This is a genomic window from Candidatus Paceibacterota bacterium (assembly GCA_035452965.1).
Classification (GTDB): domain Bacteria; phylum Verrucomicrobiota; class Verrucomicrobiia; order Limisphaerales; family UBA8199; genus UBA8199.
In genome coordinates this window covers 169194-226864 of record DAOTCE010000005.1, presented here as the reverse complement: position 1 = coordinate 226864, position 57671 = coordinate 169194, and the positions used below count along the sequence as shown (strand labels likewise).

Here is a 57671-nt window from a genome sequence, read left to right as displayed (position 1 = left end):
ATCTTGCCGCCCCACTCTTGAGCGAAGGCAGGGCGGTTTCGCCGTAAACCGCCGTCCCCCGGCGCTTTCGGCGAAAGCGTCCTGCCAGACTGAGGGATTACACGGGCGGGGACAATTCACTTGCACGCCGAGGAACGCCTGGAAGCAAGGCGTTACAGAATGGCCCTGATGGCCTTGACCAGGGCGGCGGCTTGTTCCGGGGTGCCAATGGTGAGGCGGAGGTAGTCGCGGACGGAAGGATCGCTGAACCAGCGGACAAGGACCTTGCGATCGCGCAGTTTCTGGAGCCACGCGCGGGCGGCGAACTTCGGCGGGCGGACGAGGATGAAGTTGGTCTGGCTTGGGAAGACTCGGAAGCCGAGCGCCTCCAACTCCCGACTGAGCTGGCTGCGCGTGGCGATGATCTCCCGGAAGTTGGCCCGGTAGTAAGGCAATTGGCCAAGCGTGGCAAGCGCGGCAACCTGGCCCAAACCATTGACGTTGTAGCTGTCCCTGATCTTGTGAAGGGCGGCGATGAGCTCCGCGTGACCAACGAAGTACCCAATGCGCTGGAAGCACAGTGAGTAGGCCTTCGAGAACGTGCGCGCGACCAACACGTTGGGGTATTTGAGAGCGAGCGCCAGGGCGTGCTCGCGCGCAAAGTCCACGTAGGCTTCGTCCAGGACGACGACCCCGAGCTGAGCGCGGCACAGCTCCTCCAACTGCGCGGTGCGGTAGCCGCGGCCGCTCGGCGCGTTCGGGGTGGTGACAAAGCTGAGGGCAGCGCAGAAATCCCATTGGCCGGCGCGCTTCAGGCTGGCAAGGGAGGGAAGCTCGAAATCAGGCCCCAGCGGTGCGGCATTGGATTTCGCACCGTGGATGTCCGCCAGCACCGGATACAGGGAGTAGCTGGGATGGAAGAACTGGACCACCGCCTTGCTGGAGCGGGTCCCCTGCCCCGCTCGCGGTTCGACAAACGCCCGCACGGCCAGGGCCAGCAGTTCATCGGAGCCGTTGCCGACAATGATATTCTCCGGACGACAGCGGTGCAGCCGGGCCAGTTTCTCGCGAAGCGGTTGGGCCGTGGGATTGGGATAGAGCCGCAGCCGCCCGTCCACGGCTGCCCGGGTCGCCGCCAGGACCCCGGGCGAAGGCGGGTACGGATTCTCGTTGGTGTTGAGTTTGATCAGGCCCTTGATCCGGGGCTGTTCGCCGGGCACGTAGGGGTGAAGCTTGCGCACGAGCGGACGAATGAGCGTCTGCGCGCCGCGGCTACCGGATGGGGGTTGGTTCATGTCAGGTGGGAAGCAAATTGCCGGCCGGCTAGAGCCGAACCTCCGCGCTCTTGCCATGCGCGCTTAAGCCCTCCAGTTCGGCAAACTTCCTCACCGCAGGCAATGCTTTGCGAAGGGCGGCACGACTGTATTCCACGAGGCTGGTGCGCCGCTGGAACTGATCAATCGTGAGGCCGGCAAACGAGACCCCTGCGCCGCCCGTGGGCAAGGTGTGGTTGGGGCCGGCGACATAATCGCCCAGCACTGTGGGCGAGTATGGTCCGAGGAAGATTGCTCCCGCGGTGGTCATGCGACGCGAGATCTTCTTCGGGTTGCGCAGCATGAGTTCACAGTGTTCCGGCGCCAGTTGATTCGCCAGAGCTACCGCCTCGTCGAGGGTCTTGACCTGAATAAGCCAGCCGTTGCGGTCGAGCACCTCCGAAACAAGCTGTTGCCGGGCCAGCCTGCCGCCCTGGCGCGTAATCTCCTTTTCGACCGACTTGAGCAGCCTGCCCGAAGTGGTCACCAGCCAGACCCGTTCGTGCCCTGTCCCGTGTTCCGCTTGCGCCAGCATATCCGCGGCAACGAACCTGGGATTGGCGGTGTCGTCAGCGAGGACGAGCAGTTCGCTGGGGCCAGGCAGCAAGTCAATGGCGACGTGACCGAAGACCAGCCGCTTGGCGGCCACCACGTAAGCGTTGCCGGGGCCGAATATCTTCTGCACGCGCCGGATCGTGCTGGTGCCGTAAGCCATTGCCGCAATGGCCTGGGCGCCACCGACCCGATAAATCTCAGTCGCCCCCGCCGCGCGCGCCGCGAACAGGAGCGCAGGGTTGATGTTCCCATCTCTGCCGCAGGGGGTGCACACGACGATCTCGGGGCAGCCGGCCACCTTGGCCAGCGTGACCGTCATCAGGGCGGTCGAGACCAGCGGAGCAGTGCCGCCGGGAATGTAGATGCCCACGCGCTGGAAAGGGTCGAACTTCTCGCCGACGGCCGCGCCGTGCGAGTTTCGGGTCTGCCAATCCCTGCGCCGGGATCTCCGGGCGAAGGCGGCAATGTTTCCCCCCGCCTCGTCCACCGCCGCCCGCAGGGATGCATCCGCTTTGAGTGAAGCCGCCACCAGTTCGGCCCGCGTAACAGGCAGTTGTTCCACGCCCAGGTTGGCGCCATCGTATCGCGCGGTGAGTTCCAGCAACGCCTCATCGCCGCGCACCCGGACCTCGTCAAGAATGGCGCGCGTCCGCTGCTCGATCCCGGCGTCAAACAAGCTGGAGGCGGCGGTCAAGGCGCGCACCTGGTCAGCGAAGTCGGCGTCGGTGTAGCGAGTGATCTTCATGTGCGCCGAAGCTAGAGTATGAGCCGGACATTGTCAAAAATGCACTCTCAACTTGTTGCGTCGGCCCACTTCCTGTACAGTGCGCTCATGAGGAACCCAATTATCGTGGCGCTGGATGTTGCGACGGCTGAAGCGGCGCTGAAATTGGCGGAGCAGCTCGTGCCGGTTTCCGGCGGGTTCAAGGTCGGCAACGAACTGTTCACTATCGCGGGACCCGAGATCGTGCGGCGACTCCGCGGCATGGGCGCGCCGGTGTTCCTCGACCTCAAGTATCACGACATCCCCAACACCGTAGGCCGGGCGGTAGCCGCCGCGGTCCAGTTGGACGTGCAGATGCTCACGGTGCACACCAGTGGCGGAATCGAGATGCTCAAAGCCGCGGAGAAGGCCGCCCAGGAGAGCGCGTGGCAACTGGGCCACACGCCTCCGCTCGTGCTCGGGGTCACGGTCCTGACCAGTTTGGATAGCGGCGCTTTAAGCCAGATCGGTCTTGATCCCAACGTCAACCGCCAGGTGCGGCGCCTGGCCAACATGGCCAACCAGGCCGGACTGCGGGGCCTGGTGTGCTCGCCGCGGGAGGTGGCCGATCTGCGGCAAATGCTGCCGGCCAGCACGCAACTGGTCATCCCCGGCATCCGATCCCACGCCGTCACCGCCGACGACCAGAGGCGAACGCTCAGCCCGCGAGACGCGCTCGCCCAGGGCGCGAACTGGCTGGTGATTGGCCGGCCGATTTACGCCGCCGAGGATCCGCGCGCCGCGGCGGAGAAAATCCTCAAAGAGATTACCGAATAGGCCGGGAACTATTAACGTCAACCCCAATACAATCAAATCGGCAGTCTTGAGCCCAGTTATGAAGAATCCTTACCTGCAACTTTCCCGCCGGGAGATGCTTAGGCGGTTGGTTCAAACCACAACCGGCGTGGCAGTGGCAGGGAACTGCGCCCCGCTGTTTGCGGCCCCGGCGAAGCGGCGATTCAAGATCGGCGCTTGTGATTGGTCCATCGGCAAGATGGCCGACCCGGCGGCTTTTGAGGTCGCGAAGGAGATCGGCCTCGACGGGGTGCAAGTCAGCCTCGGCACCGCGGCGAACGACATGCACCTGCGAAAGGCGGAGGTGCAGCAGCAGTACAAGGAAGCGGCGAAGCGGACCGCTGTGGAAGTCGCCTCCCTGGCCATCGGCGAGTTGAACAACACTCCCTACAAGAGCGATCCGCGCACCGTCCAGTGGGTGAGCGACAGTATTGATGTCTGCAAGGCACTCGGGGTGCGCGTGGTGCTGCTGGCCTTCTTCAGCAAAGGCGATTTGCGCGACGACGCGGCGGGGGTTGATGAAGTGGTGCGGCGGCTCAAGGCAGTCGCCCCCAAGGCGGAGAGAGCGCGCGTCATTCTGGGCATCGAAAGCTGGCTCAGCGCCGAGCAGCACCTCGATATCCTGGACCGTGTGGGGTCGAAGGCGGTGCAGGTCTATTACGACGTGTGCAACTCGACCGACCGCGGCTACGACATCTACCAGGAGATTCGCAAGCTGGGCAAACGCATCTGCGAGCTGCACGCGAAGGAGAACGGCTCCTTGCTGGGCCAGGGCAAGGTGGATTTTCAGAAGGTGCGAGCCGCGCTGGACGACATCGGCTACCGCGGGTGGGTGCAAATCGAAGGGGCGGTTCCCGCCGGCAAGCCGATGCTTGAAAGCTACCAGGCCAACTGCAAGTTCCTGCGCGGCGTCCTGGCGTAGAGGCACACTCGGCCCCACTCAGTTGCGCAAGAGTTCGTCCCGGTCCTCCTGGCTGACAAACACCAGTTCCGCACAATGCGGGCCGCATCGCACCAACGCGGCGGGTTTCGGCACCAAGGCCAAAAGCTCATCATCGTTGATCTCACGCGCCCGCGCACCCGCGTGGGCAGTGAGCACGACGCTGTCAGTCGGCACAGATGCAACAAGCCTGGCGGGGGAAAGCGGCATCGTCACTACCCAGGCCGCCGGCGGCAGGGGTCGTGTGCGAACGATTGAGTAGGGCTTGGCCTGCAAAGTTGTCGGCCTTTGACCGAAAGGGGCTTGATGCCAAACCAGGAATCCTAACGCGAGCAGCACTGCCAGTGCGGGGAGGGCTGCCCGGACCAGGCGAACGCGCCGGCGGCGCCGAGCCAGACACAAGGTCTCGTTGAGCAAGCCGTCGCGGAAGTCCGCAGCGACGCCCTCACCGAGAACGTCGGCCAGCAATCGCTCGTTGTGCCCGGGATTATTCATGCTTCAGCCCATCCAGCAGGACGACCTTGAGTCTCTGGCGGATGCGAACCAACCGAGACTCGACGGCCTTCTCGGAGAGGTTGAGATCCGCGGCGATCTCGCGGACGGAGCGGCGCTCGAAGTACTTCGCTTCAACCAGCTTCCGCTCATCGAAAGGCAGTGCGCCCAAGCTGTCTTCGAGCAGGTCGTCCAGTCTGGCCTCGGCCTCCGGATCACCCGGCGCCGACTGCTGCACGCGGGCGTGCCAGGTGAACCGGTCCAGGAAGGCGAGGTAGCGCCGTCGCTTGCGGGCCTGGTCGCTGAGGGCGCTTCGGGCCAGGACCGTGAGCCAACTCCAGAAGACGGCGTCGCTGGGAAAGACCTTGATGTGTCGAACAATGCGAACCAGGGTGGATTGCAGCGCCTCCCGCGTGGCGTCCTCGTCACCGGCGGTGACGACCAGGAGGTAGCGCCACAAGCGATTGAAGTAGGCGTCATAGAAAGCGCGATATGCCGGTTCGTCCCCGGCAGCCATGCGGCGCGTCAAGTTGGCGACGTTCAACGGCGTCGGCGGGTCTTCGGCCGGCGAAATGGCGCAGGCGCTGGTTTGATGCGCTTGAAGGCTCAAGTTGGTCCATCGCGCGCTGGCTCGGTGCGGTCACTGTCCGGACTTCGGCCTCTCCGGTAATTTGGCCGGAGTCCCAATCGGAGGCGTCGTCCTCGGCCGTGGCGGTTGGAATCCGCCTCCTCCGAATCCCCCGCCGCCCATACCATCCATCGGCGACTCTAACGCCCTGAGCACAGCGTCAATGATTTCCAGCTTGCTCGGTTCGCCGACGGCGATCAACAGCTTTGTGTCCTTGTGAAAGTTAATCGTGGGCCGGGATTTTTCCCCTAGCATCTCCCAGCCGGTTTCAATCGCCGTGGTGAGGTCATCCACGGTGGTGCCACGGTCCAAGTACGGCGTTAGCGAGTAAAAGCGGCAGACTTTGGCCGAGGAGTAGGCTGGCGGCGGGACCGGCTTTTCGGCGTAGAAATACCAAATCGTTTCGTCAGAGAGCGTCCCTTCGGACCCCTGCCGGAAGCCGCTCCTGGTATTCATTGTTTGGTAGCTGGTCGGGGCACCTGCATAGCCGCCGCTGGTGACTACCGCTTCGCTCTTGCGGGAAGCGGACTCCAGAGCGGCGAACAACTGGGAGACATCCACGCTGTTCATCTTGAGCGCGGGCAGTTTGGTGTCGGCAAGCTCGTCGGGAATGATCGCATTCAACGGTCGCCCCATCGCTTTCTGTATGGCGGCGACCAGCGCTTTGGGCGTGCCGCCGGGAAAATCGAGGTCGAACTTGGTCAGGCTCGGTTCGGCCGCCGGTGTGGCACTGGCGCGCTCAATAATGTTCTGAAGGCGCGCGCTGAACCCGGACGCGGCGGGTGCCGGCGCTGGCGCCGCGGGGGGCGATGGCGGCGCCGGCACTGCGGGTGCGGATGGTTGGGCACGGGCTGATGTCAGGGCAAGCGCCGTGAGACAGATTATGGAGCAACAGGTAGTTTTCATATCAGTGATGGTTACGTTAATCGTCTTTACCCAGAGACACGACGCTCCCCGCCAAATCCTTCGCCGGCAGTAGCGAAATCCGCCGGACGGTTACATGACTTCTGCGATAAGCGGCTGGGCGGCAGGCGGCGGCTCGGTGATGTCGAATGCCTTCTCCAGCAGGGCGCTAGCCGCCTCCGCCTGTGCCTGGTCGGCGGCATGGATGCGCGCCAGCACGCCGCCAGCCTGGATGGCCTCCCCGGGTTTGACAATAGCGTCCACCCCCACGTCGTAGTTAATGGACGACTCTTTGGTGAAGCGCCCTCCACCCAGGTCACGCACCGCCTCGCCAATGATGCGAGCGTCGCAACGTGAGACAAAGCCTGAGGCCGGCGCCTTCAATTCCATCACCACCGGCGCGGTGTGATCCAGGGGCAGCTTCCGGTGGAAGGCGGCGAGATCCGCGCCTTGAGCGACGATCATCTCGTTCCATTTCTCGAGTGGTTTGCCCGAGGCAAGGCAGTCCGCCGCCTGCTTCAGGGCGGCATCGGGGGTTTTGGCTTTGCCGGTTTGGACCAGCAGATGCGCAGCGCAAGCGAGCACCAGTTCACGGAGGTCGTCAGGTCCCCGGCCCTCCAGACATTGGACGGATTCTTTCACCTCCAGCCAGTTGCCGGCGGAGCGGCCGATCGGGGTATGCATGTTCGTAAGCAGCGCGCGGGTGACGACCCCGGCTTCGTTGGCCAGGGCCACCAACGCTCGCGCCAGCTCACGCGCCTTTTCCAGGGTGGGCATGAAGGCCGCCACGCCGCACATCACGGTCAGCACCAGGGCTTCCAGGCTCTCGGCCAGCTTCTTCGAAAGGATGGAGGCGACGATGAGCGGGATAGAGGGAACGGTGGCGGTCGCGTCGCGCAGGGCGTAGAGGGCTTTGTCGGCCGGAACCATGCGGGCGGTCTGGCCGCAGATAACGCAGCCGACGGTTTGGACGATATCAACAATGCGCTCGGTCGGAGGCAGGCTGCGGAAGCCGGGAATGGAGTCGAGCTTGTCGAGCGTGCCGCCGGTGATGCCGAGCCCCCGGCCGGAGATCATGGGCACACGAAAGCCCAGGCACGCGAGCAGCGGGGCGAGCGGCAGCGAGACCTTGTCCCCTACCCCGCCGGTGGAATGTTTGTCCACCAACGGGCGCGGATCCTTGGGGAAACGCAGCACGTCGCCGGAGTCCCGCATGGCCAGGGTGAGGGCCTTGGTCTCGGTGGTGCTCAAGCCGCGAAAGTAAACAGCCATGAGGAACGCCGCTACCTGGTAATCCGGAATCTCGCCGGCCGTGTAGTCGGCGATGAATGCATTGATCTGGGCGGGCTCCAGGCTATGCCCTTCTCGTTTCGCTTCGATGAGGGGAAGGAAGTTCACCCGCTGAACGTGACAAACACGCGCCGGAAGGCAATCCCTAATTCAGGGAAATGAGACGCCAGTTCTCTCCCTATCGGGGGAGGCGATCCCATTTGATTCCCGCGTGGGCTGCGGCTTGCGGATCAAGTTCCTTCAGATCGTTGGTTGCACCCATCCGGACATGTTCGTCCGGATCGTTCAGCAATCTAGCCACGTAGGGAATTGCTTGCTTGCGCTGCTCCGGAAACTGTGCGCCCCATTCGGTCAGGAAATGGGCGGCTTCGCCGCGCACATCCGCGAATCGGTTGGTCAGTCCCTTCATTAAACAAGGTATAGCATCCGCGCCCGCACCCAGCGTAGCGATCATCGCCCGCAGAGCCACATCTCGATTCTCGCGGTCTATCAGAGCGGCCAGGGTGGGCAAGGCGGGTTTGGCTTGGTCGCCCAGCACCATCAAAGCCGTGGCGGCCTCCATGCTGACTTCGTAGTCATCGAGATTGAATACCGGGTCCTTGTAGGTGAGGCGCGCCAGTAGCGCAGGAACCACGTTCGTCCCCATTTGCCGCAGTGCGGTGAGTGCGTTTGTGGAAAGCTCCCAGCCCTCCTTTCGCATGGCTAACCACTCTCCCAAAGTTTTGCCCTGATAGACTGGCTCGTTGGGGATTCGCACATTCAGACCGGCCTTCTCTCTTTGCTTCTGCAGCATCTGCCGCATTGTCCTAAGCGCCTGGCGGGCGATTTCAGGATCGGGGTCCGTGGCGGCGAATTTGAGAGCTTCGGCGATTCCCGGAGTCTCGACCGCGTAGGTCCCGGCCACATTGAGCGCTATCGGCCGCCTGCCGGCATCGGCTGAGCGCAATTCGGCCAGCGTCATCTTCAAGGCCAGCTCCGGGGCGATGGATTTCAACTCCTTTAAGGCTGTGCCCATGGTGGGCGGCCTTCCGTTCACCACCGCATTGCTTAGAATTGGGAGTGCCCTGACGGGGCTAATCACCGCCAGCGCTTTCAACGCCGCCCTGCACTGGCCATCCCTGCCCGCTATCACCAGGTTGGTAAGCGTGGAGAAGGCGCTCAAAGCGTTGGTGCCGAAGCCGGACAGACCGCCTGCCGCCCTGGAGGCAACACCATCGTCAGAATCGTGCAGCACAGATGTCAGAAGCGGAACAGCCAACTCCGGAGCCTCAGTTTGATACCCGATGGCCTCAACGGTGGCGAACCGCACACCCGGCTCGACATCATTCAACAGGGGCCTTATCCGGTTAACGTAAACCTCGACGTCATCGGTCGCTGAGGCCAACGCCGCCACGCTCCGCTGCCTGACTTGCCAATTCTTGTTCGTGAGACATTGAAGCAAGGCGCCTTCCGCGGCTTTGCCGATAGAGTCCAGGCATCGGACGGCAACAAAGTCCAGTTCCTTGTCGTCAAGCAGTTTGGTCAGTTCTCCAACCGCGGCGGCACAATTTGTGCCCAGCACTTCGAATCCGGCAATGCCCTGCAACTGGCAGTCTAGTGCTGAACGCAAGCCTGGGAACCCTAGCCGGTACCTTTCGGCCTTCTCGATTGTCCAGGCACGGATCGGAGTGTCCCTGGTCTTGACCAGGCTTACCAGCGTCGGCAAAGCCTTTCGTGCTCCAATGGCGCGGACGGCTGCTTCGGCCTCGGCGAGCCGTTGGGTTTCCATTAGCGGAGTGTCGGAACATTGCTGCAACCAACTGCTCAGCGTCCTCCCCCGGTATCTGGGTTCCGCCGTCAACGAGGCTAGCAATGCAGTCAAACCCAGTGCCAGGACGACCGCAGCCACACCAATAAATGTGCCGCGCTTGCTCATCCAACCATGCCACGATGCCGCAAGCAGCCTGGAGAGTGAAGCAACTTCGCTCGGATCGCCGCCCCACGACAAACCCTTTGCTGCGCAGTAAAATGGCCCCAGAATTGCTGCCCACTGACGTTGGCAAGATGATGCGAAGCGATTCTCGGGAGCCGGAAGGAGCCGGCAACCTCCAATTTGAAGTAAGTCCTGCGAATACAGCGCCTTACGCCAAAATCGGCCCGCCGGGATGTCAAGGTTGTATCCACGGTGTGGATACGGTGTGGATACGGTGCGTATACGGTGCGGCTCCCATAGGAATGGCTCTCGGCTTCCCACCGACACCCCTGCGGGAGCAGCTCCACCCCGGTGCTCGAGCAACGGCTATGGATTCTGGCGCCCGAACCAGCAGCAGCGCCGATCCCACGAGTGCGGCATCGAGCGGTTTGGTCGTGACAAGCATGGAGTCCGGTTTAACATAATTGGCAGTGCCATGCTTTGGTTCACCCATTGCCGGCTGAAGTTACAAATCGCCGCATCCCGCCGCAAAGCGGTCGCCAAGCTCTCCGAAGCGCCTCCTCCAGGCTCGCTCGGAGTGCTGACGAGTGCGCTGAAAGACCGGGATCCGGAAGTCCGGCGGTTAGCCGCCGCCGGGCTGGGCAAATTGCAGGGGAAGCGGCGCATCGAGCCCTTGCTGCGGGCCTTAAAGGACCCGAACGCGGAGGTGCTCAACGCGGCCATCCTCGCGCTCAAACGAATTCCGGATCGGCGAGTTGATCCGGCGCTGGTGCCGCTGCTGCGTCACGCGGATGCGGTTGTGCGCAGTTGCACGGCGCAGGTGCTCGGTCTCAGGGGGTGGCAGCCCGCCAAGGGCGAGGATGAAATGTGGTACCTGATCGCCAAGGGACAGTGCCTGCGGGCCGCGTCTTTTGGCGTCACCGCCCTGGCGCCCCTGGAAACGGTGCTCAACTCGGGCACTTACAGCTTGCGTGTGGCCGCGGCGCAGGCGCTGGCCGAAATTGGGGATCAGCGCGCCATTCCCCCGCTGCTCAGAGCGCTCCAATCAGAAGATGCAATGGTCTGCGCGGCAGCGGTGGATGCGCTGGCGCGGGTCGGAGGCCCGGAGGTCGGCGGACCGATCATGGCCATGCTGCACCACAAGAACAGCCATGTGCGCGCGGTCGCCGCGGAAGCCCTGGGCACTTTGGGGATCGCATCGGCAGCGGAGCCCCTGCGCGCGCTGCTGGCCGATCCCGCGTGGGATGTGCGCCTTGCCGCAGTCCAGACGCTGGGCCGGCGCAAAGACAGCGAGACCGTGGAAGCCCTCACACGGTCGCTTAACGACAAGGACGATGACGTGCGGGAGGCCACAACGATGGCGCTGGGGAGCATCGGCGACCGGCGCGCGATCGGGCCGCTGGTACTGGCGCTTACGGATTCGACCAGCGGTGTCCGGCGCATGGCTGCCGCGGCGCTGTCGCGCATTGACGAGAATTGGAACGCCTCGACCGAGGCGCAGGCTATGGTGGACGTGCTCAAGCCCGGCTTGAACAATCGGGACTCGGATGTGCGCCGCCTGGTCAGGCAGTTGCTGGTCAGCCTGGGGGCGGAGGAGCCAGAGGCTGTTCCCAGCGACCCGGTCTGGGAAATGTCCATCTCGACGGCGGAGAAGCGCCGCAAGCTGGCGGTCAACCTGTTCCTGGCGATCCTGGGCGACGCGGACCGCGACTTGCGGCAGGCCGCGGCCGACGCGCTGGGACGGTTGGGCGAGCACCGGGCCGAGGGAGCGCTGGCGCGCGCCTTGCGCGATCCCGATGCCGCGGTACGGTCGGCGGCGGCGCGCGCACTGCAGGCCATCACGGAGGCGCAGGCCACTGCGGAGGGTCGGTTCTAACGGCGACCAGGACCCGCTATGCCAGACTCAACCGCCAAACGAAAAACGCTGTTGTTCGTGGACGATGAGCAGGCGTTTCTCGCCAGTATTCAGGAGATTTTCTCCCGGATGGCGCACGGCAACTGGGACATCCATACCGCCCAAAACCACGCCCAGGCGCTGGCGCTCTTGGACAAACAGCAGGTGGATGTGGTGGTGCTGGACATCGGCATGCCGGGGATGGACGGCATACAATTCCTCCAGTTGCTGGGGCGCACGCATCCGGGCCAGCAGGTAGCGATGTTGACCGGGCGGATGACCGAGGAGAACCGCAAGGAAAGCCAGGAGAGCGGTGCCTTGTTGTTCCTCGAGAAGCCGATCACACCAGACGGGTTTGCGAGTGTCTTCGCCGCGCTGGATGCGCTGGCCGGGGCTCAACCACAGACGGGCTTCCGCGGCATGATGCGGCGGGTGGGCTTGCACGAGGTGCTTCAGGTGGAATGCCTGGGCCGCAAGTCCTCTGTGCTGGAGATCTTCACCGGCAAGGTGAGGGGGCGAATCTTCATCAGTGACGGCGCGATTGTTCATGCGGAGTCGGGCACACTAGGGGGGGAAATGGCGCTCTACGGTCTGCTGGCATTGCGCGGGGGAGAGTTTAACCTGCTGCCGTACGCGGAGCCGCCGCATCGCACAATCGAAGGCCAATGGGAATCCCTGCTGATGGAAGCGGCGCGATTGTCGGACGAAGGCCAGCAGGCCCAGGAACCGGAAGCCATCGCCCCTCCCCGGATTGAGCCTGGTGAAGAATCGGTGGCGGCAGACATAGAGTCATCGGTCTGCGAGACTTACATCCAAGAAATAGTCCTGTGCTCTGGGACAGGCGAGGTGCTTTATGAATGGCAAAGCAAGTCATTGGAGCAGCAACTGTATTTGCTGGAGCAACTCGAGCAGCACGCGGCGCAGGTGGGCGCCCTGGCCCCGGTAGGCCGTTTTGACCGCCTGGAAATCCTGGCTCAAGACGAGCGCATCGTCTGCCAGGTGCTCCCCGACCGGCGGGTGTGGGTGCGGAGCGTCAGAGCGAAGGAGGACCTCGCATGAGCGAAGCGATCGAGGCGTTTCTGGATGGCCACCTGCCGTTGCCGGGCGTGGCGGCTTGCAGCGTGCGGCTACCCGACCGCACGTGCGTGACCCGCTGTTATGATGCGGGATTTAATTCCGCGCAGGTGGAACAGGCGCTGGACCGGCTGTCAGCAACCGCTGATAGCCTGCGCCAGCAGGGTGTTCAGCCAGGGCGGTTGTGCTGGGTCTTCGATCGCTGCCGTGTTTATCTCGCCTTGCATCGGGACGGCGGCTTCCTGGCTTGCTTTGCCGAAAACCGTCCCGGGGCGACCAATACGACGCTGGAGAATCTTCTGGAATCCTTCATCGCCTTGCCGACCCTGGCAACCGCCACTGCGGGGTCTACCACCCGGCAGCCGAAAACCCGGCATTAATGATATAGCGCCTGAGCAAGGCGAGCAGGCCGGACCGCTATCGGTGGCTTTGGATAGACGACTGCGCCCTCAAAACCAAGCGCGCATTTGCCCGCTCACAATGTGGTTCTCGCCAAGCGACAGCGTTCAGCGCAAGCCCTTGCTGTTGATCACCCTTCCAGCCCAATGAAAGGACGGCCGGCGAATAGCGGCAGTCTGTGGCGCGGAGCTCCCCGATGCAACCTGGGGACGTCCTCAAAAGCCATGCGGCAATGTCGGCTTGGCCCGAAGGGCGGCACCACGCACTGCTACCGGCCTATGTGCTCCAACGCGTTTCGCATTGGGGCACTGGATACCTTGATGGCTCCGGCCATCGGGCGATTCATCTCCACGATCAGGAACAGCGCCGTCGCCACCGCCAGGGCGCCCAGGAACATTATGGTAAGCACCGTGGCATTGCGCGGCGCCAGCAGCCCGAAGCTGGTGTAGAGCAGCGTCAGCCAAAAAAGCAGGATGACCACGAAAGGCAGCGGCAGTGGAACATAGGCCTGTTCAATCTGCAGCCAGCGGGTGAGCAGTATTTCGTTGCCCAGTGCCAATGCCTGCGCCTGCAAGGCTTGCTGAGCCCCGGTTTGCGGCTTCAGCCCCCGCATCTGCTGCAACAGCTTCTCCATTGCAGCGGCGCGCTCAAAGCTCATCACGCCCAGCTCCGTGGGACTCTCTTCCGGCCATAGCATCTCGATGCCCGCGGTGACCATCCGGCGCAACGTCTCGCGGACTTCTTTGGTTTCCGGGCCATAGTTCGCCAGCAGGCGGTCCATCAGAATGACCTTTGCGCCGACTTGCGTGATGGCTGCATTGGTCGAGTCGAAGGTGCTCTTGGCGGAACTGACCAGCAAACCCAGGACCAGCGCGGCCATCATCGTGATCATGCCCGCTCCCATCTTGACGGCATCCTTTGAATCGGCGGTCAGATGATGTGCCGGCAGGAGTTTGCTAAGCGCCAGGCCGATCAACGTGCCACTAAAAACGCACCCGGCGGTAATCAAGGCGATCAACGTCCCACTCATGGTCTGCGGGCGCAAGACTAGCCCCGGATCAGCCCCGGTGTCGAGCGCGAACGGGGGCGGGAGTCCCGGTGAATCCAACTGACCTGGAATCCCAGTTGACCGGTCGGGCGGCAGACCCGCATAATCGCGCCTCGACAACGAGCCTGAGACCTTTGTAGTGGCTCCAGATTCGACCCGGCGGGTGAATTGCGTATGCAAAATGAATGTGAGCTAACGATCCTCATGCCGTGCCTGAATGAAGCGGAGACGCTGGCCCGGTGCATTGAGAAGGCGCGGGCGGGCCTGGCGCGGACCGGCGCGCGCGGCGAGGTGCTGGTCGCTGACAATGGCAGCACCGACGGTTCGGTGGCCATCGCCGAGAAAGCAGGGGCGCGGGTTGTCCACGTGAAGGAGAAAGGCTACGGGAGCGCCTTGCGCGGCGGGATCGAGGCGGCGCGCGGGAATTGGATCATCATGGGCGACGCGGACGATAGCTATGACTTCTCGGCCATCGAAGGGTTCGTGGCGAAGTTCCGCGAGGGCTATGACCTGGTCATGGGCTGCCGACTCCCGGGCGGAGGCGGGGTGATCGCGCCCGGAGCGATGCCTTGGAAGAATCGTTGGATTGGCAATCCGAGCCTATCGTTCATTGGTCGGCTGTTCTTCAAATGCCCGGCGCGGGACTTCCACTGCGGCCTGCGCGGATTGACCAAAGAGGCCTACCGAAAGCTGGAACTCAAGACCACCGGGATGGAGTTCGCTTCGGAGATGGTGATCAAGGCGACCCTGAAGTCGCTGCGAATTGCCGAGGTGCCGATTACGCTGCACCGGGACGGGCGATCACGGCGGCCGCATTTGAAGCCTTGGCGGGACGGGTGGCGGCACCTGCGGTTCATGCTGATCTACTCGCCGCGGTGGTTGTTCCTGGTGCCGGGCCTAGTGCTGGGGGTGCTGGGGACTGGGGCCGGGGCGGTGCTGACGATGGCACCGGTGCACATCGGCGGCGTGGAGTTCAGCACCGGCACGCTGGCGGTGGCGAGCATGTCCGTAATCATCGGCATGCAACTGGTTGCGTTTGCCTTCTTTACCAAGGTCTTCGCCGTCGGGGAGGGGTTGCTACCGCAGGACCCGAAGTTCTCGCGAGTGTTCAAGACCTTCACGCTGGAAAAGGGGATATGTGTTGGGCTGGCCGTGCTGGTCCTGGGACTAGCGCTGTTGCTGCACGCCCTGTGGGTCTGGAAACGAGCGGGCTATGGGATGCTGTCCTACGGCGACAATATGCGGCGGCTGCTTCCAGCGGTGACGCTAATAGTGGTGGCCATGCAAATTTGCTTTTCGAGTTTCTTCCTCAGCGTGCTGGGGTTGAAGACCGATTCACGACGTCCGCCCAACACTTGAACGACAGCGCCAGTTAGTCGTGCATGGGGGCTTCGAGGAGGCGGGGCTTGCGCTCGTGCAAGGGAAGCCAGATGCGGAAGGTGGTGCCGCGGCCAACCTGGCTCTCCAGTTCAATACGCCCGCCGTGGGCGCGGACAATCCGCTGGACAATCTTCAGTCCCAGACCGGTGCCCTTCTTCTTGGTGGTGTAAAACGGCTCGAAGATGCGGTTGATCTGCTCCTGCGGGATGCCGCCACCGGTGTCGGCGACGCTCACCCAGACACCGTCTGACCCTTCACCGGTTTGCAGGGTGAGGGTGCCGCCTTTGGTCATAGCCTGGAGGGCATTCTTGATCAGATTCACCAACACCTGCTGGATTTGGGTCGGATCAATCGGGGTGACAGGTATTGGGACGGCAAGCCGGGTCCGGACATTCAAGCCGCGGTTGTCGAGTTCGGGCCGGAGGAGCTCAAGGGTTTTGTGGACCACATCGTTCAGGGAGACAAGCTTGAGCTGCGGCAGGGTCGGCCGAATGGCGTGCAGGAACTGGGTGATGATGTAATCGAGGCGGTCTATTTCGCCGCGGGCGACGGAGAGGTATTGCTCGAGCTTGGGGACGATATCACGGGCATCGCTGTCACCGGCGCCAGCAGCCGCGCGGGCGCGCAGATGGCGTCCGGAGCCAGACTTGCCGCGCGGCTCGACCGAGGTGCCGGCTCTGAGCTTCTTCAACTCGCGTTCCATGAGCTGCAAGTGGATGTGCAGGGCGTTGAGCGGATTGCCCAGTTCATGGGCCACGCTGGCGGCAAGCTGGGTCAGCGCCTGCGTGCGCTCGCTCTCAATGGCCTCGATGGTCTTCTGCCGCGCCTCAGTGGCGTCGTGCAGGATAAGCGCGACCCCGGCACTGCCGGCGGTTTGCCCGTCGAGCGGCGCGGCGTAGAGCCGCAGGAACCGCGGGCGCGGATACTGCACTTCGAATTCATGGCGGACCACGCCCGAGCCTCCGGCGCTGTCGAAGCGACGAATCTTGTCCCACTCCAGTTCGGGGATGAAATTGGTGATGGGCTGGCCTTCGACGCTGGGCTGCAAACCCAGGAATCGTGTGACCGCCTGGTTGAAATAGAGAATGCGGCCAGTCTCGTCCACCACAAGCACGCCATCTTCGATTGTGTTGAAGAGGGTTTCCAGAAAGCTGCGCTCGCGCGCCAGGCGCTGCACAACGGTTTGCAGGCCGGCTTCGTCCAGCCGCCCAATGCGGGACAGCACCTTGTCAAGGAAGCTGGATTTGTTGCCCATGTTAAGAAGCGTGAAATGCAAACGGCAATGCGGGATGAGTGAACCAGGGAACGGGCGGACCGGTTCGCCCGCTGCGGCCGCGCGTCCGATGCCAAGGGTCGCGGGTGGCCTTGGTTAGAACCATTTCTTCCTCTTGAAATACCAATACGTGGCAGCCGTGGACACCATGGTCACGCCCAGGGCGACGGAGTAGCCGTATTTCCAATCCACCTCGGGCATGTGCCTGAAATTCATGCCATACCAGGTGCCCACCATCATCAGCGGAGTGGTGATGACCGTGATCATGGTCAGCAGCTTGACCACTTCGCTCGTGCGGTTGCTGGACATGTTCAGATAAACCTGAAGGATGTTCGTGAGCGTATCAGTGTATCCTTGCGCCAACTCGGAAATATGGAACAGCGCATCGTAAACGTCGCGGTAATAAGGAACCAGATGGGCACGGATAAGCTTGAACTCGCCACGCGCAAACCGGGCCAGGACCTCGCGCTGCGGCCCGATGATCTGGCGGAGGTGGAGCACCTCCTTCTTCACCTGCAGAATCTTGTTAAGTACTTGCTGGGTCGGATGCTGCAGGGCCTGCTGTTCGAGTTCCGCAATCTCAAGTGAGAGTTCGTCCAGGGCCGGCTTATAGTTGTCAACGATTGAATCCAGCAAGGTGTGCGCCACACGATCGGGGGCCCGGGCGATGTTCTTGGTAGCCTTGACGGCGCACTCTTCGGTATGCGACACGCTGCGCAGGGGGCCATCGTGATAGGTGACAAGAAAGTTCTTCCCGAGGAAGAAATTCAGCTCGCTGGTGGCAAAGACACCATCCTTCCGGCTGTAGTCCACGGCATGAATCACCATGAACAGGTACGGCGTAAACCAATCGCCCTCTTTGGGAGTGTACTCCTCCACCTTCGGCGAAGGGCTCGCCGCGATGCAATCCTCGATGGACAGCGGGTGAAAATGGAAGACGTCCTCCAGCACGTACTTGATCTCCTCGGGCGTGGCCTTCTCCAGGTCCACCCAAAGGAACAGGTTGGTATCGCTCAGCAAGGTTGGCATCAAGAACATCTCAATGTCCTTGCTGTGCAACCGGCCTTGCGTCGTAAATACCAGTGAGCGAATCATGCTACCGCCCTTGCCCGATCGAACGGGTCAGGCAGCAAGGAATGGTAGGCTCCCTTGCCCCGAAAGCAAGCCCCTTCAGGCCCGGCACGAAAGCGGCGTCCGAGATTCGCCCCGCCGGCGACTGTCTGAAGATCGAGCCGGGCTAGCGTTTAACGCCGTAGCGCTGCTGGAAATTGGCGGGCTCGGCACTGGGCGGCGGAGCAGGTGCAGGCTCCGTACCCGGTGACGGAGCCGGGTTGGCCGCGGTGGCGCCCGTCGCGTCAGCGAGGCTGGTGGTGGCTTTGAATACGCCCGCCACGACGCTTTGCTCGTTCTCCGGCGGCACGGCGAGGTAGATCTTGCCGGTAATCGTGCCATTAGTGATCTGGCCGAGTTCGAGCTTCATTGCGTAGCCCGAGGATATGGTCTTCCTCTGGGCCTGATAACGGGGGTTGGTCTTCCAGACTTTCACCAGTTGTGGAACTGCCCGGCCCCTCATGTCCTGCGAAACGGTAAACGTGCGTCCCGTGACGCCTTCCCCGGCGTTCGGGCGCAGGTAGATCAAAAAGGCCCGATCGGGCGCAGCGGCCGCACCCTGAACCAACTGCAGCAGGCAAGTGGGACCGACCTGATCCAGGCGGGCGGTTTCGACGACGAAATTGGTGCCGCAAATCATGCCATTGGCGCGGGCTTCCGGAATGGCTGCCTTATCCACATCCAGGGTCCAGAGGGGCGGGATCAGGGGTAATTCCTTTTCGGGCGCCGGGGCCGGAGGCTCTGCCGGGGCGGGTTCGGCGGCGCTGGCGCTGGCGTCCTGCTGCGCGGCAGCTCCGCTGGCCTGGTTGGCCGCTTCACTCCGTTTGGCCAGCCAAGCCTGGGCGTAAGGATAGCCCAGGTAGCCACCCGCTCCCAGCACGACCACCACCGCTCCCGTGGTCACCCACTTCTTCACGTTGCCTTTTCGGCCGGACTTTACCTCGGCAAGCGATTGTTCCAGCGCCGCAGCTTGAGGGGCCAGAGACCGCGTCGGGTTGGGGCGGCCAGACTTGGACAACCGCGCCTGCCCCGGCTTGGCGGCGGCGAAGGCCGCATGGGGTGGAGTGTCGGGCTTGGGGGGCACGGGAATCTCCTTCTGGCACGTGGGACATTGAATGTCGCGCCCGCACCATAGTTCGTCACATTCAATCTCTTGCCCGCAATGAGAACAGGTGAATCTTAGATCAGCCATAGCTATTATCTGGTTCCGTCGGGGCCGGAGTCCGCCACCGCCAGGTGGCCTCACTGCGCCGGCGCCAATCGAGGAGCATATACAACACGCCCGACGGGCCGCGTCAAGAAAATGCCGACACAGAAGCCTTGACCCGGGGACAAAAAATGAATTTCATCCGGTGCAAACGAGTCTCAGAGAGCACGGGCTCATGAGTGTTTGCGCGGAAAAGTATATGAGAACATTAGAGTATGGTTGGATGCGCTGGTCACTATTGGCTGGAGTATTGCTCGGCGGCATTGTTGGGCTGGCTGCCCCGGCGCAGGCTGCGCTCAAGAAGGTGTTGGTAGTGACGGTGACTACCGGATTCCGCCACAGCTCGATTCCCACGGCGGAAAAGGTGCTCGCCGAACTCAGCAAGGAAAGCAACGCCTTCACCGTGGACTACGCGCGCGTCGAGCCTGCTGACCCGCAATTCAAAGGCCCGGACGGCAAACCCGACAAGGACAAGGTCAACGCGGCCATCGAAAAGGTGCTCGCGGAGAAGATGAACCCCGCCGCGCTCAAGAAATACGACGCAGTGATCTTTGCCAATACCACCGGCGAACTGCCGCTGCCGGACAAACAGGCATTCCTGGATTGGATTAAATCCGGCAAAGGCTTTGTGGGGATGCATTCGGCCACCGACACCTTTCACAAGTTCGCCCCGTACATCGAGATGATCGGCGCCCAGTTCAAAACGCACGGCGCGCAGGTGGAAGTGGACGCCATCAATCAGGATAGCGAATGCCCGATTTGCCGCCATCTGCCCGGTAGCTGGAAGGTGTTCGACGAGATCTACCAGTTCAAGAACTTCGACCGCTCCAAAGTCCACGGCCTGCTGACCCTGGACGAACACCCCAACGATAAGACGCCTGGCGATTACCCGATCGCCTGGTGCAAAGATTACGGCAAGGGCCGCGTCTTCTACACCTCATTGGGCCATCGCGAGGATGTGTGGGACCCGGACTGGCCGGATCGCAAGAATCCCAAGGAAGTGGCGGAGGCCTACCAGAAACATATTCTGGGCGGGATCAAGTGGGCGTTAGGCCTGGAGAAGATGAACGCCAAGCCGCAGAAATTGGCGGTGGAATAAGCACAACCCCGACATCTTAAGCCCTCAGTCCAAAGTCCAATATGAACGAGAACGACAGCAATGCCCTGGAATACAACCGACGCGAGTTCCTCAAAGGCGGCTCGGTGGCCACGCTGATGACCATGCTCGGCGGCGTGGAGCTTTTCGCCCAAACCAACGCCGCGCCCGCCGGCGAGACCAAGACCCCAGCCGTCAAGATCAACGTGGCGGTCATTGGCCTGGGTGCGTGGGGCCGCGAGATCGTTAACACCCTCGCGCGGATGCCGCAGGCGACGCCCCCGATTGACGCCAAAATCGTCTCCGTTTGCGACACCTACCAGCCCTTCGTTACGCGCACCGCCAAACTCGCGCCTGGAGCGGCCCAGACGACAGATTATAAGTCGATCCTGGATAACAAGGACATCAAGGCCGTCATCGTTGCCACGCCGACGCACCAGCACAAAGAGATCGTGCTGGCGGCGTTGAAAGCGGGGAAGCACGTGTATTGCGAGGCGCCCCTGGCCGGCAGCATCGAGGACGCGCGAGAGATCGCTCTCGCGGCGAAAGCAGCCAGGCAACTGGTCTTTCAGTCGGGCCTGCAGATGCGCTCCGACCCGCAGCGCCATTTCCTGCTGCCGTTCATCCGCTCCGGCGCCCTGGGCAAGACCGTCCTCGCCCGCGCCCAATCGCACAAGAAGACAAACTGGCGGACTGCTTCGTCCAACCCGGCGCAGGAAAAGGCGCTCAATTGGCGGCTGAGCCGGGCCACCTCGCTCGGCCTCGTTGGCGAGATCGGGAGCCACCAGATTGACCAGGCGGGCTGGTTCCTCAACGCGCTGCCGACCGCGGTCACCGGCTTCGGCTCCCTCGCCTTCTGGAAGGAAGACCGCGATGTGCCAGACACTGTCCAGGCGGTGTTGGAATTCCCCGGGGACGTCCGAATGATCTATGATGCCACGCTGGTCAACTCGTTTGACGGCGAATACGAGATGCTCTACGGGAGCGATGCGGCGGTTCTGATGCGCGATGGCAAGGCGTGGATGTTCAAGGAAGTGGACTCGCCGCTGCTGGGCTGGGAGGTCTACGCCGACAAGCTCACCTTCTACAAAGAGACCGGCATCGCACTGGTCGCCGGCAAGAGCAAAGCCCCCCCTGCCAACGAGCAGCCCAAGCCGGCACAGGATGAACCCTTTACCAATACCCCGCTTTCGTTCGCACTGGGCAACTTTCTCCGCAATTCGGTGGACCTCGACACCGCGGCGGAGGATTACAAGGCCAGCTACGGCGAGGACGATCTGGAGGGCATGATGGAGCACCTGTCAGCCGTGCCGCGACGCGCAGCCGCCAGTTACCTGGAGGGCTTCCACGCCGTCGTCACCGCCGTGAAGGCCAACGAGGCCATTCTGGGCAACAAGCGGATCGAACTGAAACCCGAATGGTATCAACTGGCTTGAACAAGCCAGCCCCCCCCTCAAAGGCAGTATAACCAGATTAACCTGATGCGTTAAACCAATAAAAATGAATACAAAGAGACACACACTATTCGCAGGAACTATCACTTGTTTATTGCTGGCAGCGGCGTCCTTGCAGGCGGCCAGCCAGATGACCACCTACGCTGCGCGTTCAGGCAGCAAAATGAGAATCGAAGGCACCTCCAACATCCATGACTGGCAAGTGGAAAGCCCCTTCATCGGCGGCCTGATGGAGGTCGGCCCCGGCTTTCCGCTCGAACCCGGCCAGGCCGTGACTCCCGGCAAGGTGGAGGCCAAAGCCGAAGTCTTCATTCAGGTGCGCTCGCTCAAGAGCATCGAGAAAGACGGCAAACCCTACAGTGACAAGATGGACGAGATCATGTGGGAGCACCTCAAGGAGCCAGTCCACAAGCGGATCGTTTACCACCTGACTGAAATGACGCTCAAAGAGGCGCCCAAAGCCAAGGATGCCCCTTATGTGTTCGACGCCAAGGGTGACCTGGCCGTGGCCGGAGTGACTAACAAGATCGCAATGGTGGTCAACGTTCTGCCGTTGGCAGACAAGAAGCTGGAGATCACTGGCACGGTCGCGCTCAAGATGACCGATTTCAAAGTGAACCCGCCCGCCCCGAAGATCGCGCTGGGCCTCATCAAGACCGGCGACGATGTGAAGCTCATCTTCAAGTGGATCGTCGGGCAGCGGAAGCTCCCGGCGGCCTAGAGCAAATAGGGTAAAGCGCGGCCGGACGGGGTGCGCCCCAACCGCGGTAACGCAGCGGCGACGAGCGGGACGGTGAGCTTTTCGTAGCGGGCAAAGAGATATTCCACCCGGTGCCGGTCGCTGGGGAACGGTTCGGGCCGATAACAGCGGTCCACCGCCCGGTCCAGGTCCTGGTGCGCCTGGAGCAGCGCCGCGGGCATCGTCAACGGATCGCAGAGATCAGCCAGCGTCGAGGTCGGGCATTTGTCCCGGAGGGACAAGGCGAACATAGCCCAACGTTTCAACGTTGGGTAAGGGCCAGGTGGGGAGCAAGTCCCGAAGGGACGGTTGAAGGGTGATGACCAGGATCGCCGTGCAGCCGCCCCTTCGGGGCTCGGCCCGGTTCGTCGCCTGACACCCAACGTTGAAACGTTGGGCTATGGTCAATCATCCCGCCGGGATTGGCCGGCGAGGGCGGCCAAAGCTGTGGGTAATGCTCAGTCCAAAGGAGGAGAGGAGGAACGCCCCCGGTGCTTCGCGTCGGACAGATGCCTGTAGGGTCCCGTCGTCGTCGGGCGCAGCAAGCTCCGCCCCGTCCAGGACGTTGCGAAATCCCCAGCCACCAGTGCTTCAGAAAGTCACTGCGCCCGTGGCTGCCACTACTCGAAACGAATAGTCCCAAAGCAACTTGGCCGGTGGAAGTTGAGTTCATCCACCGGCGACCAGCAGCCCCAGTGCGGGTGGGAAGATTCGTCGGCGCACTTGAAGAAGTTGCCCCGCCATTCCTGGCCGGATGCCGCGCCCAGCGCCCCGAGGTATTGCCCGAACAGGCTGAATGGGATGAAGAACCGCAACGTCCACAGCACCGGCGCCGTAATCTCCGGGTCTATCCGCTGCGGCAGCGATGACCGGGCCTGAATCCTCTGGCCTATTTCGGCCGGCACCCGGGTGAACTCCTTAAAACCCTCCGGCGTGCGCTCTGGATTGGTGATGTAACTGCACAGGAACGCGCCACCGCAGTTGAATTCGAAGTTGAAGTAGCCCCGGTCCAGCCTGGGCTGCGCGAAAAACTCGACGCAACTGTCCTTCCAAACCTCCTGCATGTACTGGGTTCGCACGCACCGCACATAGCGATCCTGCACGCGGAAGATGCCGTAAATGCCCGTAACGACATAAAGCAGCCTGACAGAGGTCTGCGGGTGATGGCTGCTGCTCTCGGGGCGGAAATGGCGAATCTCCAGTGTCTCAGCACGCCCCCAGGCCGGATCTGTCCACTCGGCATCAAGGGCGGGCGCAACGGCGGCAGCTCGCACGGTGTAGTTCATGCAGCCCCATTCATAGCTGCCCCAACTCGGACTTCAACGGAATTGTGAGTGAAGGAAGACATCGAGCTGATGCTGCCATCCGCGAAATGACTTCGTCGACAGCCCAACTTGGCACCCCCAGCCGATCCTTCACACCACCGTGCTCCTTCAAAAGGAAGACCCGGCCAGAGGCCGGGTCTTACACTCCTACGCTCTTTGGCGGTTTAAACTACTTCCTCCTGCGGAGAGCCAACAGGCCCAGACCGACGGCCAAGAGCCCTAGCGTACCAGGCTCAGGAACAACGCCCAGGTCATAACGGGTTGTCACGCCGCTGACAGTGAATTCGAACCAGTCAACTTCGCCGGAGACAGCGCTGTCGAGGGCTCGCTGCTCGTCGTACAGCGGGTAGATGCCGATATTCACGCCCTGCTGAGAAGCATAGCCCCAGCTAAGAGGCAGCTGGCTCTGGTTCGCGATCGCGGCAGTCCCAAGAGCGCTCTTCACGGCAGCCCAAGTCGCGTACTTCGCGCCAGTATCCACAACTATCCAAGTGCCCTCTGTTGTCGCGTCAAACTCAAACCATTGCCCAGAAGCACGCGGATGGGCCGCTGGAGCTCCCCAACTGCTTGACTGGGTGCTCCACGGGACATACACGAGGTTGCGGTCAGAGGTGGCGCCACCCCTCGAAAGGGACAAGGTGATGCTGGGCGGCTGCCAACTGTTGGCGTTGTCACCAGTGATCCCGAGCGCACGGATCTTGATGCTGGAGATATTGTTCACAAGCGTCCCTGCCAGGTTGGCGGTGCCAATCAGGGCAGAATCAAAGGTCCACGCCGTGTTCATGGCGGGGACGGTAAATTTGAAGGCGCCAACACCGCCGACGTCCGCCACCTGGGTAACCGTTCCCGCCCCGGGGGTATAGACGTAGGTGGGGGTGGAATGCTTGATGGTTGTGCTCCAGCCGTTAGCCGCTAGGTTGTTGGGGTCCAATAGCAGGTTCACATCCGCCGCGCTGGCTAATGATGCCGCCATCGCAGCGATAACAAATAAACATTTAGTTTTCATGGGATCTTAGTAGGTATTCGGCCAGGTCTTAGATTTTGTAGCCATTTTGTGTTAGGTTCGGCCCTCAGTTCGCCCGATTGCCACCTCCGAGCGTACGTTGACCAAACATATAGCGCAATTATTCTACATAACGGCGCGAAGTCAATGATTTTCCTCTCTGTCTAACTAATAGACAAGCTTCCGCGTGGCACGCCACCGTGGCCTTACGCTGCGCCGGACCCTTGGGCGATGCCGGGCGACGCGATAGCGCATGGAAAGACGCCAGCCTGCCGCGCGCACAACACAGGATGGCCCGGCCAGTGCGGAAACACTCCAGCCGGGGAACGCCACCTTACGCTATCGGCGGACCGCGCGCCATCTCGGTTCACGGCCCGCTCCCTCGCGTGCCACGTGGATTTGGCGGCAACGTCAGACCGCACACCCCTCGCCCGGTGCCCGTCAAACCTCCCCCGAGCACCTGTTTGCCTAATAGACAAGCTGATTTGTCTTGCAGTCCGCCACCTAGTTGGGGGAAACTGTGAGCATGTAGCCAGCGGTCTTGTACTTGAGTCCCGGCAAATCGGGCCGCCGGCATGGCTATGCTAGTAGAGTAGTAATGCGCAACCAAACATAGAATGAAAAGAATCCTCTCCATGAATCGCCTATTCTCTCAACGCCGAACGCGCCCCAACCCGGGGATGAGGCTTAGGAAACTCACGCTTCCGCTTGTCGTGCTGGCCGTCGCAGCGGCGGCTGCGAGCGCGCTGGCCTCAACGCTAACGGTCATACCCATACCGACCTGGGCGACGAATAGCCAAAGTTCGGGTCCCGACGCAACCAATTACACGGGCATTCTGCACCAAAACGAAGGGCGTGCTATCACCCCGGACGGAAAGTACGTGGTAGGTCTCTGTTACGACCGCACCAATCTCATAACCGCTTGGTCCTCAGATTCTCATACGACTTACCTCCAGAACGCCCGCGACCAGGCAAGAGGTTATTTCTTCAACGTAACTGCCAACACTATTGGCCAGCAGCCGAGCACCGCGGGGTCTATCTGGCTCGCCGTCACTGGAGTGGGGTACCGCACAAACAATCTGGGCACCATAGAGGCAGTCTGCAACGGCTGGGGCGGCGGGGGGCCCTATCCATGTTGGAACATGACCACTGATGGCGGCACGAACTTGAACGTCGGCATCAAATGCCGGGACGCAACCGTTGACTTTACGAAAAGCGGCGGCCCAGTCATCCCGCTTGCCAATACCCTGGCAGCGACCACGAACTCCGACGCCTACTACTCCATCGCGTGGGGCTTTCAACCGTTCGAAAACAGCCTCAAATTCTGCTACACCTATCGTGGAAGTAATAGCTTTGGGAACGCTCATCTCACGATCAAAAACTACTTCCAATGCTACGACGGTGACGGGCAAAACGGGCACCCCGTTCAGACCGGTAACTACGTGCGCATTAACGGAATCGCCGCCACTGGCCGGTCGGTTGGCCAGTATGTTGATGGCGGCGCAGATTGGGGGGGGGCGCCCTACGAAGGATTTTTCGGCACTGCCGGAGGTATCCTCAACTTCGTCCTTGAATACCCACCGACAATAATGCCCGGGGCCGGAGCACCCCCCTACCAAAGCTATCAAAATATCTGGGTGTTTCCGGGCCTTGACGGCACTTGGACGGGTTCAGCCTGGGCGATCACGCCCGACGGCAACACGATATTTGGCCATTCGCCCACATATGCGACCGGCCCGTGGTATGGCTACAAAGCAATTGTGGGCGCGGTGACGAACACGTTTGAAAGCATTGCCCGGCTGCCCGATTTCGTTGACGCGGCACCCAAGCCGGGGGCGACCTGGGCGGTGACGCCCTTCGGTTGCAGCACCGACGGGCGCTACGCGGTGGGTACGTGCTATCGCGGAGCGACGCTGGGCGAACGAGCTGTGCTCTGGGATACCGGGGATGCGGACACGAACAACTGGACTGCGCTGGACTTGACCGACTACGCCACGTCGGAGGGCATCATGGGCAGCTTCACGAAGCTGGAGCGAGCGTATAGCGTTGGGGTCAACGCGGATGGGTATCCCGTCGTCACGGGATACGGGAAGTATACCGACGGTGCTGAGACGCGCAACCGCGCCTTTGTGCTGGTGGTGACCCCGGCGGTGGCACCCGCGGTTCGCCCGCAGATCACCTCCATCACGCCAGTGGGCGCAGGCAACCTTGCTATCAACTACACCAATACGGTAATCGGCAAGACCTATCTGCTGGAGTACAACACGAATCTTAATAATCTGGCGGATTGGTATTCGGCGGGCAGCAAAGAAGCGAGCGGCACTTCAGATTCGCAGACGGAAAGTTCCGTGACCTCCGCCGTGCGCTTTTATCGTGTGTCCTATACGCCGTGAGGCGCTGCCTCCCGGGGGCATTTGCCTTTCAGAAAGAGCCGGCCCAGCTTGCGTTGGTAACGCAGGCTGGGCCGTTCTGTTGTTTCCCGGCCTTGCGTTACAGCATCAGTTGGGAGTGCTCGCCGCCTTTCAACGGCAAGAAGCGCTTGGGTGGCGGACAGCCCCGTTGGGAGCTGTCGCTCTGGCTGAATGGGGCTTAGATTTCAACCGCGCCGTCGCGCGATCTGTACTTGGGAAGCGCCGAACACGGCGTCGCGCTCACGGATCGTTGAAAACAAACGTCCAGTTCGCCCCGCGTTTCCAATCCGGCTGGTCCCGGGTCACGCGCACGTAGGCCGCGCGTGCGTCCACAAAGGCGGCTCCACCACACCCCAGCCGCTTCTGGTCGTGCCAATAAGAGATCTCGAAGGGGTTAAGATTCTGCGAATACGCGCAAAGGGTGTTATCCACCACCAGAAGGCACTTTGAGGGGTTCTTGACCTGATCGAAGGTCTTGCCCACCAAACCCAGCCGGCCATCGCCGTCGTTGGCGTCGCTATTGTAAGTATAGCTCGTGCCGAAACGATCGAAGATTGTCGGCCGGCGCGCGGGCCAAAAGGCTCCCGGCAATGTCCCGGTGTCGCTCGGGCAACGAAACACCAGCGCCGCGCCGCCGGTATTGGTCCGGACTGGTCCGGTCAGGCAGACATACTCGTTCATGGCGCGCAATTGCGCGGGGAATTCCTTCCCCTGCTTGCCGCCGTAGTTCGCGTAGGCCCAAATGTAATCCCCGGGATTCGTGGGGCAGGAGAAGAACTTATTGTTGTTGTCGTTGCCGTACATCGTGTTGGCCACGCCCTGCTGTTTCAGGTTCGATAGGCACTCCGTCCTTCTGGCCTTCTCCTTGGCCGTCGCCAGGGCCGGCAGCATCAGGGCCGCCAGGATTGCAATGATGGCAATAACCACGAGCAGCTCAATGAGCGTAAAACCCTCTCTCGAAGGTTGCCCGGCGCGTCGGCCCTTCACCCAGATTCGTCGAGTTCCAGACATAAATGCGTGGCGCAAGTTCACCTGTAATGTATAACACCGCCGAATGCGCTCAAGGCCATTTAGCTTGTCTATTCGCAAGACAGGTAATACCCCGCCGGCACCCGCTCACGCCAAATGCCGGCGGCGGGTCGAGTCTGAGGACGCGATGCCATGGGCCTCACTGGAGAGCCCACCGCTTGCGTGAGGGGGAAAGGTGCGGCGGGACCAGCGCCCTCAGGCCCTCCCCGTGGCGGCAGGCGTCCCCGCCTGCCAGTCAGGGCGGCAGCTTGCCGCCCGAGTCCGCGCGCCCGCCGGCAACCATTCCGCCGGGCAGGAGGCCCGCCGCCGCTTGGTGGTCATAACAAGCAACGCCCGAAGCAATGCGTTTGGTCTGCCAGGATCGGAGAAGGCACCACTGACCTTACTTTTCGCTGGCGCGGTATCGCGGACCGGAATTCAATACTGGCATGATTCAATCCATCCCTGATGGTCCCGACTCGGCCTCCCGCTCATCCCGGCGCGAGTTCATTCGGCAAGCCGGTTCCGCGCTGGCGCTCGGCACGGTGATGTCCTCATTCACCGGCTGTCGCACAGGCCCCGACCCGCGCGCCGCCGACCGGAAAACGCTGGTAGGCTCCAACATTTTCGGCTGGGGCCAATACGCCCAGCGCGACAACAGGAAGCTGGAGGTGGAGGAGGTCATTTCGGCGCTGCGCGACACCGGTTACGATTACCTCGAGGGCTTCATGGATGTGGCCCACCCCGAGGAGAACGCCAGGCTCGCCGAGCAGCTTAGAAACAAAGGGCTGCAGCCGGTGAGCATCTACGTCGGCGCACGCCTCCACGAACCGGCCAGGGCCGGGGAGACGGTAGCGCGTATGCTGGCCGCGGCCAGGGTCTGCCAGCAGTCCGGGTTCCAGGTCATTAGCTGCAACGCCGCCCCTATCGGGCGCGAGAAGACCGACGCCGAGTTGAAGACGCAAGCGGCGGCGCTGAGCGAACTGGGCCAGGGCCTTAACGCGCTGGGCCTTAAGCTCGGAATACATCATCATCTGCCAGAGATGGCCAACCACGCGCGCGAATTCCACTACACCTTCGAGCACACCCAACCCGGCATGGTCGGCTTCTGCTACGACGTCCATTGGGTCTGGAAAGGAGGCGTCATGCCGCTGGATGCGCTCAAGCAATACGGCAACCGAGTGGTGACCTGGCACCTCCGCCAGAGCCGCGACGGAATCTGGTGGGAAGACCTGGACACCGGGGACGTGGACTACGCAGCCGTGGCCGCGTATGCGCGGGCGCACAAGTTGCCGCGGCGGTTCACCGTGGAACTGGCCCTCGAACCCGGGACAAAAATCACCCGCTCCGTGGTGGAAAACCACCGTCGCAGCCGCGAGTATGTGAGAAGGGTCTTCGAGACCGCATAAGCCGCCCTCGGTGTTGCCCACTTAACTGACAACCGGAATCTGCTTTCGGGCGCCGCGCATTTGCTCCAACTGGCAGCTCCACGGGTGGAACCTGGGCTGTAGCAGACAAAGCGTAGTGTGACCCCTCGGAAGCGCGTGAGTTAGCATCGTGCCCGTGCCCCTGCCCCGGGTGCATCCCGGCATCCTGTAACGAAACGACAACATTTCTGCTTGTTCCAGGGTCGCTTGCCGCATGCTGCGCCGAAGATAACGCGCCGATGCCCGGCTGTCCCCTTCCCCCAACAGCCTCATAAGTTCAAGATTCGGCACGTTTGGACGGTTTGTCCCCGGCTGGACCACGGACTGACCCCGGTGTGTATCCCATGGGGAGCGCTCCCCATGGGATACACACCGGGGTCTCGCAAGATTCCCATAGGTATCTCTCCGGCTTTTGCGGCGGAATCCAGCCGATTGCCATCAAACGGAAGGAAATCCTGTTCAGAAGTCCCAGCTACCCAGGGAGGGTGGGCATCCAGCATTTGCCCTTCCAATGCGCACTAATCCGACCAGGCGGCCATCCGTTGACCAGGTGCTGGCCGTCTCCTGCCCATCTTCCTGGCCGTCCACTGGCCATCCAGAAGCCGTTCAGGAACCGGTTCGGGGTGAACTCCGCAGCAGCGAAGCTCTGGCGGGGTTGCCCGCCGGGCTGAACCCCTGAGACGGTGGCCAAAGAAATCGCGTGTCCGCGGGAGCATTCCAGCGCGGAATCCCGTCATATCTGTCGTGAACACGATGAATTACGCCCTTTCCTGCGTCGCAGTCCTGATCGCATCCAGCCTGGGCACAACCATGGCTGGAGCAAGGTGCGCCGCCAAGCTGGCAGTCAATCGCCCCTACGTGGCGTGTATTCAAGGCGGCACGTATTACGCCCGCTGCGTGCCTTCCGGCAAATCCGACTCCGCCGGCTCCACTGATATCTACCGCGTCGGGCGGGAGAAAGACGAGCGCGTGACCCACTTCGACTGGTATAGCCGGGATGGCCTGGTGTTGGGATGGAGCCCGATCGCAGGCGAAGTGGCGGTCGTGGCCAGGCCCGGCGAACCCGCAGACACACCGGATAAGCAAATCGAGTTGAGCTTCTATCTCGGCGGCAAGCACCTCCGCTCCTGGACCACGGCCGATCTCCAGGAACTGGGCGCAACGGTCGGCGGGGCCATGGAGGCGGAACCAGTGACGCGCCGAGCCGAATTTCAACTGGGCGGTTGGGAGCAAATTGACAATAGCAACGAGTATGTGTTTTCCATCCAGTTCGCCGGCGGCAAGAAAGTGTCTTTCGACATCCTGACCGGCGGGGTGTACCGGCCGCACAAGCTGAGCCCGGAGCAAGCGAAAGCGCTCGCGGATGAAGCAGCCCGAAGCAAAGGCATCAAGCTGGAAAACTACGTCCTGAGCACGGCGCAATTCGACTCGCGCAAGGATGGCTGGCAGTTGTTCTACAACCACAAGCCCCCCGGCTATCCCGGCGGCCACTTCGCCGTCTACGTGAACGATGAGACCAAGGCCACGCGGTTCATCGGCGGGAGATGAATGGACATGAAAGCGGCAAACTCACCGGCACGAGAGGGTGAGAATGCTTGCGAGTGCCGAGTTCCGAAAGCCGCCCTGTTGCCTGCGGTAGCGCACCCGTGCCGTCGCCCTGGATCAGCTTACGGAGTCAGGAGCAAACGGTAGAAGCGCTGGGGGGTGTTGGCGGCGGAGGGATCCACCCACCAGAACAAACCGTTGGTGCCGGACAGGGTGCAGAGGTTGGACCAGCCGCCCCAGTCGCCGGTCCACTGGAGAACATAGTTTACGTTGGGACTGCCTCCCATGCCCAATTGCACTGAATTGTCCGGGAGCTGGCTTATGGAATTGAACCAGCCCGGCTGAGCCGGCAGGACTCGCAGCGCCACGAGGCCATTGTTGGCGCCCAGGGCATAAACGCGGTCGCCGCCGAAGTCCACCGAACCAGTGCCGCTGCCGGTATTGTCGTTATCGGTAGCGAAGTTGGTCGAGGTGATGAACACGGGCGTGCCGCTGGCAGGCGTGAGGTTGTAGAGACGAAGATTGTTGCCGGAAACGCCGACGTTAATGCCCGCCAGCAGGTTCAACTGCGGGCTCACGCCAATGGGTGCCACGCTGCCCGGAAAATCCGGATTGGCATGGCTGCGCATGGTGGTCCCGCTGCCCGCCGCCAGATCAAAGGAGACCTGGCGCAGGTTCTGCGAGGTCGCTTTGCCCCAGAACGTGTTGCCGGCGCCAAAAGCCAGGCCCAAGCCAAAGGCGCCCGTGGGGGCGTCTGCCACAGTGACGAGCTTCGAGGTGAAGGTTGTCCCGTTCGCCGTGCTGAGCACCGCCACGACGTTACCGTTGCGCGAGGCGACAATGACCTGGGTGTTGGTTCCCGCGCCGCGCACGTCCATGGTGTCACCCCAGCGCTGGTTGTTGCCCGCGCCGGGGTCGCCCGAGTAGGCCACCGTCGGCACAGTATTCGAGTTGTCATTGGCCCAGCGATAGAGCTTGAAGGCGGTGCTGGTGCCGCCCGTGGTCAGGTTGCCGGCATAAACCGCGCCATCGTCCGCCGCCCCGACCATGAGCAAATAGTAGGATGAGGAGTAGCCGCCGGTGACCCCGGTGGTGTTCAGGGTCCACAAGTCGGCGCCGGTGTCAGCGTCGAGCACATGGACCGCCGTGGAGGTGCGCTTGACCAGCAACAAGTGCCGCGTCAGGGGGTTGTAGGCCATCCCGCGCTCATCGGGCAATGCAGTTGTGGTGAGGTAGGGCCGTTCCCCGGGGGCCAGACTCCACAGGCGCGACCAACCGCCGGCGGGAAAGGGCGGATTGACCGTAAGCGTGGCCACTTCGCTGGTCACGGCGCCGTAGCTGTTTGCCACCACCACGGTGTACGAACCGGTCTGGTTGGTCGTCACACCGCTCCACACCAGGCTGGCGCTGGTAGCTCCGGGCAGGTTCGTGCCGTGACATCGCCACTGGTAACTCAACGGAGACGGCCCCACCGCGCCCACCGTCAGCGCCACACTCTCCCCGGCGATGATTGTTCGTCCCTGCGGTTGGACCGTGATCACCGGCACGGTAACAGGCACCTCGACCCGCACATTGTCCAACACGCCGAAGCTCAGGTTGGTGTTGTCCGTCAGCGACGTGAACATATCCCAGTAGCCCACAAACACATTGCTGGCTGCGAACACCGCGTTGGTGAAAGCTGCCAGCCGGATCCCGTCTATTGCCCATTCGACCACGTTGCCCCGCCGTGCCACGATCACCTCCCGCCAGCCGAACCCAATGGCCCCATCGGCCAGCGTGCCGCTCTGCTGCGGGTAGTTGCTCTGCTGCCACGCGGGCGCCACCGTCCCGCCGGGAAACGCCTCCACATGATAAGGATGGCTGCTGCCCTTCGCGTTCGATTCCGTCCCCGCCGTATAAACGCCCGTGGTGGCGCCCTGCATCGAAGTCCCGGCGTAGGCGCAGAAGTCCCCGGAGTTGTCAGAGCTGTCACCCGCCTGGCCCTCGCCGTCCACCGCAAACCAGTAGCCGTCGGCCGTGCTGCCGCTGCCGGTCCAATGCACGCGGTTGCCCACGGTGCCAATCCCGGCGGTGGCGTGCTGCGAAGAGCCGCTGCCCCCAGCGGGGAAAGGCCCGTTGGCATTCATCCACAGGTCAAAGCGAAGCCGATAGTCGCCCGCGAAGGTTCGGTTGATGGGGGAAAGGGACAACGCGGCCGTTGCTCCCGCCGTCATGTTTGCCTCCAGACGCAGCCCGCGGGTTGTCCCGCCCGTCGAATGCGGCGCGGCGGGGATGCCGATGGCGGAGTAGTCGTAGTTGAACGTGACCCGCGTGTCGGTCGAACTCTTGCTGAGCTGCCAGAGGGCTGAGCTGTTGGTGTCGAACGTGTCCAGGAACGCAATCGTCTGCGCGGGATAGACCGTGAGTGACATGACCCGACTGGTGACGCTGCCGCTGGCATTGGTGACTACGCAGAGGTAGTTGCCGGCGTTGGTCAGTTGCGCGGCAGCGAAGCTCAATTGGCTCGTCGTCGCGCCCGCGACGTAGTTCCCGTTAAACTTCCACCGGTAGGTGAGCGGTGTCGTGCCGCTGGCCGAAACGCTCAGGGACACCGGGCTGCCCTCATCCACCACCCGGCTCAGCCCGGCCATGGAAAGTGTCGGCGCCGGGCTGGCGGGGTACTCATCCGCCACATGGGCCACGAGGTCGTCGTCCAGATAGACCAGTTTGGTGCTGATGCCCTGGGCATTAACCTTGACCAGCACACAGCCGATGGTTTTGACCGATGTGCCGCCGGAAATGGTATGACTGGAATAGGTGTAGGCGATCTTATCGGTGTTACTGGTGAGCGTGCCGGCCTCGACGCCGCGTTCGCCGTCCGAGGAGGGCGCCTCCATGTACACCGTGCCCTGCCCGTTGGGCACGACCACGTCGTTGTACAGCGGATAGCTCCGCATATAGATGTGGTTGTTGCCCGAGAGAGCCAGGTCCACTCCATACTGATCGCAGAAGCCCTTCCAGTTGGCATACCAACTCGTCCGGCCGTCCTGCGCGTAGAACCACTGATAATGTTCCGCCAGGAAGATATACTCATACTGCCCCGCCAGGCTTTGGATGACCCCGCCCGCCCAGGCCTTGGCCGCGGCCTCGGCAGCACTGTTGCCGCTCATTACCTCGTTGTTGAATGTGATGAACAAGACGTTGTTGTAGATGAACCAGTAGCAGACGCCCTCCTGGCCGGCGTAACCGTTGAGCGGCAAATGGTTCACCACTTTGAAGTAATCCGAGCTGTAGGTCGAACTCCGCGTCATGTAATCATGGTTGCCCAGCAGGTTGGCGAACATGTAGTTCTTGATGAAGTCCTGCGCATACATGTTCGTCCAGAACGAGTAACTGCCGCCCCAGGCAATGGTGTCGCCGGTCGAGAAGATGAAATCCACGCCGGGGTCAATGGCCGCCGCGGCATTGATCGCCCGGATGGCGTCGCTCAGACGGCCGGGAATGGGCGTGTAAGCGTGGAAATCGCTGATCCAAATGAAGCTGAACTCGCCGGGTCCGGCGGTCTTGAAGTAACGGATCGTGCTGCAGGCGCCGCCGCCCGTGCAGACTTTGTACATGTAGTTCGTGCCCGGTTCCAGGCCGGTCAGATTCACGCCATAATCCAGGAAAATTGCGCTCTCATAGAAGTCCTGGTTGCTCGCGGTCTTGGAATAGACGCCGTCGAAGATGTCGCAATACTGGTAGGTGCCCGGCACATTCACCGCGTGCGCCCAGGCGGTATCGGACGTCTTGGTGTAAGTGAGGTAACAGCTGGTCTGGGCGATGTCGGCGTGCCAACCGACGTTCATCTGCGTAGAGCAATCCTGACCCGGATTGGTGACAATCCCATACACCGCCGAAGTGGTTGCCCCCTGTGCGGCAAACCCGAAACCAAGAACCGCAGCGACCAAGGGCAGACAAACCGCAGCCCTCAAGACCACCCTGCGCCACCCGCTGTCACTTTGCCTCCGATCCGCCGCGGCTCCTTGAAACATGTGGACACTCATTGATTCCATCATTTTACCTGTTTAGCAAACTACCTGGTGCAAGTCAATCTCGAAAAGCGCCAAACCACACCTCGCGCCAGGGCCAGTGACAAAGTGTAGGGCCGGCGTCCTCGCCTGCCAGTTCGCCGGGCGGCCCGCCCGGAGATTCCAGAGATTTGGCGGCGGGACGCCGCCAACACTGGCAGGCGAGGACGCCTGCCCTACTTTGTCCACCGCCCTGCACCTGCCACCCACACGCCCCAAGCAAGCGGCAGCCGACAACCTCTGCGTGCAAGTTCCTACGGCGCCAGCCGCAGGCGGTAGAAGCGGTGGCCGGGGTTGCCGGCGCAGGGATCCACCCACCAGAACAGGCCATTGGTGCCAGACAACGTGCACAGATTCGACCACGTCCGCCAGTCCCCGGTCCATTCAAGGATGTAGTTGGTGTGCGCCGTGCCGCACATGTCCAGCCGCACGGTGCCGTCAGGGGAGCGCCCGATGGCCTCGAAACGGCCCGGTTCAGCCGGGGGCGCGGCCACTGGCAGGATTTGCAGCGCCACCAAGCCGTTGTTGCCGCCCAGCGCATAGACGCGGTCGGCGCCGAAGTCCACCGCGCCGGTCCCGCTGCCGGTATTGTCATTGTCGGACGCGAAGTTGGTCGCGGTCAGGAACACGGGTGTGCCGCCGGTGAACGTGAGGTTGTAGAGGCGCAGGTTGTTGCCGGTCGTGCCCACATTGATGCCCGCAAGCAGGTTCAGCGCGGAGCTCACCCCAATGGGCGCCACAGTCCCCGGAAAGCCAGGACTGCCGTGATTGCGGATGGTTGTCCCGGTTCCCGCCGCCAAATTGAAGGAGACCTGCCGCAAGTTCTGCGAGGTGGCTTTGCCCCAGAAGGTGTTGCCCGCCCCGAAAGCCAGCCCCAGGCCAAACGCGCCCGCCGGCGCGTCCGCCACCGAGATGAGCCTGGAAGTGAAATCCAGGCCGTTCGCCGTGGTCAGAACCGCAACCGCATTGCCGCTGCGCGAAGCAAGTATGACCTGCGTGTTGGCGCCCGCGCCGCGCACATCGAGCGTGTCCCCCCATCGCTGGTTGTTGCCGGCGCCGGGATCACCCGAGTAAGCCACCGTCGGCACCGTGCCGGGTGTGTCACTGGCCCAGCGGTAGAGTGTGAAAGGCGTGGTGGTGCCCGCGGTGGTCAGGTTGGCCGCATAGACCACCCCATCGTCCGCCACGCCAACCAGCAGCAGCGTGTAGGTGCCGCCGGCAACTCCGCTCACGCTCAGTTCACCCACATCTGCCCCCGTGTCTCCATCCAGCACATACACATGGGGCCCGCTGCGGCTGACCAGCGATAGCCGGCGTGTCACCGGGTTATAGGCCATGCCGCGCTCATACGGAAGGGCGTTGACCGTCAAGTAGGGTCGCGTGCCGGGCGCCAGGCTCCATGCCCGTGACCAACCGCCCGCCGCAAAGGCCGGTTGGACCATCAGCATTGCCGGTTGGCTGGTCACGGCGCCATAGCCGTTCATCACCTCCACGGTGTAGGGGCCGGACTGGTTAGTGGTCACGCTGCTCCAAGCCAGACTCGAGCTGGTGGCGCCGGGCAGATTCGTGCCGTGGCACCGCCACTGGTAACTCAACGGAGCCGGTCCCGCTGCGCCAACCGTCAGCGCCACACTCTCCCCGGCAAGTACCGTCCGGCCCTGCGGTTGGGCCGTGATCACCGGCACGGTGATAGGCACCTCCACCCGCACATTGTCCACCACCGCAAAGCTCAGGTTGGTATTATCCGTCAGCGACGTGAACATATCCCAGTAGCCCACAAACACGTTGCTCGCCGTAAGGGTCGCGTTGATGATGGTAGCCAGCCGAATCCCGTCAATGGACCAATCCACCGCGTTGCCCCGCCTTGCCACGATTACTTCGCGCCACGCAAAGCCAATGGTGCCGTCGGCCAGCGCACCGGTCTGCTGCGTATAGTTGCTCCGCTGCCAGGCCGGCGCGGTTGCCCCGCCTGGAAATGCCGCGACGTGGTAGGGGTGGACCTCGTCCTTCGCAGCCGGATCGGTGCCCGCCGCATAAACTCCGGTGTTTGTGCCTTGGAGGGAGGTGCCGGCGAAGGCGCAGAAATCACCCCCCGTGCTGGAGGTATTGCCCGCCTGGCCCTCGCCGTCCACCGCAAACCAGTATCCGTCGGCCGTGGCGCCGGCGCCGGCCCATTGCACGCGGTTGCCCGCCGTGCCAAGGCCGGCCGTGGCGTGTTGTGTCGAGCCGGCTCCGCCCTCGGGAAACGGCCCATTCGCATTCATCCACACATCAAAGCGCAGCCGGTAGTCGCCCGCAAAACTCCGGTTCAATGGGGACAGCGACACGGCTGCCTTCGCCCCCGCCGTCAGGTTCGCTTCCAGGCGCAAGCCGCGCGTGGTGCCGCCAGTGGACCGCGGCGCCGACGGCAGGCCCATCGCCGAGTAGTCGTAGTTGAACACCGCCCGCGTGTCGGTGGAACTCCTGTTGACCCGCCACAGCACGGCGCTGTTGGTGTCGAACGTATCCAGAAACACTGTCGTCTGCGCCGGATAGACCGTCAGGGACATCGTCCGGCTGGTGACGCTGCCGAAGATGTTGGTGACCACGCACACGTAGTTGCCGGCGTTGGTGAGCTGGGCGGCGCTCAGGGTCAGTTGGTTGGTCGTCGCGCCCGCGACATAGTTCCCGTTGAACTTCCACCGGTACGTGAGCGGTGCGGTGCCGCTGGCCGTGACGCGGAACGTCACCGTGTTGCCCATGTCCGCCACCCGGCTCAGGCCGTCAGTCGCCAGGAGCGGGGCCTCGGTGATCTGGAGCCGGCGAATCGGGCGGTAGCTATCGAGGAAGCTGTAGGAGCGCACCTTCCGCTGGGCATTGTTTGGCGTCTGTTCCATGGTGCGGACACCGCTGGTTTCGCGGTTCAGGAACAGGACGATGTGGTCGGACTTGGAGTTGAGGGCGTCGCCCATCACCAGGGGAGCCGTCGCGGCGGTGTTAGTCTCGCCGAGACTGATCCAATAGGTCCCAAGCTCTTTCTCGAAATAGTAGGTGGTTTTACGCCCCGGCAACTTCCAGCAGATGCTCACAAAACCCGAACAGTCGTTGCCATAGTTGACGCTACCGCCAGCGGTGGTGGTGACAAAGTTATAGAAGTCCGACCAGTTGTCCTGAGGGTTGGCCTGGGTGTAGGCGACGCCGGTGTAAGTAACGCCCTTGGTGTAAGTGTGGGAGGTGGAGCCGTATTGCCAGTTGGCGAGAGTGTTGTTGGGCGTCCAGGTCGAGTCAATCATCTGGTCCGCGATGGCCTTAATGGTGTCGCGGCTGATGGGCGCCCAGGTGTCGCCGGACCATGCGAAGGCGGCGCCGGGAAGCAGCAGTGCGGTCGCGACAGTGAATAGTGTGGTTTTCATTGTATTCATGGACGTGTCGGATCAATTCGTGAACAGGTTAAGCTTGGCCTGTCCGCGCTGGGGCAGAAACTGGACGATCGTGCCGTCGGCCCGCACGTCCACGAGCTTGGCAGTCCAGAGGGCGTAATCATTCTCGGGCATCCGGGTAGCGGCGAGCAGTTCACCCCCGGGCTCGAAGCTCAGCACCTCCAGCACGATGCGCGTATCTTCCAGCCGCTCGGTCTGGACGTAGAACCGCCCGGCGTTGTCTTCACCTACGTATCGCGCGGACACGATTCCCGCCCAGGGAACCTCCAACGTCAATGCGTCTGACATGGCCATAGGGGCCTCTACGACCCGCAGATGCAGCGCCCTTCCCCGGTCCAGCGACAGGAAGTAGACTCGCTCGCTCGGGGCGTGGATGCCGTCCACCTTGCGCTGTGTGTTTGGGTCGGGCGCCACCAGCACGCCATCCCGCACGACCGCCACCAGCACGTCGCGCGCGGCGGCGTCGGCGAAAAAGACAGCGTTGCCGGTAAGATGAAAATAGCCGCGGGTATCAATGTCTTTGGGGGTGAGTTCCAGCGTGCTGCGCGGGGTGCCGTCGGGGTCGTATTGGTGCAAAGCACGCCGTACCTGGTCATAGACATAAACGCGACCCTGGTCGTCGGCCATGACATCCCCAAGGGCGATACCCGGAAGGCTGAGGCTGCGGAGGTAGCTGCCGTTGCTGGAGTAAACCACCACGCGCTGATTCACCACGTCCGCCACCAGAATGCTACCGTCCTTGCCGACCGCAAAGGACTCCGGCCCAACCGGCGGTTGCCCCGGCTCGCGAACCATGCCCAGTTCCCCCTCGCCACCGCCATAGTTCAGAACGTGTTGCTGGCCGGGAAGAACGGGGCTGGCGCGGTCTGGGAAGGCCCGGGGGGTCGAGCGCAGGTGACTTTCCGGTTGACGGAAGTCGTCGCCAACACTGTAAACCGGCGGCGGAGGCGGCGAGTTTCGGGCCGAACGCGCCTGCTGGAATATGGTCCAGCCGACGAATATAGCCGGAACCGTAAACACGAGCCCCACCAGCAGGAGCCGTCTGACCTGACGGCGCTTGCCGGGGTCGGTTGCCGGCGCCGACCACATCGCACGTTGATTGTGTGACACGATTCCGAATGTGGCGAAACTGGAGCCTCGTTGCCCGCGCTCGGCAGGGCCCGGTCCCGACCGGTTGCAGCATGGCAGAATCTGCCGCCGAATGCAACGTGAATCGCCTTGTCTGAATCGCCTTGTCCCCTTCGTCCCCTTCTCGTTGACGGGCTAACGGGGAACGCGGTAAAGTGCCACCAACAAAATCAATCATGCGTTCGACTTCAACCAAACGAAAGGACTCTGTCATGAATCGTGTTTCAACTTCCACTGTGACCCGGCGCGAGTTTCTGGGCGCTCTGGGCGCTGCTGGGGTAGCGCTTGGCGTCGCGCCGCTGGCCCACGCGGCTGCGCGCAAGAAGATCCCGGTCGGCCTCCAGCTTTACTCGGTGCGCGAGCAGTGCAAGGCCGACCTCCCCGGCACGCTGGCGGCGGTCGCCAAGATCGGCTACCCGGGTGTTGAGTTCGCCGGCTACCACGGACGCAGCGCGAAGGAATTGCGCAAGCTGCTCGACGACAACGGCCTCGTCTGCTGCGGCACCCATACTCCTTACGACTCCATTCAGGGCGACAAGCTCAAGGAGACCATCGAGTTCAACCGCACCATTGGGAATAAATTCCTCATCGTCCCCTGGATGGCGGAGGCCAAGTCCAAACAGGAATGGCTTGATCGGGCGCAGCTCTACAACGAAGTCGCCGTCAAGGTGAAGCCCGAAGGCATGTGGGTGGGCTACCATGCGCACCAGCACGATTTCAAGAAGGTCGAAGGCGTGTCGGCTTGGGACTTGTTCTTCGGCAACACCAAGCCAGCCGTGGTCATGCAGCTCGATACCAGTAATTGCCTCACCGGCGGCGCCGACCCGGTGGCCGTGTTAAAGAGATATCCCGGCCGTGCGCGCACCATTCACCTCAAGGCCCATGGCGGCGGCCCCGAGGCGGCCATCGGCGAGGACCAAGTCCAGTGGAAGGAGGTCTTCGCGTTCTGCGAGAGCAAGGGCAGGACCCAGTGGTATATCGTCGAGCACGAGAGCGGCAAAGACCCGCTCCAGGCCGTGAAGCGCTGCTTCGAGGCCCTCCGGGGAATGGGCAAGGTGTAGCAGGAGGTCCGCCCGGCGCATTTCAGCGCCACAGGGTCTTGCGACCCGGCAACTTCCTGGCGTAGACACCGAGGTGATTGGCCACCCGCCGCTCCATGCCCAGCGGCGGGCCGCAGGGACGGTTTAGCGCGATCGGCGAGCCGTCAGGCCCTTCGATAACCAGGGCCGTGCTGCCCCCGCCATCAAGGTTCAGTGCGTTGTAGGCGCCGAGCTTGCGCATCCACTCCGCCGTCTCCGCCGTGCTGGTGCCCTCACTGTAGCCCGGTTGGCGCCCGTCAATGGTCATCAGGATCAGGTAACGCCCGTTGCGGCTGACACCCACCGCCGATCGCGGATGGCGATTGGTGCTGGTGCCATTGTTCCGGCCATTGACCAGCAACGCGTAAAACCCGCTCAGCCCGTTATAGGCCCCGACCGCATTTCTCGGAGCGCGGGCGATCCAGGCCTGCCGGTTCGTGCCGATCAACAAAGCGTCCCAACGGTGATTAGACTGGTAGAAGTCGCCCCGCGAGAGTGACAGGCCCTCGACACGCATCGGATCACCCCGCCTTCTGGCAAACACGTCGAAGATAGACCCGTTGAGCGCCACCTGGCACTTGAACTCCTCCAGGAACTCCGACGTGGTGCGAGCCCCCCAGGCGTTTGTCCCCTGGCCAATGCGCGGGGTGACCAGGAAACCAATCGTCGGCTCGCGCAGGTCAACCTTGACGGCGCGGACCTGGAGCCGCCGCGGCACTTGGGTTGATCCCTCGCACATCTCGACCCCGCGAAAGATGGACTTCCAGCGGGAGATCTTGGCGTGGGCAACCGCATCCACCGGCCTGGAGGCCAAAGCGTTGGTAACGGCCGCCGCCCGCGCGCCCGACACCGACTGTCCAACCGCCGCCATCGGGCCCAGCACAAGCAGCAACGCGGGAATAACGGCCCAGAACCTCTGCGTGAATCCGCGATCTAATCTTGCTGTCATCAAACTCAACCTAGCATTCGGCATGTTTGAAAAGCAACGCCGATGCCCCTGCCCCGCCCCGGTCCATGCACCCCCCATCCGAAATCCTCCCCACAAAGCAGTCCGTATTATCCGGTGTTGCCGCGAGTGTTAGCGCCACTTACCGTTTCAACAGCTATGTTGCTGGTGGAGAACCTGGGCCAGCCAGTCGGTCTGGTGGCCAGCGGCAACGCGGATGTGCGTGCAGCCCATTTGCCGGGGCAGACCTTGCGCGGCCCCCGGCGTCGGAGACGACTGTGGGCTTGAATCGTTGGCCGGAATCACTGTGTCATCTATGAATAGCAATTGCTTCAGCCAATGGGTTGTCTGCTTGCTGCTCCTCGCGGCGAGCGCTTGCCTCCTGCCCGCCGTAGAAAGCGAGGCTTCCTCCGAAACGGCACCCGCGCCGGCAACCGGCGGCAATACCTCCCTGTCCGTCACGCCCCTCTCCAAACGCGCTGCCTGGCAGCAGCGGCTGACGCTCGGCCCGGGTGATGTGCTCAATCTCACCCTGTTCGACATGGTGGATTCGACGCGGAACGATGTCCCTATCGGCCCAGATGGCCGGATCACCTTCCGGGAAGCGCGGGATGTCATGGCGGCAGGGCTGACGATTGATGAATTGCGGGCAAAACTGGACGAGGCACTTTCCAAGTACTACCAGAACCCGCGCACCATCATCACGCCGGTAGCCTTCCATAGTAAGAAATACATCGTGCTGGGTGCGGTGGGAAACCGGGGGGTCTTCAACTTCGACCGGCCCCTGAGTGTGATCGAGGCTCTGGCGCGCGCTGGAGGCCTGCAAACCGGGTTGTATGGCCGGGACACTGTGGAACTGGCCGACTTGGGTCACAGTTTCCTGGTGCGTAACGGCCAGCGCGTTCCGGTGGACTTCGAGCGGCTCTTTGAGCAGGGCGATCTCTCTCAGAATGTGCCTCTCGAACCAGATGACTTTCTCTACTTCGCCCCGGCCAGCGCCAACGAGATATATGTCCTGGGCCAAGTGCTTAGCCCGGGTGTAGCCGCGTTCCTGCCCAGAACGAGCACCATGAGCGTCATTGCCGCCCGCGGCGGATTCACGCCCCAAGCCTGGCGCAGCCGTGTGCTGGTCGTGCGTGGCTCGCTAAACCGCCCGGAAACCTTCGTCGTGGATACGGCCGCCATTCTGTCAGCCAAGGCGCCTGACTTCAAACTGCAGGCCAAGGACATCGTCTATGTGAGCAATAGTCCCTGGGTGAAGGCCGAGGAACTGCTCGACACTATCGCTACCGCCTTCATCCAAGGCTTCACGGTCCCAACCATTAACCGGAAATTGCCGCCGTTGACCACAAGCCCTTGGATCAAATAGCATGAAGAGAATCCTCCTTCTTTGTTCGTCAGGCCTGTTGCTGGCCGCTATGGCGGGATGTTCCAGTCCCAAAGCCAATACGGCGCCATTAAGCCAGTCCGCCAAGCCGACCGGCACTTCTGCCACCCTGAATTTCACGAACCAGTTGAATCCCGAGCTGCTGCGGCCAAGCGATGCCCCTTTCACGCTCGGGCCGGGCGACCGGGTGGAGATTGAGCTACTGGGCACCCCTACCTCGCGTGCGGTCACAACCGTTGGACCGGACGGCAAGCTCTACTTCTACCTGCTGCCCGGGCTGGACGTTTGGGGGCTGACACTGAAGGAGATGCGGGAGCTGCTGCAATCAGGACTGGCAAAGTATGTGAGCGAGCCGCAAGTTGCCGTCACGTTGCGCGAGGTGGCCAGCAAACACGTCTGGTTGCTGGGCCGACTCAACCAGCCCGGGGTGTACGCCATGCCCGCGCCCATGTCGTTGCTGGAGGCCATCGCCCTGGCCGGCGGCACCGCCATTTCCAGCGGTCAGGTCAATCTCCAGGAGCTGGCTGACTTGAGGCATAGCTTCGTCATGCGCCAGGGCCAGTTCGTGCCGGTAGATTTCCACCGTTTGCTGCGCGAAGGTGACACTTCCCAAAACATCTATCTCCAGCCAGACGACTTTGTCTATGTGCCGTCGGCTCTGTCCCAGCAAATCTATGTGCTCGGCGCCGTGCGCTATCCCCGGAGCGTGCCTTACTCCGACGGTATGACGCTTGTGTCGGCACTCGCCAACGCCTCTGGCGCTACGACCTTGGATTGGTTTACGGTCGGCTCTTACGGCGTACAGCCGGACGCTTACCTGTCACACGTCGCCATTGTGCGGGGGTCGCTATCGGAGCCTAAGATGATTGTGGCCGACTACGGAGCAATTATCAAAGGGCGCGCGCAGGATGTGACCCTGGAGCCGGGCGATATCATCTACGTCCCCAACACACCCTACAGCACGCTCAAGCGATACCTCAATACCATCGTGAATACGTTTGTTACGACGCTCGCCGCCAATGAGGGCAGCGCCGCCGGTGGCGGAGATACCGTAGGGGTAGCGGTTCCGCTCGGAAGATAGGCTGGCTTACCGTGTCTCACGCGCCAAAGTCGCCTCTGCCAATGACCCGTGCGATTGCCCGCAGTGGATGGTCTCCGCAGGCGAAATTGCGGGTAGCGTCACCCCCCGGCAGGGTCAATCCGTTCGCATAACCCGCCGCGCAATGCAGATGCCGGCTTGACCCGCTGCTCTGAGCCTTCCATATTAGAAGCTCAGTTTCTGTCGCCGGATGACTTGAGTTTGAAGTAACATGGCTGTGCCGACGGTCAACACGAAATCGTCCAACCCTCGCCCCAAACGAAAACCGCCTGGCAGAGCCACTGGCCATCCGGCACGTCGAACGTTATCCGACAAGAAGGTTGAGAAGGTGGTCCAGACTACGGAGCTGCCGCGCGCGGATCACAACGCCAACCACCAACCGGCCATCGCACCCGATGCACCTGCGGTCGCCGACAGCGAATCCAGCACCAAGATAGCGGAGAAGGTCAGAGAACTGCTCCGCCTGGCCCACGAGCAAGGCTACCTCACATACGGCGACATTACCGACGCCTTGCCGGAAGATCTCGCCGGGCCGGAGGAACTCGACCAGGTATACGTCAAACTCCGTAATCTGGACGTTGAGATCGTGGACCAGGCGGAGGTTGATCGCGTCAAGCAGCCCGAACCGGAAGAGGATGACGAAAAGGCGCGGCTCGACATCCTGGACGACCCGGTCCGCATGTACCTCAAACAAATGGGCCAGGTCCCCCTCCTGACGCGCGAGCAGGAAGTCGAGATTTCCAAACGCATCGAAGCGGCTGAGAACGAGGTCAAACGCATCATCTATGGCTTCGGTTTCGCCGCCAAAGAACATATTGCGCTGGCCGAGAAGCTCGTTTCCGAGCCGCCCAAAGAAAGGTTCGACCGTGTCATTCTCGACAAAGAGGTTGATAGCCGCGAGAAGCACCTCAAGGCCCTTCGCAAGTTGATCGGCGTGGTGCGGACGGCGGATCAGAAAGTGGATGAGGCCTACGCCCGGTGGCAAGCCAGTCCGGCCCGCGGCAAACACGAGCAACTCCATGCCTCTTTGTTACAGCTTGACCGCCGTCTGCAAAGCAACTTCTCCCGGTTCTCTTACAAGCATGCATTCATCGAAGACCTGGTACTGGTCGCGGAGAACATCCACGACAAGATTCAGTCCAGCCTGCGCCTGATCCAGGACCAGGAAGCCCCAGGCAAATCCCCTGATTCCCGGGCGATCATTGAATCCGAGCAGCGGAAGATCAGGGCTCTGGAACGTTTCGCGCGGGCCCCCTGGCCGGACTGCCTCAAGGCCTTCGAGCAATTGGAACGGTTCTCCGCCCAAGCGCAAAAGGCCAAGGCCGAAATGGTCGAAGCTAATCTGCGCCTCGTCATCTCCATTGCCAAGAAGTACATTAACCGCGGTCTGTCCTTCCTCGACCTGATTCAGGAGGGCAACATGGGGCTGATGAAGGCCGTCGAACGCTTCGAATACCGCCGCGGCTACAAGTTCTCCACCTACGCCACCTGGTGGATTCGCCAGGCAATTACCCGCTCGATCGCCGATCAGGGCCGCACTATTCGGATCCCCGTGCACATGGTTGACGCAATCAGCAAACTCATGCGCACCCAAAAGCGCCTCCTCCAGGATTTTGGACGCGAACCAACGTCGGAGGAGCTTGGTGATGAGATGGACCTCCCCGTCGAACGGGTCCGCGCCGTATTGAAGATGGCCCAGCAACCGGTGTCACTCCAGTCGCCGGTCGGCGACAGCGATGAGACCAGCTTCGGTGATTTCATTGAAGATAAGGCCACAGAAAGTCCGGTTGAGACGACCAGTTTCAGCTTGCTCAAGGACAAATTGAGTGGCGTGCTTGCGAGCCTGTCACAGCGGGAGCAGAAGGTCCTGGAACTGCGCTTCGGGCTCGGGGACGGCTCCTCGCGCACGCTGGAGGAAGTGGGCCGTGAGTTCCGCGTCACGCGTGAGCGGATCCGCCAGATCGAGGCCAAGGCCCTCCGCAAAATGCGGCACCCCACCCGAATCCGCCAGCTCCACGGTTTTCTTGAAGTCCGGCGAACGGCGTGAATCTCCACCAGCGCAATCCGCCGCTTCAGTTTCCCGGCAGTACGCAACCCAATCCGCACCCTATCGGCCCCCCCCTCAAACCCGTTCTTTCACTTCAGTTATTGTCTTCATTTCAGGCTTGCAATTGGAAACGGTAGTCGCCAAAATGAGCTCAGTTGAAGTAGATTATGCGTATGTTAAGAGATGCCACAAAAGTCCGCGCCAGGATTCGCGCGTTCACCCTTATTGAATTGCTGGTAGTGATCGCGATCATTGCAATTCTGGCGGCGCTGCTGCTGCCCGCGCTGGCCAAAGCCAAAGAGAAGGCGATGCGGGCGAACTGCGTCAGCAATCTCAAGCAGGTGGGGTATGCGATTGCGATGTACTCCTCCGACAACAATGACTACCTGCCGGGTCCCTGCTGGACTGGAATGTTCTTCACCTACGCCAAGAGCACAGTCGCAACTGATCCCTATAACGGCTCCCTGGCGGGGTTCTTGACCCCGTATTTGGCGTACAAACCCCCGCAGACTCTCTTGCAGACCGCAAAAGTGGCCATTTGTCCGGCCTCCTTCAGGGTGCTGCCGCCGCTTGCGCCGTCACCGCCGCTCAAAGTGCCGATTAGCTACTTCTCACTGAGCACGATCACCAACGATCCTCCTTACGGGAACGAAACTCTGCTTTACCCGTTCGGCCGGCCCAACACGCCTTTCGCGGCGCCCAAGAAACAGACGGCGATCAAGAAGCCCTCCGATACCTGGGCCATGACGGATTGCGACAAGCAACTGATGACCGCCCTCGGCATCACGAGCTCCACCTATATTGACTATATCGCGCTTGAACCTGTGCACGGGCCCAAGAAGCCTGCGCTGCGGAATTACCTCTATTTCGACTGGCACGTGGGGTCGCAAAGAACACCTTACTAGCATTCCCGAGGTGCCAGAACACGGGCCCTTCGCGGATGCGGGCAAGCGGAACGTTCCGTTGGCAGCAACTTTCTCAGGCTGGCTGCCCAATCCAGAACGTAGCATTCGGGAAGTCTGTTGATCCGCGGGCCGATGTTCCGGGCAAGGGAAGCTAGTTTCATTGACAGTGCGTTCCGCTCCGCTTTGCTCCGCGCTTTAAATCAAGGATCGGCTGGGCCAGTTCTTTTTGGCACGAATTCCTTGGCCCGGCGCTTGGCTTCCACAATCTGCTCCTGCGTCATCCTTTGTTCCAGGTTACCCAGGGAAATACTGCCGCTGCTTGCGCCGAGCACGCTTCTTGCCAGCATCGCCCACTTGTAAGCTTCCACAACGTCCTGCGGCACGCCGTCGCCGTTGGCGCAGCGCAGGGCCAGAGACGCCTGCGCCTCGGGAACCCCTTGCTCAGCCGCGAGTTGGAACCAGTGAGCAGCCTCCTTCGGGTCTTTCACGACACTCTCCCCCAGCAGGTAGCGCATCCCCAGGCTGTATTGGGATTCCGCCTGTCCCTGCTCGGCGGCCTTGCGGAACCAGCGCGTGGCCTCCGCCGCGTCCTGCGCAACCCCCTGCCCCATGAAGTACATCACGCCGACCCGGTGCTGCGCTACGGGGTGGCCGTTCATCGCAGCGGGCAGCAACTGCCCCAAGGCCCGGCTGTAGTCGCCGCTTTGGTAGGCTTCTTTGCCGAGCCGGACTGTCTTCTCGAGAACTTGGGGATCTGTGCCGGGCGCGGCTTTCCCGGCTGCGCCTGACTCTTCCGCCGTTGCTGCCCCGCCCGGCTCGTCCGGTCCGCTATCCTTCGCCGGCTGCAACCGGAAATCCATGTAATCCATGTGCGTCCCTGGCCGCGGCGGCGAGCCATTGGCAGTGAAGACCTGAAGCTTGGTTTCGTAACCCGGCGCCGAGGCCGCCAGGGTGTGCGCCTCCCGCCAGGTGCAGAGTTTGTAATTCCCCATGTTATCCGTCCACGCCTGCTGCGGCGGCCGGTTGGGACGAGCGCCGTCGAAGTTGTCATCCACCCGCGCGCCTGCAATCGGCCGGCCCGTGACGGCATCAACCACCGTCCCGTGCACCACGAGCGTCGGCAGTTGCGCCCTAGTCACATTGGCACGGTGTTGGGCCCTGAAATAGACGGGCAGTCCGATGGACAGGATGATCGCCCCAACCGGGATTGCCAGCACGAGCAGCACCGTCGCCGCAATCACAGCCGCAGTCTTCCAGCCACCACCCCCATTGCTGGCAGGTGTTGCTTGAAGCCCGGTTGCGCCTTGCCCCTGCCGGAACGCCTCGCGCACGTGCCTTTGGCTCAGCACGACAAGGGCCCAGATACCAATCGGCAGGCCGATCAGATTCCCGGGAGTGACCAGAATCGCGAGGATACTGCCCGCGACCGCCAGCCAATAAGCCTGGAGCCGCTTCATCTTAAGGCCGGCAACGAGCATGATGCCGCTCAGCACTAGAGCCAACAGAGGCAGCAGCAGCATGGGGGCCTTGCTGATTGCGTGGCGACTCGCCACGAACATCGTGATAAGGAAGATTAAGGGGATCCCGGCCCAGTTCAGAATGGCAGTGATCACCAGCCCGATCGCCGGCCCTCGGACTTGCCGCAGGGCATCCCCGACACCGGAGGCGGCCGGGGCGGGCATCGCAGCGGATGACCTGGGCGGCACAGGCTGCGAGCCCCGGACCTCGGACTTTGCGATGGTCTCCACATCGGTCTTCACCTGGCTGGCCTGTTGGTAGCGGCGTTCGGGCTCCTTCTCCAAAGCGTGCAGGACCACCTGGTCCAAGCGCACATCCACATGCACCTTCTGGCTGGGCGGAGCGAACTTGCCCAGCGGCAGTTCGCCCGTGAGCATCTCGTAGAAGACGACGCCCAGCGAGTAGATGTCCGCGCGGTGATCCACCACCGCCGGCGTCTCGACCTGCTCGGGCGCCATGTAATGGGGGGTGCCCACCACCTGCTGCTCGCCGGTGAGCGAGACGGCCGCACCGCCACCGCCGAGAAGCTTGGCGATGCCAAAGTCGGCGATCTTCACCCGGCCCTGCTTATCCATCAGGATGTTCTCCGGCTTGATGTCGCGGTGGACGATGCCCTCCTGGTGGGCGTATTGCAGGGCTTCGCAAATGGACGGCACGATGGTCAGGGCCTCCTCGGGCGCCAGCTTCCGGGTCTGGAGCAGTTGCCGCAGGTTCATGCCGTCCACGTATTCCATCAGCAAGTAGTAAAGGCCGTCGGCCTCGCCGAAGTCATAGACGGTGACGATGTTGGGGTGGTTGAGCCGGGCGAGGGCCTGCGCCTCGCGCGTGAACCGATCGGCGAACCGCTGGTCCTTTTCCTTCTCGCGGGCCAGGATCTTGAGGGCGACCAGGCGATTGAGGCGCGGCTGGCGCGCCTTATAGACCACGCCCATGCCGCCACGGCCCATGCATTCCAGAATTTCCAAGTGAGGGAAGTGCGGGGCGATCTCCTCCAGGGGCGGAGGTGGTTCGGGCTTCGGACGAACCACCTGGGTGCCGTCCGGCCCGATCTCACCCTCGGGCGCCTCGGTTTGCGTCGCCAGGTTCAGCCCCATCAGGCAGCGTGGGCAGAGCCCCTCGGGCGCGTCGGCCGCCAGCAGGGCGCCGCATTTCTCACACTTCCGGTCCATGTTCGCATTCTCATTCATCACTCTTTAGTTAAGCAAGCAACGGGGGATGTTACACCAGGCGGCGCGGGGGCAATGGGGAAATGGCCCGTGGCGGCGACGGGCGATTGGCGAGGCACCCTATTCCGCATGCACACGCAACAGGCATCAGGCCTCAACCCGCCAGCGCGCTCATGAGATAGCGCATTTCGTCTTCAATCTCCTCTGGGCGCGTTACGGTATGGGCTATCTCTTCCCGGAAGACCTCGCGGAACCGCCGGCGCAACCGGTGCACCGCGACGCGCGCGGCCCCGTCGCTCATCTCCAGCGCGGCGCCAATTTCGCGGTAGGAAATCTCGCCCCGCTCGGCCGTCAGGCAGACCTTCAACCCGTCGAACTCCCTCGCTCTGCCTGTCGCAGCGAATTCTTCCCGCAGCCGCGCCAGGGTGCGGTCCAGCAGCGTCAGCGCCCATCGCCGTTCGAAGACTCTGTCCGCGCTGGTTTCCGCGACCGGCTCGATCTGATACCGCTGCTCAGCCAGCTCCGTGTCCAGCGACAGCGGGGGCTGGCCCCCGCCGCGCTTCTGCGCGCGGAGCCGGTCCCATTCATTTGCCAGGAACCGCTTCAGCGCCACGATGAGGAAGGTGCGGAACCGGCCCTTCTCCCGCGCCGCCGCTTTCAGGTAGTCCTTTTGCAGCAGTCGGGCGAAGAACTCCTGCGTCAGGTCCTGCGCATCGGGCGGGCTGTGGCCCTGCCGACGCACGTAGGCATAAAGCGGATACCAGTAAGTGCGGCAGAGCGTTTCCAGCGCCGCAGCCGATTGGGGCGAGCCCTTCTCGCGTGCCGACAGCACCACCGACCAATGCGTAGTCACGAAAACCGCAGGGCGCCCACCGCCCACCGATGAAGGGGTGGCAGGGGCATGAGCCGATGTCGTCTCCGTTGCGCTCACCAGCCTGAGCTTAACGGTTCAGAGCCAAACAGCAAGGACCTACGACCGTTGTGGGGAGCTTCTTTGAACCGCCGCCTGGTCGGAGGGATCTGTCCTGAAGGTGGACAGCGCGGGGAAGCCCGGGGATCGGCGACATGGTTGAAAGCACGTTATGTGGCTCGAGCTACACGCCGATGCGCAGAAAGAGGCAGGTTCTGAGCGTTCCGGCACCGCCCATGCTGCCAGCAGCAGCGCAGGAACCAACGCAGCGGGACCGATATGGAAACGAAAGAACTGAGAGCGAAGCTGAACAGCATTCTTGACGCGATTGCTGCCGGGCGCACTTGCGAGCAGATCCTCGCGGCGGACCAGACGCTTTCGTACCATGACATCTTCCACGCGGTGGCCGAGGCGCCCACCAGCTACTGGGAAAAGGCCAGCACCAAGCAGGCGCGAGCGGGTTTGGAAGAAGGGCTCCAAGCGATCCCAAGGCTCGTCCGGCACCGGACCGATTAAGGCGGTGCTTGAAGCCGGCCAGGGTGTCTCTGGCGGCAATCTTAGAGGACCAGCCGCAGGCCCCAGACGGCCGCAGCGGCGGCAAAGGCGGAGACCAGCACAATTGCCAGGACGAGGGAGCCACCGCGGGTGCGAACTTCGTCCCGCACGAGGAAGACATACACCAACAGGCAGACGGCAGATCCGATCATCATAGCCGCGGCGCCAAAGCCCGGAAGGATCAGAAGCACCAGGATTGCCAACAGCGCTCGGCAGACCGCTACTGTCGGCGATTTCTTCGTGCCCGGAACTGGCGTATGCTGACTGCTCACTGTTTGTGGATCGCTAATCACTGGCCGCAGCCACTGGGCGCACGGAGCATCACTGCGCGGACGCACCTGCCGCGCTGTTCTCCGGGGTGAACATCTTTTTGGCCATCGTCATGCCCATACGCATCATCTGGGCCTGGTGCGACTGGAACTTGGCCAGGGTCTGCAACTGCTCCGCCGAGAGAATAGTGCGGGCGCGATCATAGACACGCTGGTTGACGGTTTGCTGGGCGTCGAGGTACTGGGACAGCTTGTCCCCCGACAGCATGGCTTGCAGCTTGGCCTTATCTTCGCCGAAGTCGCCCAGCGGCAGCCCGGTGGTGGCGGCGACGCTTTTCTTCTCCTCCTTCATGAAGGTGAGCATGGCCTCGGTCTGCGGGTCGGTGAGATTGTAGTCGCTGCCGAGCTGGGTCTTGAACTGGTTGAGCATGGTGCGTTCGCCGATGGTCTCCTGGTAATCTTTGTACAGGGCGTACCGGTCATCACCCAGAAAGTCCTTCACCGAGTTTTCGAAGGCCTTCTGCTCTGCGTTGAGCGAGCTGAGCATCTCGGTACGGTTGGACGACGCCGCGCCACCCATAACCGCGTAGGCTTTGTCCGCCGCCTTCATCATGTTATCGGCCAGAAGGTCCTTGAATTGGCCAGCCTCCTCGGGGGAAAGACCCATCTGCCTGATCAGCGGGGCGTAAAGCTGGTCCATTGTCATGCGCTGTTGGTCGCGGATGAACTTCCGGGCCTCGGGATCTCGCATCATCTGGCTGATCATCTTGCCGAAGCCGCCTTTCTCCGCGTCGGTCCCGCTGCGTTTGGGCGAAGGAGGCTCCTCAACCGGGGCGGGGACCGGTGCGCTGGGGGTCGCGGCGGCGAGTTGGCCGGCGCGAATCCGGGCGGCAAGTTCCTCGGTCTGCGCGGCGAGTTCTTCGCGCTCCCGGTCGGCGCGCTGTTGGGCCTTCAGCGCGTCTTCGTTCTGGATAGAGCTGGCCTCAAGCTCGGTGCGCAGTGCGGTAATTTGAGTTTCCTGCGTCACGGACTTGCGCGATTGGACCAAGCACACCACGGCGAGGGTGACGGTGGTGGCGGCGAACAACAGGGTGATAGCTGATTTCATAAAGTGATTTACCGCGGCACCGGCCAGGTGCCAGCGAGGCGGTCCTGCAGACCGCGAGTTGGCAGGGCCACGGAGACCGCGGCCAGCAGGCCGAGGAGCACCAAGGCCAGCCACGGCGCCCAGACCGAGTGCTTGGCGAAGCTCAGCACCGCAAGCACGAACACGGGGAAGACAGGACTCCAGGTGACAATCGCCCGCCAGAACAGGCGGAGGCGCGAGGCGCGCTGGCCATCGCGGCGAACATAGGTGACACCGGCGATTAGCAACGCCAGACCGCCCCGGAACAGCACGGCCGCTACGACAGCCGGGAAAGCCACATAGATCAACAGCGTCGCAGAGATCAGCAGGGTCGGCGTGGAGGCCGGCAGATCGCGGCTGAAGGGGATCTCCCTGGGCACATGCTTGCCGACGGCGGCGTCGGCCGCTTTGATTTCGGCCTCGGTGAGGGTGGGATGATCCGCCACACTTTGTTCGGCAAACTCCCGGCCTCCGCTCTTAATCAATGCGAGCACCATGGGATTTGACCAGGTGGCGGAGTTGGTGATGAGGCCGCGGTAATGATGAGCAATGTAAAGGGCAAGCTGGCGATCGGTCGGCAGGTTTGCATGCTTGGGGGCAAAGATCCGTGCCGTGGATCGGAGTTGCAGCAGGGTGTGAAGCTCCATCAGGCCCGGATTCTTCCGGGTAAGCTCCTGGACGAACTTCATCCCGAAGTACCCGCCAAAGCACCCCATCAACGGGAAGGCCATACAGGCACCGACCAGGGCGGCCCGGCGCAGCCGGGACACCGCCGCCGGCCGGTTTAAAAGGGGCTTGAGCGCGGTGACAATGGCATCCGCGCCGGCCGCGTGGCTCAGAGTCTTAAGGAAGGTCCGCGCGTGGAGTGGCAGAACCACGTTGACTTCGCCGGCCTTGTGGGCTGAGGCATCCGGTCTGCCGGCCAACGCGGCAGCGGCGACGGCATTCAGGAACGAACTAGCAGGCTGAGGAGGCACATTGTCGCGCGGAGGCAGGCCAGGTGCAGGGAAGTCGAGGAGCTTCGCGCGGCCATCGGCGGTGATCCAGAGGCGGTCGAGGGCGAGATCAGGCAGGGTGCCGTCCTTCTCGGCAGCGCTGATCTCAACAGCGAGGTCGTGAAGCCAATAGCGGACCTCCCGCCAAGGCTGGGGCTGGCGGATGACTTCGAGGAAAGGCCGACCGGTGAGGGCCTCGAAGGCGTCCCAGTTCTCGCCGAGTGTGCGTTTGCCAGTCAGCCAGCGCAGGCGGCCGACCCGGCCCAGAGCGCGCCACTGGGCGGGGACGGGTGGAGTGTCCGGGGGCACCACGCGGACCCAGACCTTGCGGAGGAGCTTGAGGTCGTAGGCGAGAAACCACTTCTCCGCCGCGGTGTCGGCGAGCGCCTGCAGGACATGGTAGGGGCCGATGGTGATCGCCGACTCGACGGCGGGCGGCGGCGCTTCGGCAGCCGAGAGGACGGGCCGCGAGACCAGGGCGGCGTGGGAGACGACCCGGCTCCGGCTCACCAGGTCCTGGAGGGCGGCAAAGCCGTTCCGGCGGCGGGCGGTGACGAATAGCAGAGCCATGACCACGTAGCAGGAAAGGCCCATGAGCGTCTGGATCCACTGAGAGCTGGCCAGGTAGTCCTTTGGATTGGCGCCAAACGCCAGCCAGTAGGGCAGGAAGGGCGGCACGAGCCAGACCATCGCCCGCAGCAGGGCTGGCCCGAAGCCGGGCGGATTGCGGTCCGGTCCGACGACGCGCAGCCCGCACAGCGCTTTGCCAGCCGCGGCACCCCATAGCCCCTCGAAAACCGCATAGTAAAGGACCGCGACGCAAAACCAGCCGAACACCCAGGCAAGGAGCTTGGGCGAAAACTGCATGGACATCTGCATGAAGTCCATGGGCGAACCGAACGCCAGGAGGTTGATCACCATGCCGGATAGCCCCAGGATGGTCAGGTCCGCCACGCCGGCCAGGAAACGCAGGCCGAGGGTCGCCGGCGTCGGCGCGGCGGAGCCGTAGGGCGTCAGCGCGCGGGCCAGGTCGGTGTAGCTCTTGAAGCGTTCGCCCGGCTGCTTCTCCAGGCAGCGCAGTATGGCCCTGGCCAGGCCCTTGGGAATGTCAGGCCGGAACTGGCGCGGCGAGGGCGCGCGTTGTTCCAGCACGGTCGCCAGGAGCTGCACCATGTTCTTCGCCTCGAAAGGTGTGCGCCCGGTGAGCAGGTAATAAAGCGTGGCGCCAACCGAATACATGTCCGAGCGGGTGTTGAGCTCCTCGCCGCGCAACTGCTCGGGCGAGCAGAAGGCAGGGGTGCCGAGAAACGCGCCGGTGGCCGTCAGCGCCGGCTCGGTGCGGACGGCGGTCGAGATGGACAGGCCGAAGTCGCCGATCTTCACGGTGCCGTCCTCGCTGACGTAGCAGTTGGAGGGTTTGATGTCGCGATGCAGAATGCCGACGCGCTGGGCAGCGTCCAGCCCCTCGATGAGTTGCAGCACGGCGTCCACCGCTTCGCCGACTGGGAGCGGCCCCCGGGCGCGCACACGGTCCTGCAAGGTGCCTCCGGCAACCAGCTCCATGGTGATTACCGGCGTTCCGCCGATCTCCTCGGTGCCAAAGATATAAACGCTGTTGGGGTGGTTGATGGATGCGGCGAGGCGGCCCTCGCGGAAGAAACGTTCGCGGGCCTCGGGCGAATCGAGGGTGTGACTCAGGACCTTGAGGGCCACCCGACGGCCGCTCTCCTGGTCCTGGGCCTCATAGACCGCCCCCATGCCGCCTGCGCCCAGCGCCCGGACGATGGCGTAGCTGCCCAACTGCTCGCCCGCGTGGGGCAAACCGCGCGACTTCGCTCCCTCATCCGGCAGCACGATGGTACCGCCGGGGCCCGGCCCGGGCCGGGTCTCCATGGCCAGCTTGAGGAGGCATTTCGGGCACAGGTCCGGGGAGACGCTGCCCACCAATTCGGCGCCGCAACCCACGCATTTGCGCTTTCCAGAAGGTTCGTGTTCAGGATTCGCCATATCGTTCTGCCCCGTTCATAAGCAGATTACGGCAAAGGTAACGCCGACGTCACGCAATAGCGGGCCCCTTGGCGGCGGAGAAAGCAACTCGGCCCCATGTCGGGGCTGGCATAAGTGCGGCGTGCACATCATCGCCGCACTCGATAGTCGCGCCATTTCTTTCGATTATTCCGCCGGGGCGGCGCGGCTTAAGGTTCAGGGGTGAAGATGAATTTTTGCACGAGACGTATGGGGCGACACCCGGGCGCCCGGGCGGCGCTGGTCCTGGGAGCGATGATCCCGCTCTGCTTCGTGGGCTGCGCGGCGCTTTTCCGGGGCCCAATTCTGCCGCCCGAACCGCTTCCGGCCGCCCCATTCGTGGACCTGCACTGCCACGTGGCCGGCCTGGGCGCGGATGGCAGCGGGTGCTCTGTGTCGGAGCGGTTGCGGAAGAGTTGGAAGGCGGGATTCTATTTCCGCAGTTTTGGCGTCTCCCGTCAGCAGCTCGAACAACGGGGGGACGCTCTGTGCGCGGAACGGCTTTCGGCGACGCTTGGCCAGAGCCGGCACGTCGGTCGCGCCGTGGTGCTGGCACTGGACGGTGTGGTGGATGAGCAGGGCAACCTCGACCCGGCCCGCACCGAGTTCTACGTGCCGAACGAGTTCGTCGCCGCGCAGGCCGCTCGCCACACAAACCTCTTGTTCGGCGCCAGCATCAATCCCTACCGCCCTGACGCTCTGGCCCGCCTGGACCGTGCGTCGGCCGACCACGCGGTGCTCGTCAAATGGCTGCCATCTATCCAGCTCATTGACCCGGCGGACGAACGCCTTGTGCCATTCTACCAACGAATGGTCGAACTACGCCTGCCCTTGCTCGTCCACACCGGCGACGAACATGCTTTCACCTGGTCCAAAGCCGAGCTGGCGGACCCGGCCCGGCTGCGCCTGCCCCTGAGCCTCGGAGTGACGGTCATTGCGGCGCATGCCGCCTGGCCCGGGCGGCATGACGGCCAACGCGACGTGGATTGCCTGGCCTCCCTGATGCGTGAATTTCCAAACCTCTATGCGGACATCTCCTCGCTCACCCAGATCAATAAGCTCGGGGCACTCCGCGAGGTGCTGCGCCGGCCCGAGTTTCGGGGGCGCCTCGTTTATGGCACCGACTTCCCCCTGATTAACATGCCAATTTGCTCTCCGTGGTTCTTCCCGCTGGATCTGTCCCTGCGACAGCGGTGGCAGATCAGCCGAATCATCAATCCTTGGGACCGCGACGTCGTCCTCAAGCACAGCCTTGGCGTGCCTGCGGATGTCTTTACTCGAGCGCAGGAGCTACTGCGTATGTGAGCTTAGCCGAACAAGCTCGTCCGCATCCCCGGAGCGTCGGCCTTACCGCCTGGCTGACAGATTCGCGCCTGAAGCGATTAGCCTCGCCGCCGGGTCATACTGTCCGACCCCGAACTCGGCGCGACACCCTACGACGCGGCCATCGCCCAACCGCACCACGTCTCCCGACTCCGCTCCTTCGCCGGTCCTCCTGTAGGTCGGTTCAAGGTCAACCGTGGTTGTCAGCCCTGACTCGACCACCAAAGGAACCACTGCGGTCACGGTTGTCCCGCCACCCTTCTCGGCCTGCGCCTCAACGGTGTAATGCCCGGGGGAAAGCCCCACCAGCGCTGGCTGCTCGTCATTCAGGTCTCGATCATTGCGCACACGCTTGATAACCGTGCCGTCCTGAGAAAGTATCGTGTAGGGCGTACGAGCCTGCCCGTACAGGAACTCATTCCTCCCAAAGTCGTTGTTCCAGAAGAACGTCTCGATATTGTGGTCAATCGGCACTCGCTCGCGGGCGGAGAAGACCTGCACGAATCCGTCGCCCGCGTTTTGCGCCGACGCCCTATGACAAGGGCCGACAGCTTCGTTGAGGACCACCTTGGGGGCCGAGGCGCACCCAACCAACCCAATGACCACGCCGCTCATTGCGATCGCACTTATATACCTCATAATTTTGTTCCTTTCGTTTGCCTTGCTGGGCTCGTTGTTGAACGAGTAATTAAGCTCTTATGTTACTATGTATTATATCATTGCATGATTGTCAAATGGCATCGCCCCTTGCGCGGGGCGCAT

At 62.7% G+C, this 57671-nt stretch carries 43 protein-coding genes and 1 pseudogene; 19 read left to right on the top strand and 25 right to left on the bottom strand.

Translation table 11 applies throughout. The features are described from left to right. Positions 1 to 152: 152 nt before the first annotated feature. Both hisC and hisD read right to left on the bottom strand, forming a co-directional pair. Entirely contained in the window at positions 153 to 1274 is a 1122-nt protein-coding gene (gene hisC, locus P5205_07215) for a histidinol-phosphate transaminase (GenBank protein HSA10147.1), read from the bottom strand. A 28-nt stretch (positions 1275 to 1302) separates the two neighbouring features. Next, a complete protein-coding gene (hisD, locus tag P5205_07210) occupies positions 1303 to 2592 on the bottom strand; it encodes a histidinol dehydrogenase (GenBank protein HSA10146.1) in 1290 nt (429 codons plus the stop codon). 87 nt (positions 2593 to 2679) lie between these two features. Here hisD and pyrF point away from each other — a divergent pair, with 87 nt between their 5' ends. After that, positions 2680 to 3387 (top strand): orotidine-5'-phosphate decarboxylase, encoded by a 708-nt coding sequence (gene pyrF / locus P5205_07205; GenBank protein ID HSA10145.1) that lies wholly within the window; start codon positions 2680 to 2682, stop codon positions 3385 to 3387. Between the two features lie 58 nt (positions 3388 to 3445). Beyond that, positions 3446 to 4327, top strand: a complete 882-nt coding sequence (locus P5205_07200; protein HSA10144.1) for a sugar phosphate isomerase/epimerase family protein — start codon at positions 3446 to 3448, stop codon at positions 4325 to 4327. Between the two features lie 18 nt (positions 4328 to 4345). On the opposite strand, the gene P5205_07195 is transcribed toward P5205_07200, so the two are convergent. The 5 genes from P5205_07195 to P5205_07175 all read right to left on the bottom strand — a co-directional run bounded on the left by P5205_07195 (position 4346) and on the right by P5205_07175 (position 9426). Beyond that, complete coding sequence (locus P5205_07195; protein HSA10143.1) at positions 4346 to 4840, bottom strand: hypothetical protein; 495 nt, start codon at positions 4838 to 4840, stop codon at positions 4346 to 4348. Continuing rightward, entirely contained in the window at positions 4833 to 5447 is a 615-nt protein-coding gene (locus tag P5205_07190; protein HSA10142.1) for a sigma-70 family RNA polymerase sigma factor, read from the bottom strand. The genes P5205_07195 and P5205_07190 overlap by 8 nt, the downstream gene beginning before the upstream one ends. A gap of 30 nt (positions 5448 to 5477) precedes the next feature. Next, positions 5478 to 6371 carry a hypothetical protein gene (locus P5205_07185; protein HSA10141.1) on the bottom strand — a complete coding sequence of 298 codons (894 nt, stop codon included), beginning with the start codon at positions 6369 to 6371 and terminating at the stop codon, positions 5478 to 5480. A gap of 90 nt (positions 6372 to 6461) precedes the next feature. Beyond that, positions 6462 to 7766, bottom strand: a complete 1305-nt coding sequence (locus tag P5205_07180; GenBank protein HSA10140.1) for a thymidine phosphorylase — start codon at positions 7764 to 7766, stop codon at positions 6462 to 6464. A gap of 70 nt (positions 7767 to 7836) precedes the next feature. Further along, positions 7837 to 9426, bottom strand: a complete 1590-nt coding sequence (locus P5205_07175) for a HEAT repeat domain-containing protein (protein HSA10139.1) — start codon at positions 9424 to 9426, stop codon at positions 7837 to 7839. A 619-nt stretch (positions 9427 to 10045) separates the two neighbouring features. Here P5205_07175 and P5205_07170 point away from each other — a divergent pair. From P5205_07170 to P5205_07160, 3 genes are read left to right on the top strand one after another with little or no spacing between them, the layout of a single operon-like run. Further along, positions 10046 to 11446 (top strand): HEAT repeat domain-containing protein, encoded by a 1401-nt coding sequence (locus P5205_07170; GenBank protein ID HSA10138.1) that lies wholly within the window; start codon positions 10046 to 10048, stop codon positions 11444 to 11446. Positions 11447 to 11464: 18 nt separating this feature from the next. Next, entirely contained in the window at positions 11465 to 12523 is a 1059-nt protein-coding gene (locus P5205_07165; protein HSA10137.1) for a response regulator, read from the top strand. Continuing rightward, positions 12520 to 12918 carry a hypothetical protein gene (locus P5205_07160; GenBank protein ID HSA10136.1) on the top strand — a complete coding sequence of 133 codons (399 nt, stop codon included), beginning with the start codon at positions 12520 to 12522 and terminating at the stop codon, positions 12916 to 12918. The genes P5205_07165 and P5205_07160 overlap by 4 nt, the downstream gene beginning before the upstream one ends. 287 nt (positions 12919 to 13205) lie before the next feature. Here the strand turns inward: P5205_07160 and P5205_07155 are convergent, their stop codons facing one another. Beyond that, entirely contained in the window at positions 13206 to 13967 is a 762-nt protein-coding gene (locus P5205_07155) for a DUF4239 domain-containing protein (GenBank protein ID HSA10135.1), read from the bottom strand. A gap of 192 nt (positions 13968 to 14159) precedes the next feature. On the opposite strand from P5205_07155, the gene P5205_07150 reads away from it, so the two are divergent. Further along, positions 14160 to 15344 carry a glycosyltransferase family 2 protein gene (locus P5205_07150; protein HSA10134.1) on the top strand — a complete coding sequence of 395 codons (1185 nt, stop codon included), beginning with the start codon at positions 14160 to 14162 and terminating at the stop codon, positions 15342 to 15344. A gap of 13 nt (positions 15345 to 15357) precedes the next feature. On the opposite strand, the gene P5205_07145 is transcribed toward P5205_07150, so the two are convergent. The 3 genes from P5205_07145 to P5205_07135 all read right to left on the bottom strand — a co-directional run bounded on the left by P5205_07145 (position 15358) and on the right by P5205_07135 (position 18940). After that, positions 15358 to 16620 carry an ATP-binding protein gene (locus P5205_07145; GenBank protein ID HSA10133.1) on the bottom strand — a complete coding sequence of 421 codons (1263 nt, stop codon included), beginning with the start codon at positions 16618 to 16620 and terminating at the stop codon, positions 15358 to 15360. Between the two features lie 114 nt (positions 16621 to 16734). Beyond that, a complete protein-coding gene (corA, locus tag P5205_07140; GenBank protein ID HSA10132.1) occupies positions 16735 to 17733 on the bottom strand; it encodes a magnesium/cobalt transporter CorA in 999 nt (332 codons plus the stop codon). Positions 17734 to 17875: 142 nt separating this feature from the next. Beyond that, the gene (locus P5205_07135) at positions 17876 to 18940 is read right to left on the bottom strand and encodes a hypothetical protein (protein ID HSA10131.1); all 1065 of its coding nucleotides are present in this window, start codon (positions 18938 to 18940) and stop codon (positions 17876 to 17878) included. A gap of 214 nt (positions 18941 to 19154) precedes the next feature. Between P5205_07135 and P5205_07130 the strand changes: the two genes are divergently transcribed. The 3 genes from P5205_07130 to P5205_07120 all read left to right on the top strand — a co-directional run bounded on the left by P5205_07130 (position 19155) and on the right by P5205_07120 (position 22226). Then, positions 19155 to 20054: a ThuA domain-containing protein gene (locus P5205_07130; protein HSA10130.1), complete on the top strand. Its 900-nt coding sequence runs from the start codon at positions 19155 to 19157 to the stop codon at positions 20052 to 20054. A 41-nt stretch (positions 20055 to 20095) separates the two neighbouring features. Then, on the top strand, positions 20096 to 21487 hold the full coding sequence (locus P5205_07125) for a Gfo/Idh/MocA family oxidoreductase (protein HSA10129.1): 1392 nt from the start codon (positions 20096 to 20098) through the stop codon (positions 21485 to 21487). Positions 21488 to 21551: 64 nt separating this feature from the next. After that, positions 21552 to 22226 carry a YceI family protein gene (locus P5205_07120; GenBank protein ID HSA10128.1) on the top strand — a complete coding sequence of 225 codons (675 nt, stop codon included), beginning with the start codon at positions 21552 to 21554 and terminating at the stop codon, positions 22224 to 22226. Here P5205_07120 and P5205_07115 read toward each other — a convergent pair. From P5205_07115 to P5205_07105, 3 genes and pseudogenes are all read right to left on the bottom strand, one after another. Then, a pseudogene (locus tag P5205_07115) lies at positions 22223 to 22477 on the bottom strand (hypothetical protein). The gene P5205_07120 and the pseudogene P5205_07115 overlap by 4 nt on opposite strands. Positions 22478 to 22864: 387 nt before the next feature. Beyond that, positions 22865 to 23530, bottom strand: a complete 666-nt coding sequence (locus tag P5205_07110; GenBank protein ID HSA10127.1) for a carbohydrate-binding family 9-like protein — start codon at positions 23528 to 23530, stop codon at positions 22865 to 22867. A gap of 208 nt (positions 23531 to 23738) precedes the next feature. After that, positions 23739 to 24575, bottom strand: coding sequence for a PEP-CTERM sorting domain-containing protein (locus P5205_07105; GenBank protein HSA10126.1), 837 nt, complete (start codon positions 24573 to 24575; stop codon positions 23739 to 23741). 632 nt (positions 24576 to 25207) lie between these two features. On the opposite strand from P5205_07105, the gene P5205_07100 reads away from it, so the two are divergent. Next, positions 25208 to 26965 (top strand): hypothetical protein, encoded by a 1758-nt coding sequence (locus P5205_07100; protein HSA10125.1) that lies wholly within the window; start codon positions 25208 to 25210, stop codon positions 26963 to 26965. Between the two features lie 258 nt (positions 26966 to 27223). Here P5205_07100 and P5205_07095 read toward each other — a convergent pair whose 3' ends face one another. Next, positions 27224 to 27994 (bottom strand): prepilin-type N-terminal cleavage/methylation domain-containing protein, encoded by a 771-nt coding sequence (locus P5205_07095; protein ID HSA10124.1) that lies wholly within the window; start codon positions 27992 to 27994, stop codon positions 27224 to 27226. Positions 27995 to 28440: 446 nt separating this feature from the next. Here P5205_07095 and P5205_07090 point away from each other — a divergent pair, with 446 nt between their 5' ends. Both P5205_07090 and P5205_07085 read left to right on the top strand, forming a co-directional pair. Further along, positions 28441 to 29400, top strand: a complete 960-nt coding sequence (locus P5205_07090) for a TIM barrel protein (GenBank protein ID HSA10123.1) — start codon at positions 28441 to 28443, stop codon at positions 29398 to 29400. Between the two features lie 771 nt (positions 29401 to 30171). Beyond that, positions 30172 to 30966, top strand: a complete 795-nt coding sequence (locus P5205_07085) for a hypothetical protein (protein HSA10122.1) — start codon at positions 30172 to 30174, stop codon at positions 30964 to 30966. Positions 30967 to 31085: 119 nt separating this feature from the next. On the opposite strand, the gene P5205_07080 is transcribed toward P5205_07085, so the two are convergent. The 3 genes from P5205_07080 to P5205_07070 all read right to left on the bottom strand — a co-directional run bounded on the left by P5205_07080 (position 31086) and on the right by P5205_07070 (position 39541). Then, positions 31086 to 34976: an immunoglobulin domain-containing protein gene (locus tag P5205_07080; GenBank protein ID HSA10121.1), complete on the bottom strand. Its 3891-nt coding sequence runs from the start codon at positions 34974 to 34976 to the stop codon at positions 31086 to 31088. Between the two features lie 290 nt (positions 34977 to 35266). After that, a complete protein-coding gene (locus P5205_07075; protein ID HSA10120.1) occupies positions 35267 to 38404 on the bottom strand; it encodes an immunoglobulin domain-containing protein in 3138 nt (1045 codons plus the stop codon). A 21-nt stretch (positions 38405 to 38425) separates the two neighbouring features. Next, the gene (locus P5205_07070) at positions 38426 to 39541 is read right to left on the bottom strand and encodes a hypothetical protein (GenBank protein HSA10119.1); all 1116 of its coding nucleotides are present in this window, start codon (positions 39539 to 39541) and stop codon (positions 38426 to 38428) included. Between the two features lie 230 nt (positions 39542 to 39771). Between P5205_07070 and P5205_07065 the strand changes: the two genes are divergently transcribed. Beyond that, complete coding sequence (locus P5205_07065; protein ID HSA10118.1) at positions 39772 to 40620, top strand: sugar phosphate isomerase/epimerase; 849 nt, start codon at positions 39772 to 39774, stop codon at positions 40618 to 40620. A 22-nt stretch (positions 40621 to 40642) separates the two neighbouring features. Here P5205_07065 and P5205_07060 read toward each other — a convergent pair whose 3' ends face one another. Next, positions 40643 to 41587, bottom strand: a complete 945-nt coding sequence (locus P5205_07060; GenBank protein HSA10117.1) for a phosphodiester glycosidase family protein — start codon at positions 41585 to 41587, stop codon at positions 40643 to 40645. A 313-nt stretch (positions 41588 to 41900) separates the two neighbouring features. On the opposite strand from P5205_07060, the gene P5205_07055 reads away from it, so the two are divergent. The 4 genes from P5205_07055 (at position 41901) to P5205_07040 (ending at position 47022) form a co-directional block, all read left to right on the top strand. After that, entirely contained in the window at positions 41901 to 42953 is a 1053-nt protein-coding gene (locus P5205_07055) for a polysaccharide biosynthesis/export family protein (protein ID HSA10116.1), read from the top strand. Position 42954: 1 nt separating this feature from the next. Next, positions 42955 to 44052 (top strand): polysaccharide biosynthesis/export family protein, encoded by a 1098-nt coding sequence (locus P5205_07050; protein ID HSA10115.1) that lies wholly within the window; start codon positions 42955 to 42957, stop codon positions 44050 to 44052. Positions 44053 to 44398: 346 nt separating this feature from the next. Further along, a complete protein-coding gene (gene rpoD / locus P5205_07045) occupies positions 44399 to 46117 on the top strand; it encodes an RNA polymerase sigma factor RpoD (protein ID HSA10114.1) in 1719 nt (572 codons plus the stop codon). Positions 46118 to 46284: 167 nt separating this feature from the next. Then, positions 46285 to 47022 carry a prepilin-type N-terminal cleavage/methylation domain-containing protein gene (locus P5205_07040; GenBank protein ID HSA10113.1) on the top strand — a complete coding sequence of 246 codons (738 nt, stop codon included), beginning with the start codon at positions 46285 to 46287 and terminating at the stop codon, positions 47020 to 47022. 200 nt (positions 47023 to 47222) lie between these two features. On the opposite strand, the gene P5205_07035 is transcribed toward P5205_07040, so the two are convergent. Both P5205_07035 and P5205_07030 read right to left on the bottom strand, forming a co-directional pair. Continuing rightward, on the bottom strand, positions 47223 to 49727 hold the full coding sequence (locus P5205_07035; protein HSA10112.1) for a protein kinase: 2505 nt from the start codon (positions 49725 to 49727) through the stop codon (positions 47223 to 47225). A gap of 133 nt (positions 49728 to 49860) precedes the next feature. Then, positions 49861 to 50559 (bottom strand): sigma-70 family RNA polymerase sigma factor, encoded by a 699-nt coding sequence (locus tag P5205_07030; protein HSA10111.1) that lies wholly within the window; start codon positions 50557 to 50559, stop codon positions 49861 to 49863. Between the two features lie 336 nt (positions 50560 to 50895). On the opposite strand from P5205_07030, the gene P5205_07025 reads away from it, so the two are divergent. After that, positions 50896 to 51132 carry a hypothetical protein gene (locus P5205_07025; protein HSA10110.1) on the top strand — a complete coding sequence of 79 codons (237 nt, stop codon included), beginning with the start codon at positions 50896 to 50898 and terminating at the stop codon, positions 51130 to 51132. Between the two features lie 41 nt (positions 51133 to 51173). Here P5205_07025 and P5205_07020 read toward each other — a convergent pair whose 3' ends face one another. The 3 genes from P5205_07020 to P5205_07010 form a co-directional block, all read right to left on the bottom strand. Then, complete coding sequence (locus P5205_07020) at positions 51174 to 51326, bottom strand: hypothetical protein (protein ID HSA10109.1); 153 nt, start codon at positions 51324 to 51326, stop codon at positions 51174 to 51176. A 166-nt stretch (positions 51327 to 51492) separates the two neighbouring features. Next, positions 51493 to 52548: a hypothetical protein gene (locus P5205_07015; protein ID HSA10108.1), complete on the bottom strand. Its 1056-nt coding sequence runs from the start codon at positions 52546 to 52548 to the stop codon at positions 51493 to 51495. Positions 52549 to 52556: 8 nt separating this feature from the next. Continuing rightward, positions 52557 to 55568 carry a protein kinase gene (locus tag P5205_07010; GenBank protein ID HSA10107.1) on the bottom strand — a complete coding sequence of 1004 codons (3012 nt, stop codon included), beginning with the start codon at positions 55566 to 55568 and terminating at the stop codon, positions 52557 to 52559. 228 nt (positions 55569 to 55796) lie between these two features. Between P5205_07010 and P5205_07005 the strand changes: the two genes are divergently transcribed. Continuing rightward, the gene (locus P5205_07005; GenBank protein ID HSA10106.1) at positions 55797 to 56891 is read left to right on the top strand and encodes an amidohydrolase family protein; all 1095 of its coding nucleotides are present in this window, start codon (positions 55797 to 55799) and stop codon (positions 56889 to 56891) included. 42 nt (positions 56892 to 56933) lie between these two features. Here P5205_07005 and P5205_07000 read toward each other — a convergent pair whose 3' ends face one another. Beyond that, entirely contained in the window at positions 56934 to 57548 is a 615-nt protein-coding gene (locus P5205_07000; protein ID HSA10105.1) for a hypothetical protein, read from the bottom strand. Between the last annotated feature and the right edge of the window lie 123 nt (positions 57549 to 57671).

What these genes read in the sequence shown, in the direction of transcription:
- hisC (HSA10147.1), bottom strand. Translation starts at nt 1,274, where the DNA reads ATGAACCAACCCCCATCCGGTAGCCGCGGCGCGCAGACGCTCATTCGT.
- hisD (HSA10146.1), bottom strand. Translation starts at nt 2,592, where the DNA reads ATGAAGATCACTCGCTACACCGACGCCGACTTCGCTGACCAGGTGCGC.
- pyrF (HSA10145.1), top strand. Translation starts at nt 2,680, where the DNA reads ATGAGGAACCCAATTATCGTGGCGCTGGATGTTGCGACGGCTGAAGCG.
- P5205_07200 (HSA10144.1), top strand. Translation starts at nt 3,446, where the DNA reads ATGAAGAATCCTTACCTGCAACTTTCCCGCCGGGAGATGCTTAGGCGG.
- P5205_07195 (HSA10143.1), bottom strand. Translation starts at nt 4,840, where the DNA reads ATGAATAATCCCGGGCACAACGAGCGATTGCTGGCCGACGTTCTCGGT.
- P5205_07185 (HSA10141.1), bottom strand. Translation starts at nt 6,371, where the DNA reads ATGAAAACTACCTGTTGCTCCATAATCTGTCTCACGGCGCTTGCCCTG.
- P5205_07175 (HSA10139.1), bottom strand. Translation starts at nt 9,426, where the DNA reads ATGGAAACCCAACGGCTCGCCGAGGCCGAAGCAGCCGTCCGCGCCATT.
- P5205_07170 (HSA10138.1), top strand. Translation starts at nt 10,046, where the DNA reads ATGCTTTGGTTCACCCATTGCCGGCTGAAGTTACAAATCGCCGCATCC.
- P5205_07165 (HSA10137.1), top strand. Translation starts at nt 11,465, where the DNA reads ATGCCAGACTCAACCGCCAAACGAAAAACGCTGTTGTTCGTGGACGAT.
- P5205_07160 (HSA10136.1), top strand. Translation starts at nt 12,520, where the DNA reads ATGAGCGAAGCGATCGAGGCGTTTCTGGATGGCCACCTGCCGTTGCCG.
- P5205_07155 (HSA10135.1), bottom strand. Translation starts at nt 13,967, where the DNA reads ATGAGTGGGACGTTGATCGCCTTGATTACCGCCGGGTGCGTTTTTAGT.
- P5205_07150 (HSA10134.1), top strand. Translation starts at nt 14,160, where the DNA reads ATGCAAAATGAATGTGAGCTAACGATCCTCATGCCGTGCCTGAATGAA.
- P5205_07145 (HSA10133.1), bottom strand. Translation starts at nt 16,620, where the DNA reads ATGGGCAACAAATCCAGCTTCCTTGACAAGGTGCTGTCCCGCATTGGG.
- corA (HSA10132.1), bottom strand. Translation starts at nt 17,733, where the DNA reads ATGATTCGCTCACTGGTATTTACGACGCAAGGCCGGTTGCACAGCAAG.
- P5205_07135 (HSA10131.1), bottom strand. Translation starts at nt 18,940, where the DNA reads ATGGCTGATCTAAGATTCACCTGTTCTCATTGCGGGCAAGAGATTGAA.
- P5205_07130 (HSA10130.1), top strand. Translation starts at nt 19,155, where the DNA reads ATGAGAACATTAGAGTATGGTTGGATGCGCTGGTCACTATTGGCTGGA.
- P5205_07125 (HSA10129.1), top strand. Translation starts at nt 20,096, where the DNA reads ATGAACGAGAACGACAGCAATGCCCTGGAATACAACCGACGCGAGTTC.
- P5205_07120 (HSA10128.1), top strand. Translation starts at nt 21,552, where the DNA reads ATGAATACAAAGAGACACACACTATTCGCAGGAACTATCACTTGTTTA.
- P5205_07110 (HSA10127.1), bottom strand. Translation starts at nt 23,530, where the DNA reads ATGAACTACACCGTGCGAGCTGCCGCCGTTGCGCCCGCCCTTGATGCC.
- P5205_07105 (HSA10126.1), bottom strand. Translation starts at nt 24,575, where the DNA reads ATGAAAACTAAATGTTTATTTGTTATCGCTGCGATGGCGGCATCATTA.
- P5205_07100 (HSA10125.1), top strand. Translation starts at nt 25,208, where the DNA reads ATGAATCGCCTATTCTCTCAACGCCGAACGCGCCCCAACCCGGGGATG.
- P5205_07095 (HSA10124.1), bottom strand. Translation starts at nt 27,994, where the DNA reads ATGTCTGGAACTCGACGAATCTGGGTGAAGGGCCGACGCGCCGGGCAA.
- P5205_07090 (HSA10123.1), top strand. Translation starts at nt 28,441, where the DNA reads ATGATTCAATCCATCCCTGATGGTCCCGACTCGGCCTCCCGCTCATCC.
- P5205_07085 (HSA10122.1), top strand. Translation starts at nt 30,172, where the DNA reads ATGAATTACGCCCTTTCCTGCGTCGCAGTCCTGATCGCATCCAGCCTG.
- P5205_07080 (HSA10121.1), bottom strand. Translation starts at nt 34,976, where the DNA reads ATGTTTCAAGGAGCCGCGGCGGATCGGAGGCAAAGTGACAGCGGGTGG.
- P5205_07075 (HSA10120.1), bottom strand. Translation starts at nt 38,404, where the DNA reads ATGAAAACCACACTATTCACTGTCGCGACCGCACTGCTGCTTCCCGGC.
- P5205_07065 (HSA10118.1), top strand. Translation starts at nt 39,772, where the DNA reads ATGAATCGTGTTTCAACTTCCACTGTGACCCGGCGCGAGTTTCTGGGC.
- P5205_07060 (HSA10117.1), bottom strand. Translation starts at nt 41,587, where the DNA reads ATGACAGCAAGATTAGATCGCGGATTCACGCAGAGGTTCTGGGCCGTT.
- P5205_07055 (HSA10116.1), top strand. Translation starts at nt 41,901, where the DNA reads ATGAATAGCAATTGCTTCAGCCAATGGGTTGTCTGCTTGCTGCTCCTC.
- P5205_07050 (HSA10115.1), top strand. Translation starts at nt 42,955, where the DNA reads ATGAAGAGAATCCTCCTTCTTTGTTCGTCAGGCCTGTTGCTGGCCGCT.
- P5205_07040 (HSA10113.1), top strand. Translation starts at nt 46,285, where the DNA reads ATGCGTATGTTAAGAGATGCCACAAAAGTCCGCGCCAGGATTCGCGCG.
- P5205_07035 (HSA10112.1), bottom strand. Translation starts at nt 49,727, where the DNA reads ATGAATGAGAATGCGAACATGGACCGGAAGTGTGAGAAATGCGGCGCC.
- P5205_07025 (HSA10110.1), top strand. Translation starts at nt 50,896, where the DNA reads ATGGAAACGAAAGAACTGAGAGCGAAGCTGAACAGCATTCTTGACGCG.
- P5205_07020 (HSA10109.1), bottom strand. Translation starts at nt 51,326, where the DNA reads ATGATGATCGGATCTGCCGTCTGCCTGTTGGTGTATGTCTTCCTCGTG.
- P5205_07015 (HSA10108.1), bottom strand. Translation starts at nt 52,548, where the DNA reads ATGAAATCAGCTATCACCCTGTTGTTCGCCGCCACCACCGTCACCCTC.
- P5205_07010 (HSA10107.1), bottom strand. Translation starts at nt 55,568, where the DNA reads ATGGCGAATCCTGAACACGAACCTTCTGGAAAGCGCAAATGCGTGGGT.
- P5205_07005 (HSA10106.1), top strand. Translation starts at nt 55,797, where the DNA reads ATGGGGCGACACCCGGGCGCCCGGGCGGCGCTGGTCCTGGGAGCGATG.
- P5205_07000 (HSA10105.1), bottom strand. Translation starts at nt 57,548, where the DNA reads ATGAGGTATATAAGTGCGATCGCAATGAGCGGCGTGGTCATTGGGTTG.